The organism is Rhodococcus sp. 05-2254-6, assembly GCF_002258565.1.
Classification (GTDB): Bacteria; Actinomycetota; Actinomycetes; order Mycobacteriales; family Mycobacteriaceae; genus Rhodococcoides.
In genome coordinates, this window is record NZ_NOZF01000110.1 from 57,672 (window position 1) to 115,342 (window position 57,671).

Annotated in this window: 49 protein-coding genes and 1 pseudogene (2 of these 50 cut by a window edge); 37 read left to right on the forward strand and 13 right to left on the reverse strand. The window is 66.0% G+C overall.

Annotation, left to right across the window (positions count from 1 at the left end):
* Positions 1-46 carry the start of a GNAT family N-acetyltransferase gene (locus CH256_RS13855; RefSeq protein ID WP_094669894.1) on the reverse strand. 572 nt of this gene lie to the left of the window's left edge, so the window shows 46 of its 618 coding nt (coding positions 1-46); its start codon is at positions 44-46; its stop codon lies off the left edge, out of view.
* A gap of 196 nt (positions 47-242) precedes the next feature.
* Here CH256_RS13855 and CH256_RS13860 point away from each other — a divergent pair, with 196 nt between their 5' ends.
* From CH256_RS13860 to CH256_RS13975, 24 genes are all read left to right on the forward strand, one after another.
* A complete protein-coding gene (locus CH256_RS13860; RefSeq protein WP_094669864.1) occupies positions 243-698 on the forward strand; it encodes an SAV_6107 family HEPN domain-containing protein in 456 nt (151 codons plus the stop codon).
* A 227-nt stretch (positions 699-925) separates the two neighbouring features.
* Positions 926-1,363, forward strand: a complete 438-nt coding sequence (locus tag CH256_RS13865) for a DUF3040 domain-containing protein (protein WP_068051986.1) — start codon at positions 926-928, stop codon at positions 1,361-1,363.
* A gap of 510 nt (positions 1,364-1,873) precedes the next feature.
* Positions 1,874-2,305 carry a division/cell wall cluster transcriptional repressor MraZ gene (gene mraZ / locus CH256_RS13875; RefSeq protein WP_027497352.1) on the forward strand — a complete coding sequence of 144 codons (432 nt, stop codon included), beginning with the start codon at positions 1,874-1,876 and terminating at the stop codon, positions 2,303-2,305.
* A 220-nt stretch (positions 2,306-2,525) separates the two neighbouring features.
* Positions 2,526-3,557 carry a 16S rRNA (cytosine(1402)-N(4))-methyltransferase RsmH gene (gene rsmH, locus CH256_RS13880; RefSeq protein WP_256989438.1) on the forward strand — a complete coding sequence of 344 codons (1,032 nt, stop codon included), beginning with the start codon at positions 2,526-2,528 and terminating at the stop codon, positions 3,555-3,557.
* Entirely contained in the window at positions 3,554-4,381 is an 828-nt protein-coding gene (locus tag CH256_RS13885; protein WP_231893930.1) for a hypothetical protein, read from the forward strand. Before rsmH ends, CH256_RS13885 begins: the two co-directional genes overlap by 4 nt.
* Positions 4,378-6,234, forward strand: coding sequence for a peptidoglycan D,D-transpeptidase FtsI family protein (locus CH256_RS13890; RefSeq protein WP_068051974.1), 1,857 nt, complete (start codon positions 4,378-4,380; stop codon positions 6,232-6,234). The genes CH256_RS13885 and CH256_RS13890 overlap by 4 nt, the downstream gene beginning before the upstream one ends.
* Before the next feature lie 159 nt (positions 6,235-6,393).
* Entirely contained in the window at positions 6,394-7,995 is a 1,602-nt protein-coding gene (locus CH256_RS13895) for a UDP-N-acetylmuramoyl-L-alanyl-D-glutamate--2,6-diaminopimelate ligase (protein WP_094669866.1), read from the forward strand.
* Entirely contained in the window at positions 7,992-9,500 is a 1,509-nt protein-coding gene (locus CH256_RS13900) for a UDP-N-acetylmuramoyl-tripeptide--D-alanyl-D-alanine ligase (protein ID WP_094669867.1), read from the forward strand. The genes CH256_RS13895 and CH256_RS13900 overlap by 4 nt, the downstream gene beginning before the upstream one ends.
* Positions 9,497-10,582, forward strand: coding sequence for a phospho-N-acetylmuramoyl-pentapeptide-transferase (gene mraY / locus CH256_RS13905; protein ID WP_032394385.1), 1,086 nt, complete (start codon positions 9,497-9,499; stop codon positions 10,580-10,582). The genes CH256_RS13900 and mraY overlap by 4 nt, the downstream gene beginning before the upstream one ends.
* Positions 10,583-10,585: 3 nt before the next feature.
* On the forward strand, positions 10,586-12,058 hold the full coding sequence (gene murD / locus CH256_RS13910; RefSeq protein ID WP_094669868.1) for a UDP-N-acetylmuramoyl-L-alanine--D-glutamate ligase: 1,473 nt from the start codon (positions 10,586-10,588) through the stop codon (positions 12,056-12,058).
* Complete coding sequence (gene ftsW / locus CH256_RS13915; protein WP_068051961.1) at positions 12,055-13,653, forward strand: putative lipid II flippase FtsW; 1,599 nt, start codon at positions 12,055-12,057, stop codon at positions 13,651-13,653. Before murD ends, ftsW begins: the two co-directional genes overlap by 4 nt.
* On the forward strand, positions 13,650-14,792 hold the full coding sequence (gene murG / locus CH256_RS13920; protein ID WP_217901112.1) for an undecaprenyldiphospho-muramoylpentapeptide beta-N-acetylglucosaminyltransferase: 1,143 nt from the start codon (positions 13,650-13,652) through the stop codon (positions 14,790-14,792). Before ftsW ends, murG begins: the two co-directional genes overlap by 4 nt.
* Positions 14,793-14,855: 63 nt before the next feature.
* Positions 14,856-16,361 (forward strand): UDP-N-acetylmuramate--L-alanine ligase, encoded by a 1,506-nt coding sequence (murC, locus tag CH256_RS13925; RefSeq protein ID WP_094669869.1) that lies wholly within the window; start codon positions 14,856-14,858, stop codon positions 16,359-16,361.
* On the forward strand, positions 16,358-17,152 hold the full coding sequence (locus CH256_RS13930) for a cell division protein FtsQ/DivIB (protein WP_094669870.1): 795 nt from the start codon (positions 16,358-16,360) through the stop codon (positions 17,150-17,152). The genes murC and CH256_RS13930 overlap by 4 nt, the downstream gene beginning before the upstream one ends.
* A 171-nt stretch (positions 17,153-17,323) precedes the next feature.
* The gene (ftsZ, locus tag CH256_RS13935; protein WP_068051956.1) at positions 17,324-18,619 is read left to right on the forward strand and encodes a cell division protein FtsZ; all 1,296 of its coding nucleotides are present in this window, start codon (positions 17,324-17,326) and stop codon (positions 18,617-18,619) included.
* The gene (pgeF, locus tag CH256_RS13940) at positions 18,616-19,383 is read left to right on the forward strand and encodes a peptidoglycan editing factor PgeF (protein ID WP_068051953.1); all 768 of its coding nucleotides are present in this window, start codon (positions 18,616-18,618) and stop codon (positions 19,381-19,383) included. Before ftsZ ends, pgeF begins: the two co-directional genes overlap by 4 nt.
* A gap of 19 nt (positions 19,384-19,402) precedes the next feature.
* On the forward strand, positions 19,403-20,158 hold the full coding sequence (locus tag CH256_RS13945; protein ID WP_068051992.1) for a YggS family pyridoxal phosphate-dependent enzyme: 756 nt from the start codon (positions 19,403-19,405) through the stop codon (positions 20,156-20,158).
* A gap of 83 nt (positions 20,159-20,241) precedes the next feature.
* A complete protein-coding gene (locus tag CH256_RS13950) occupies positions 20,242-20,886 on the forward strand; it encodes a cell division protein SepF (protein WP_068051950.1) in 645 nt (214 codons plus the stop codon).
* A gap of 82 nt (positions 20,887-20,968) precedes the next feature.
* A complete protein-coding gene (locus CH256_RS13955; protein WP_068051947.1) occupies positions 20,969-21,256 on the forward strand; it encodes a YggT family protein in 288 nt (95 codons plus the stop codon).
* 160 nt (positions 21,257-21,416) lie between these two features.
* The gene (wag31, locus tag CH256_RS13960) at positions 21,417-22,268 is read left to right on the forward strand and encodes a DivIVA-like cell division protein Wag31 (protein WP_094640120.1); all 852 of its coding nucleotides are present in this window, start codon (positions 21,417-21,419) and stop codon (positions 22,266-22,268) included.
* A 79-nt stretch (positions 22,269-22,347) separates the two neighbouring features.
* The gene (locus tag CH256_RS28095; protein ID WP_176460265.1) at positions 22,348-22,524 is read left to right on the forward strand and encodes a hypothetical protein; all 177 of its coding nucleotides are present in this window, start codon (positions 22,348-22,350) and stop codon (positions 22,522-22,524) included.
* Between the two features lie 284 nt (positions 22,525-22,808).
* The gene (gene ileS, locus CH256_RS13965; protein WP_094669896.1) at positions 22,809-25,946 is read left to right on the forward strand and encodes an isoleucine--tRNA ligase; all 3,138 of its coding nucleotides are present in this window, start codon (positions 22,809-22,811) and stop codon (positions 25,944-25,946) included.
* A gap of 103 nt (positions 25,947-26,049) precedes the next feature.
* Positions 26,050-27,408 carry a DNA polymerase IV gene (locus tag CH256_RS13970; protein WP_068051935.1) on the forward strand — a complete coding sequence of 453 codons (1,359 nt, stop codon included), beginning with the start codon at positions 26,050-26,052 and terminating at the stop codon, positions 27,406-27,408.
* A gap of 325 nt (positions 27,409-27,733) precedes the next feature.
* A complete protein-coding gene (locus CH256_RS13975; RefSeq protein WP_256989440.1) occupies positions 27,734-28,081 on the forward strand; it encodes a hypothetical protein in 348 nt (115 codons plus the stop codon).
* A gap of 94 nt (positions 28,082-28,175) precedes the next feature.
* Here CH256_RS13975 and CH256_RS13980 read toward each other — a convergent pair whose 3' ends face one another.
* Both CH256_RS13980 and CH256_RS13985 read right to left on the reverse strand, forming a co-directional pair.
* Complete coding sequence (locus CH256_RS13980) at positions 28,176-28,919, reverse strand: hypothetical protein (RefSeq protein ID WP_068051932.1); 744 nt, start codon at positions 28,917-28,919, stop codon at positions 28,176-28,178.
* On the reverse strand, positions 28,916-29,893 hold the full coding sequence (locus CH256_RS13985) for a hypothetical protein (protein ID WP_255183229.1): 978 nt from the start codon (positions 29,891-29,893) through the stop codon (positions 28,916-28,918). The genes CH256_RS13980 and CH256_RS13985 overlap by 4 nt, the downstream gene beginning before the upstream one ends.
* Positions 29,894-29,982: 89 nt before the next feature.
* Between CH256_RS13985 and lspA the strand changes: the two genes are divergently transcribed.
* The 4 genes from lspA to dnaE all read left to right on the forward strand — a co-directional run bounded on the left by lspA (position 29,983) and on the right by dnaE (position 35,877).
* The gene (gene lspA / locus CH256_RS13990; RefSeq protein ID WP_068051928.1) at positions 29,983-30,615 is read left to right on the forward strand and encodes a signal peptidase II; all 633 of its coding nucleotides are present in this window, start codon (positions 29,983-29,985) and stop codon (positions 30,613-30,615) included.
* A complete protein-coding gene (locus CH256_RS13995; protein ID WP_094640119.1) occupies positions 30,612-31,538 on the forward strand; it encodes an RluA family pseudouridine synthase in 927 nt (308 codons plus the stop codon). The genes lspA and CH256_RS13995 overlap by 4 nt, the downstream gene beginning before the upstream one ends.
* On the forward strand, positions 31,538-32,194 hold the full coding sequence (locus CH256_RS14000; protein WP_094669871.1) for a hypothetical protein: 657 nt from the start codon (positions 31,538-31,540) through the stop codon (positions 32,192-32,194). Before CH256_RS13995 ends, CH256_RS14000 begins: the two co-directional genes overlap by 1 nt.
* 146 nt (positions 32,195-32,340) lie before the next feature.
* Positions 32,341-35,877 carry a DNA polymerase III subunit alpha gene (gene dnaE / locus CH256_RS14005; RefSeq protein WP_094669872.1) on the forward strand — a complete coding sequence of 1,179 codons (3,537 nt, stop codon included), beginning with the start codon at positions 32,341-32,343 and terminating at the stop codon, positions 35,875-35,877.
* Here the strand turns inward: dnaE and CH256_RS14010 are convergent.
* Positions 35,848-36,117 (reverse strand): hypothetical protein, encoded by a 270-nt coding sequence (locus tag CH256_RS14010; RefSeq protein WP_094640117.1) that lies wholly within the window; start codon positions 36,115-36,117, stop codon positions 35,848-35,850. The genes dnaE and CH256_RS14010 overlap by 30 nt on opposite strands.
* 157 nt (positions 36,118-36,274) lie before the next feature.
* Here CH256_RS14010 and CH256_RS14015 point away from each other — a divergent pair, with 157 nt between their 5' ends.
* On the forward strand, positions 36,275-36,709 hold the full coding sequence (locus CH256_RS14015; protein ID WP_068051906.1) for a nitroreductase family deazaflavin-dependent oxidoreductase: 435 nt from the start codon (positions 36,275-36,277) through the stop codon (positions 36,707-36,709).
* 70 nt (positions 36,710-36,779) lie between these two features.
* On the forward strand, positions 36,780-38,135 hold the full coding sequence (ilvA, locus tag CH256_RS14020; RefSeq protein ID WP_094640116.1) for a threonine ammonia-lyase IlvA: 1,356 nt from the start codon (positions 36,780-36,782) through the stop codon (positions 38,133-38,135).
* 27 nt (positions 38,136-38,162) lie between these two features.
* Here the strand turns inward: ilvA and CH256_RS14025 are convergent, their stop codons facing one another.
* On the reverse strand, positions 38,163-38,687 hold the full coding sequence (locus CH256_RS14025; RefSeq protein WP_068051915.1) for a TetR/AcrR family transcriptional regulator: 525 nt from the start codon (positions 38,685-38,687) through the stop codon (positions 38,163-38,165).
* Between the two features lie 124 nt (positions 38,688-38,811).
* On the opposite strand from CH256_RS14025, the gene CH256_RS14030 reads away from it, so the two are divergent.
* Positions 38,812-40,368 carry an MFS transporter gene (locus CH256_RS14030; RefSeq protein WP_373454823.1) on the forward strand — a complete coding sequence of 519 codons (1,557 nt, stop codon included), beginning with the start codon at positions 38,812-38,814 and terminating at the stop codon, positions 40,366-40,368.
* Here CH256_RS14030 and treZ read toward each other — a convergent pair.
* The 4 genes from treZ to CH256_RS14050 form a co-directional block, all read right to left on the reverse strand.
* Entirely contained in the window at positions 40,341-42,086 is a 1,746-nt protein-coding gene (gene treZ / locus CH256_RS14035; RefSeq protein ID WP_094669897.1) for a malto-oligosyltrehalose trehalohydrolase, read from the reverse strand. The two genes, CH256_RS14030 and treZ, sit on opposite strands and share 28 nt — an antisense overlap.
* 26 nt (positions 42,087-42,112) lie before the next feature.
* Positions 42,113-44,488: a malto-oligosyltrehalose synthase gene (gene treY / locus CH256_RS14040; RefSeq protein ID WP_094640115.1), complete on the reverse strand. Its 2,376-nt coding sequence runs from the start codon at positions 44,486-44,488 to the stop codon at positions 42,113-42,115.
* 3 nt (positions 44,489-44,491) lie between these two features.
* Entirely contained in the window at positions 44,492-46,783 is a 2,292-nt protein-coding gene (glgX, locus tag CH256_RS14045) for a glycogen debranching protein GlgX (protein ID WP_094640114.1), read from the reverse strand.
* A gap of 78 nt (positions 46,784-46,861) precedes the next feature.
* Complete coding sequence (locus CH256_RS14050; RefSeq protein ID WP_094669873.1) at positions 46,862-48,994, reverse strand: acyltransferase family protein; 2,133 nt, start codon at positions 48,992-48,994, stop codon at positions 46,862-46,864.
* A gap of 295 nt (positions 48,995-49,289) precedes the next feature.
* Here CH256_RS14050 and CH256_RS14055 point away from each other — a divergent pair.
* Positions 49,290-50,504, forward strand: a pseudogene (locus CH256_RS14055) (MFS transporter).
* Positions 50,505-50,718: 214 nt separating this feature from the next.
* Here CH256_RS14055 and CH256_RS14060 read toward each other — a convergent pair.
* Positions 50,719-51,516 carry a MerR family transcriptional regulator gene (locus tag CH256_RS14060; RefSeq protein ID WP_068051886.1) on the reverse strand — a complete coding sequence of 266 codons (798 nt, stop codon included), beginning with the start codon at positions 51,514-51,516 and terminating at the stop codon, positions 50,719-50,721.
* 147 nt (positions 51,517-51,663) lie between these two features.
* Between CH256_RS14060 and CH256_RS14065 the strand changes: the two genes are divergently transcribed.
* The gene (locus tag CH256_RS14065; RefSeq protein WP_179272106.1) at positions 51,664-52,533 is read left to right on the forward strand and encodes a GGDEF domain-containing protein; all 870 of its coding nucleotides are present in this window, start codon (positions 51,664-51,666) and stop codon (positions 52,531-52,533) included.
* Positions 52,534-52,536: 3 nt separating this feature from the next.
* On the opposite strand, the gene CH256_RS14070 is transcribed toward CH256_RS14065, so the two are convergent.
* A complete protein-coding gene (locus CH256_RS14070; protein WP_094669875.1) occupies positions 52,537-53,133 on the reverse strand; it encodes a CHAP domain-containing protein in 597 nt (198 codons plus the stop codon).
* Between the two features lie 47 nt (positions 53,134-53,180).
* Between CH256_RS14070 and CH256_RS14075 the strand changes: the two genes are divergently transcribed.
* A complete protein-coding gene (locus CH256_RS14075) occupies positions 53,181-53,960 on the forward strand; it encodes an SIR2 family NAD-dependent protein deacylase (RefSeq protein ID WP_094640109.1) in 780 nt (259 codons plus the stop codon).
* Between the two features lie 38 nt (positions 53,961-53,998).
* Here CH256_RS14075 and CH256_RS14080 read toward each other — a convergent pair whose 3' ends face one another.
* Positions 53,999-54,379, reverse strand: a complete 381-nt coding sequence (locus CH256_RS14080) for a helix-turn-helix transcriptional regulator (RefSeq protein ID WP_231893909.1) — start codon at positions 54,377-54,379, stop codon at positions 53,999-54,001.
* A gap of 62 nt (positions 54,380-54,441) precedes the next feature.
* Between CH256_RS14080 and CH256_RS14085 the strand changes: the two genes are divergently transcribed.
* From CH256_RS14085 to CH256_RS14095, 3 genes are all read left to right on the forward strand, one after another.
* The gene (locus CH256_RS14085) at positions 54,442-54,831 is read left to right on the forward strand and encodes a hypothetical protein (protein WP_094640108.1); all 390 of its coding nucleotides are present in this window, start codon (positions 54,442-54,444) and stop codon (positions 54,829-54,831) included.
* Positions 54,832-54,897: 66 nt separating this feature from the next.
* On the forward strand, positions 54,898-57,201 hold the full coding sequence (gene secA2, locus CH256_RS14090; RefSeq protein WP_094640107.1) for an accessory Sec system translocase SecA2: 2,304 nt from the start codon (positions 54,898-54,900) through the stop codon (positions 57,199-57,201).
* Complete coding sequence (locus CH256_RS14095) at positions 57,194-57,601, forward strand: META domain-containing protein (protein WP_068052689.1); 408 nt, start codon at positions 57,194-57,196, stop codon at positions 57,599-57,601. The genes secA2 and CH256_RS14095 overlap by 8 nt, the downstream gene beginning before the upstream one ends.
* A gap of 4 nt (positions 57,602-57,605) precedes the next feature.
* Here CH256_RS14095 and CH256_RS14100 read toward each other — a convergent pair whose 3' ends face one another.
* Positions 57,606-57,671 carry the final stretch of a TetR/AcrR family transcriptional regulator C-terminal domain-containing protein gene (locus tag CH256_RS14100; RefSeq protein WP_094669876.1) on the reverse strand. 522 nt of this gene lie beyond the right edge of the window, so the window shows 66 of its 588 coding nt (coding positions 523-588); its start codon lies off the right edge, out of view; it ends in the stop codon at positions 57,606-57,608.

Sequence of the window (57,671 nt, forward strand, 5' to 3'; positions counted from 1 at the left end):
CGACCAGGTACGGCGTTGTCTGCGCATCGGTGACGACTGTTCTCAACCTTTCTTCGGAAACTTGTCGGTGGGCACAGCTATATTGAATGTGTCGAACGGGTGTTCGACAATCGGGGCCGAGTGCGCCGGTGGTTCCGGCTCGGATCCTCGAGTCGGATTCTCCGGAGTTCGACTGTAAGGCTTCGCCACGGTTCCGGCCGCGCCAGGTGCGCGCCGGAGATTCGAACTGGAGGTGTTCGAGTATGACGATCACGAAGGCATTCGATGCCGGAGTGCGGTCGCCGGTGTCGCGTCAGGCTCAGGTTCTGTTGGGTCGAGCGGATGCTCTGCTGTCCGAGTCCATCGGGGAGAGCAATGCCGCAGATCGATTTCTCGGCAGCTACGCCGCCGCACTGAAAGGCGCGGCAGCGGTGCTCGCGTCGTTGCCGAACTCGATCGGAGCGCGTCCTCGTTCACGCAGCGCGTGGGTGTTGATGGCGAAGGCGGCACCGGAACTCGCAGTCTGGGCCGACTACTTCGCGTCCTTCTCGGCCACCCGGGCTGCAGTCGAGGCCGGTGCGTCGAGCACGATCGACGATCTCGATGCCGACGATTTCCAGCGGCACGTCGGTCGTTTTCTGAACTCCGTCGAGGATCGACTCGGCGGGCAGGGGCGTTTCGCGTCCGTCGACCCGATGACCGCACCCTTGTCGGCGTAGCTCACACAGCTGGACGTCAGCCGACAATCGCCACGTCATGCGGTGTTCGCACGGAGTTTTCGGGACGTGCGTCTCGAAAACTTCGGTGTTTCTCAGGAACACATCGACCGAGTAGGTGGTAAGCGGCCGATTCAGCTCGTATCATCGACAACAGGTAGCCGCCAAGGTCAGCTTCCCGTCGTTTCGTAACCGAAATGACCTTCAATATCTGTGCAGGGGGAGGTACCGTGCCACTCTCCGAGCACGAGCAGCGCATGCTCGATCAGATCGAGAGCGCTCTCTACGCCGAGGATCCCAAATTCGCGTCTCATGTGAGGGGCGGTCGCGTACGCGCGGCGTCGAGCAGGAGGCGCTTTCAGGCTGCCGCGCTGTTCGTAGTGGGACTCGTGTTGCTCGTCGCCGGTGTTGCACTGTCGACGAACAGTTTGGCTTTTCTCGTCGTCAGTCTCATCGGCTTTTTGTTGATGTTCGGTGCCGGGGCACTGTTCCTGTTCGGCGGTTCCAGCAAGGGAGCCGCAGCGTCGCAGGACGAAGGCAGCACAGCCAACGATGCTGCCGAGACGTCCGGGCGTTCTACCGGACAGAAATCGAAGGGTGGTCGCAAGGGCGGCAGCTTCACCTCTCGCATGGAAGATCGGTTCCGTAAGAGGTTCGAGCAGGACTGAATCGACCGGGTTACATCGAACCGGCTCGTCTCGACAACTCCACGCGTCGACGTAGAACAGCATCTCACCCTCGGGTGAGGTGCTGTTGTCGTTTTCTGCCCGCGAACAGACGCCGCAGAATTGCCTGCAGCCCTCCGCTCCGCGTCGAGGGCCGGCTCGAACACTCCCGCGCACGGGAGTTCTGGGATCCCTCCCCGACACTCCCCACTTTCACCCACATTCCCCACTTCTCCCCACCAAGGCCCCACTGAAGGGCTGAGATCTGCGTCCAACCGCCACACCCGACGTCGAGGTGCTGCTCAGACGGCTGCAGTGGTGGACCCAAGGGCCGTCGCTCCCGAATCGAACCGGCGATATCACCCGCGGCATCGCTGCCGAAGCAGCCGATCTTGTGCTTGCTGAGCTGCATGAATGTCATTTTGGCCAAAGTTTTCCGGCTGTGGATGGTTCGAAGTGGGGGAGAGTGGGGTAAAGTGGTCCGCAGCGCAGAGTCGAGGCTGGAGGTGGCGAGTGTTTCTCGGTACCTACACGCCGAAGCTCGACGACAAGGGTCGACTCACGTTGCCGGCCAAGTTTCGGGACGCGCTTGCAGGAGGGGTCATGGTGAGCAAGGGGCAGGATTTCAGCCTCGCTGTCTACACCGCGGCCGACTTCGCGGAGCGCTCTCGGAAATTGACGGCGGCTTCTCGTGCCAACCCCAAAGCCCGTGCTTACGTTCGCCAGTTCTTCTCGGGAACCGACGAACAGCGGCCGGACGGACAGGGTCGAATCACCATCAGTCCCGAGCATCGCCGGTACGCGGGGCTCGAACGAAACTGCGTGGTGATCGGTTCGATGGACTTCATCGAGATCTGGAACGACGAAGCGTGGGCGCGCTACTCCGCCGAGAACGAACAGGATTTCTCCGACGCTTTCGACGAGTCCCTCGGAGGGATCTTGTAGCCCGAACCAGGTCGCCTGCGAGTGCAGCGAGGCCTCTGCCCGATCAGAACCCTGACGTTCTTCCCCAACGCCAGGTTTCGCAGATCAGGACCCTGACGTTCTTCCCCAACGCCAGGTTCCCTATCGGACAGGGACCTCGATGCATTCGCGTCGGCTTCGGTGGGCGACCCGCACGGCCCGGACCCGGGCGAGAAGTACGTACGCGCGACCGGGAGGAACCATGACGGAGGGCACCGGACCGGACGACATCGAGTCGTCCGCCGACCGACCCCACCGTCGATCCGCAGGCCCGCTCCACGTTCCGGTTCGACTCGAACGAGCCGACGAACTGCTCGGACCCGCACTCGGCTCCACCGGCGGTACTCGCGTCATGATCGACGCAACACTCGGCCTCGGTGGTCACGCCGAGCATTTCCTGCGGACCTACCCGCACCTGCACCTCATCGGACTCGACCGGGATCCCGATGCGCTCGTGCTGGCCGGAGCCCGTTTGGCTCCCTTTGCCGATCGAATCACGTTGGTGCACACGACCTACGACGGCATCGCCGAAGCGCTCGACGAGGCCGGTCTGCCTGCTGTCGGGTCCGTTCACGCGATTCTGTTCGACCTCGGAGTGTCGTCCATGCAGTTGGACGAGTCCGATCGCGGATTCGCCTACTCCGTGGACGCCCCGCTGGACATGCGAATGAATCCGACCGTGGGAATCACCGCCGCAGACGTCCTCAACACGTACTCGCACGGCGACATCGCACGGGTCCTCAGCACGTACGGCGAGGAACGGTTCGCCGGCAAGATCGCTTCCGCTGTACTGCGACGCCGAGAACACACGCCGTTCACCACGAGTGGCCCGTTGGTCGAATTGCTCTATGCCGCAATTCCGGCCGCGACCCGGCGCACCGGCGGACACCCTGCCAAGCGCACCTTCCAGGCACTTCGCATCGAGGTCAACGGTGAACTGGATTCGTTGAAGGCGGCGGTACCTGCCGGGCTCGACGCATTGGCTGTCGGCGGCCGGGTCGTCTTCATGTCGTATCAATCGCTCGAAGACCGAGTTGTCAAGCAGGAGTTGGCACCTCGGATCAAGTCCCGCAGTCCCGAGGGGCTGCCGGTCGAGCTTCCAGGAATGGGTCCGGAGTTCCGGCTCCTGACCAGAGGTGCCGAGCGTGCCTCGGATTCAGAAATAGACGACAACCCACGTTCGGCTCCGGTGAGATTGCGCGCCGCCGAACGGATTGCAAGGAGAGCGGAATGACGGTTCCAGGCACAACCGTTGGAACACAACGCAATCGGGTTCCAGCACCGAGGAACAGGGTCGCTCCGCAGGCTCCACTCTCGCGACCCGAGCGTACGAGCAAGGGTGGTGGACGATCCGGCGCTGCACTTCGCGCATACGAGCGCAGGCAGCAGCGTGCGTCGATCCACACCTCGGATTCTGCGCGTGGTTCCGGGGCCGGTGCACGGCCTTCGCTCAACGGAAGTGCTATCGCCGCGCGAATCCCGTTCGTCGCCTTGATCATCGGCCTGCTTGCCATCGGTCTCGGTCTGACGTTGCTCCTGACCACTCGGTCCGCAGGAGACTCCTACGATCTCAGCGCCGCCAAGGCCGTCAACGCCGAACTCGCTCAGCAGCGGGCGTCGTTGCAGCGTGATGTGGAGTTGGCGGAATCGGCTCCGGAGTTGGCGCGCAAGGCCGCCGAGCTCGGGATGGTCCCGGCGAAGAACTCCGCGCGTCTGATCGTCGCTCCGGACGGCGGTGTCCAGGTCGTCGGTACTCCGGCTCCGGCCGACGGTGCGCCGGTGGCGCCGCTCGATCCGGTACCGGCCGCGTCCGCAGGCGAGGGCACCGTCGCGAATCCGAGCACGCAGTCATCGCAGCAGCAGACCCCGCGAAGCGCGTCTCAGCCCAACCGAACCTCGGGCACGATCGACACCCGCGCCGCCACGCCGAATTCGAGCAATGGAGCTGGAAACACCGCGCTTGCTGAACAATTGGTTCCCATGAGCATCCCCTCGCTCGAAACACCTTCGGTCGAAGCCCCCGAGTCCACCGGCGAAGCATCGGGTGGCGGGCAGTGACCAGGCCGTCGCCTGCTCCACGCCGTCGGCCACCGAGCCGAAAGCGTCTCGACTCGTCCACCTTTCGGTTCCGTCACGGCACCGGTCGCGTTCTGATGTATGTGGCGCTCGCCGTCGCGGCGGCACAGTTGCTGTGGATTCAGGGATTCGATGCGCCGAGGTTGTCGGCCGAGTCGGCGTCGCAACGCACCACAACTCTCGTCGATCCGGCGATGCGTGGATCCATCCTGGACCGCAACGGCAATCCGATCGCCTTCACGATGGAGGCCAAAGCGCTGACGTTCCAACCGGTTCGGGTTCGCAAGGAACTCGACGAGGCGAGGGCGAAGGACCCCACCGAGCCGGAGACCGAGCAGTACCTCGAGGACATCGCGGCCCGCATCCACAGCGATCTCGGCGATGTGATCAGCGAGAAGGACCTGCTCGCGAAGCTGAAGAGCAACGACGAATTCACCTACCTCGCCCGCGGTGTGGACGCCACCGTGGCGTCGAAGATCAGCAAGGATTTCAAGCAGGTCGGACTCGAGCGTCAGGACATCCGTGAGTACCCGGGCGGATCGCTGGCCGGGAACATCGTCGGTGCCACCGGATGGGACGGACACGGTCTGCTCGGTCTGGAGGATTCGCTCGACGCGACCCTGGCCGGAACCGACGGTTCGCAGACCTACGACCGCGGATCCGACGGTGCCGTCATTCCAGGAAGCTGGCGGGACAAGCAGCCGGCGGTCAACGGTTCGAGTGTCGAACTGACCATCGACGCAGATCTGCAGTACTACGTGCAACAGCAGGTGCAGTTGGCGAAGGACCTGTCGGGAGCGAAGAACGCCTCGGCGTACGTGCAGGATTCGCACACCGGCGAGGTGCTAGCCATGTCGAACGACAACACCTTCAACCCCGGTATCGGGGTCGGCAACAACGAGCGCACCAAGGAAATGGGCAATCTGCCCGTCACCACGCCGTTCGAGCCCGGTTCGGTGAACAAGATCATCACCGCGGCCGCAGCCATCGAGTACGGACTCACCACACCCGACGAGGTGCTGCAGGTACCGGGCAGCATCTTCATGTCCGGCGTGTCGGTCAAGGACGCATGGGACCACGGCGTCGTGCCGTACACGACGACCGGGGTGTTCGGTAAGTCCTCCAACGTCGGCACCCTCATGCTGGCGCAGCGCGTCGGTGAGGATCGCTACGCGGACATGCTCACCAAGTTCGGTCTCGGCCAACGCAGCGACGTCGGTCTGCCCGGCGAGAGCGCGGGAAATGTCCCGAGCCGTGATCAGTGGTCGGGTGGAACGTTCGCCAACCTCCCCATCGGTCAGGGCCTGTCCATGACGCTGTTGCAGATGACCGGGATGTATCAGGCCATCGCCAACGACGGGGTTCGCATCCCGCCGCGGATCGTCGAAGCGACAGTGGACGCCAACGGTCAGCGAACCGAGACCCAGCAGCCCGACGGGGTGTACGTGGTCAGTCCCGATACCGCGAAGACCGTCCGCAACATGTTCCGATCCGTCACCCAGGACGACACCGGGAACCAGCGCGGTACCGGAGTGGCCGCGGGGGTCGAGGGATACCAGATCAGCGGCAAGACAGGTACGGCTCAGCAGGTCGATCCCGAGTGCAAGTGCTACTCGAACTCGAACTACTGGATCACGTTCGCCGGCATCGCGCCCGCCGACGATCCCCGCTACGTGATCGGGATCATGCTCGACGCCCCGACCCGCAGCGCCGACGGTTCGGGCGGCCAGTCGGCAGCACCGCTGTTCCACAACATCGCCAGCTGGATGCTGCAGCGCGACAGCGTGCCGATGTCCGCGGACCCCGGACCCAAGCTGGTTCTGCAGGCGGACTGAGATCCCGACCCGCCAGTCCTCGTAGTCGGGGCGGCGACATCACGATCCCGGACGCCGGTAATCTGACACATCGGCTCGGGCGTCTTCGTTCGTCTGCCGCCGCGGCGTTATCGAGCCGCGGCAGGCGCGTGGCCGGCAGTAGAGAGGAAGGGAGCAGGAGTGACTGTGTCATCGGATTCACAACCGGCTCCGGGTTCACGTCCGGCGCATCCACCGCACACCGAAGTACGGGAGGTGGCGTCCGCGGTCGGTGCAACGATCGGCGAGGCCGATCCCGCCGGTGTGAGCGTGAGCGGTATCGATCTGCGTGCACAGTCCGTTCTTCCCGGCGATCTCTTCGCCGCACTGCCCGGATCGTCTCGACACGGTGCCGAGTTCGTCGCCGACGCAGTCGAGCGGGGTGCCGTGGCAGTGTTCACCGATCCGGCCGGACTCGAGATCGTGCGGAGAGCGCTCGCAGGCACGGGTCGACAGGTTCCGGTTCTGGTGCACGAGCGTCCGCGCCAGGTGTTGGGTGCTGTCTCCGCTCTCGTGTACGGCAACCCCTCGTCGAAGATGACCGTCATCGGTATCACCGGTACCTCGGGGAAGACGACGACGTCGTATCTGCTCGAAGCCGGCCTGACTGCTGCAGGTCGTCGATGCGGTCTGATCGGCACCATCGAGACACGTGTTCTGGGCCGGCATGTACCGAGCGCGCTCACCACGCCCGAGGCCCCGCAACTGCACGCGCTCTTCGCCGTCATGGTCGAAGAGGGTGTCGACACGGTGGTGATGGAGGTGTCCTCCCATGCGTTGTCCCTCGGCCGGGTCGACGGCACCTGCTTCGCGATCGGTGCGTTCACCAATCTCTCCCAGGATCACCTCGATTTTCACGACTCTCTCGAGGACTACTTCTCGGCCAAGAGTCGGTTGTTCGCAGCCGACTCGGCGGTTCGTGCCGGAACCGCCGTCGTCTGTGTCGACGACGCGTGGGGCGTGCGGATGGCGGACATCGCTCGATCGGCCGGGTCGGCCGTGGTGACGGCGTCGACCGGTGCCGATTCGCAGTGGACGGTCTCGGATTGGGCCAAGCACGACGACGGCACCCAGTCGTTCACGGTCGCCGATCCGCAGGGTGCGTCGCTGCCGGTCTCGGTTCGGTTGCCGGGTCGCTACAACGTCGCTAACACCGTGCTGGCGTTGGCGACCTGCGCGGCGGCCGGGGCCGACGTGCGCAAGGCCGTGACCGGGGTCGCGACGGTCGACGTGCCGGGCCGCGTGCAGCGGATCGACCGTGGACAGAACTTCCTGGCGGTGGTCGATTACGCGCACAAGCCTGCCGCCGTCGAGGCCGTGCTGGCGACGTTGCGCGAATCCTCGCGCGGACGAATCGCGGTGGTGCTCGGAGCAGGTGGCGACCGCGACACCGCGAAGCGTCCGCTGATGGGTGCCGCCGGAGCGCGCGGCGCAGAGCTCCTGGTGGTGACCGACGACAACCCGCGCAGCGAGGATCCGGCCATCATTCGGCAGGCCGTCGAGGACGGCGCATTGTCGGTGCCGGACGAGGCCCGCGGTGAAGTACGAAACGTGGCAGGCCGCGCGGCGGCGATCGAACAGGCCGTGGCGTGGGCACGCGAAGGGGATGTTGTGTTGATCGCAGGTAAAGGGCACGAGACCGGACAAGAGGTAGCGGGTGTGAAGCATCCGTTCGACGATCGAGTGATACTCGCCTCGGCCATCGATGCGCGTCGGGTCGGCACGAGCGCGGGCGTACGGTGATCCCCCTCTCGATCGACCGCATCGCCGAGATCGTCGGAGGCACGGTGCACGATGTGCCGGATCCGTCGGTCGTGGTGCCAGGACCGGTGGAGTTCGACTCCCGCAAGGTCACCCCCGGCAGCATCTTCCTCGCCCTACCCGGTGCGAAGGTGGACGGTCACGACCATGCCGCCGCCGCGGTTGCCGCAGGTGCGGCGCTGGTACTGGCCGCGCGTCCGGTGGGCGTACCGGCCGTGGTCGTCAGTCCGGTCCCGCACGAGAGCCGCGCGATGGCACTCGAGAACGACCCGGACGGCTCCGGTTCGGCAGTGCTGTCCGCGCTCGGCGCTCTGGCCCGGGCCTCGGTGCTCGAGTTGACGGCCCAGCACGGCCTGACCGTCGTCGGTGTGACGGGATCCTCCGGGAAGTCCTCCACCAAGGACCTGATCTCTGCGGTCCTCGAGCCTCTGGGCTCGGTGGTGGCACCGCCCGGATCGTTCAACAACGAATTGGGACATCCTTGGACGGCGCTGCGAGCGGATGCCGACACCGATTTCCTCTGTCTGGAGTTGTCCGCCCGAGGAATCGGCCACATCGCCGAACTCGCCACGCTCGCACCGCCCCGGATCGGGGTGGTCCTGAACGTCGGAACCGCGCACCTGGGCGAGTTCGGCTCGCGCGCGGCCATCGCGCTGGCGAAGGGCGAGCTCGTCGAGGCGCTGCCGAGTGCCGCCGACGGGGGAGTGGCGATCCTCAACATCGACGATCGCCTCGTCGCCGAAATGGTCACGCGTACAACGGCTGCCGTCGTCACGGTCGGGCGCAACGCAGATGCCGACATCAGAGCCCTCGACGTGCAGGTCGACACCGACGCCCGGGCGTCGTTCACGCTCGAATGCGCAGCGGGTTCGGTACCGATCACCCTGGCGGTGCACGGTGAGCATCAGGTCGGCAACGCCCTCGCGGCAGCGGCCGTCGCCCTCGAGTGCGGAGCAACGCTGACGCAGGTTGCCGAGGCGCTCGGGGCCGCCGCACCGACGTCGATCAGGCGGATGGACGTGCGCACCCGCGCCGACGGCGTCACCGTCGTCAACGACTCGTACAACGCCAACCCCGATTCGATGCGCGCCGCACTCAAGGCACTGGTGTCGATGTCGCGTCGCGACGACGGGCCGAAGCGCCGCAGTTGGGCGGTGCTGGGAGAGATGGGCGAGCTGGGTTCGGACTCGGTGGTCGAGCACGACGCGATCGGCCGCCTCGCCGTCCGCCTCGATGTCGACCGTCTGATCATCGTCGACTCCGGCCGTCCCACCCGGGCGTTGCACCAGGGTGCCGTCATGGAGGGTTCGTGGGGCGAGGAATCGATGCTGGTGCCCGACCGTGAAACGGCGATCGCAGTACTGCACGAGGAAGTGCGTCCCGGCGACATCGTGCTGGTGAAGGCCTCGCAGTCCGGGGCGATGTGGACCGTCGCAGACGCCCTGCTGGCCGATGCGTCGAGCGCCACCGCGGAGGGTGAGCAGTGAGGCAGATCCTCTTCGCCGGAGGCATCGCGCTCGCGGTCGCGATCCTCCTGACCCCGGTGCTGATCAAGACCTTCTCGAAACAGGGCTTCGGCCAGGAGATTCGAGTGGAGGGCCCGGCGAGTCACCAGTCCAAGCGGGGCACACCGACAATGGGCGGCGTCGCAATTCTGGTCGGCATCTGGGCCGGCTACTGGGGCTCGCACCTGATCGGTATCGGCTACGACGCAGACGGTCCGTCGGCCTCGGCCCTGCTCGTCCTCGGCCTGACCACGGTGCTCGGTCTCGTCGGCTTTCTCGACGACTTCATCAAGATCCGCAAGCAGCGCAACCTGGGTCTGAACGCCACCGGTAAGTACGTCGGTCAGATAACGGCAGCCGTGCTGTTCGCGATCCTGGTGTTGCAGTTCCGCAGCGAGAGTGGGCTCACTCCTGGCAGCACCCAACTGTCGTACGTGCGCGACATCGCCACCTGGTCGATGTCCGCGGTGGTCTTCGTGTTCTTCGTCTGCCTGCTCGTGATCGCATGGTCCAACTCGGTCAACCTCACCGACGGCCTGGACGGCCTCGCAGCCGGGTCGATGACACTGGTGCTCGGTGCCTACACCGTCATCACCTTCTGGCAGTACCGCCAGGCGTGCGCAGGCCCCGCAGGGCCCGCCCCCGGCTGCTACGACGTCCGAGATCCCCTCGACCTGGCTCTGGTCTGCGCTTCGGCAGCGGGAGCCTGCATCGGCTTCCTGTGGTGGAACGCCGCGCCTGCCAAGATCTTCATGGGCGACACCGGATCCCTGGCCCTCGGCGGTCTGATCGCGGGCCTGTCGGTGGTGACCAAGACCGAACTGATCATGGTGGTCATCGGTGCGCTGTTCGTCGCCGAAGCCGCATCGGTCGTCATCCAGGTCGCGGTGTTCCGATCCAGTCGCCGACGCGTGTTCCGCATGGCACCGTTCCATCATCACTTCGAGTTGGCCGGATGGGCCGAGACGACGGTGATCATCCGGTTCTGGTTGCTGGCCGCCATCGCGTCGGCCGTCGGACTCGCCCTGTTCTACAGCGAGTATCTCGCTGCTGTCGGCGGATAGGGCATGGACGAATCTCCGCACGACGCTAGGAACGACCTGACCTGGTTGCGCGGCAGTTCGGTGCTGGTCACCGGTGCCCGCATCTCGGGACTGGCCGTCGTGCAACCGTTGCTCGATCTCGGTGCCGTCGTCACCGTCACCGACTCGAATCGTGCCGCGCTGGACGAGGCGTCGAACTCCGGTGCTGCCGTGGTGCTGCAGGACGACCTGCTCGTCGATCCGGCGGCGCTCGCCGCGTTTTCGCTGGTCGTCACCAGCCCCGGCTTTCGTCCCGACTCTCCGGTGTTGGCCGCTGCCACGGAGCAGGGCATTCCGGTGTGGGGTGATGTCGAGTTGTCCTGGCACGTGGACCGGGCCGAGCTGTACGGACCCCGAACTCGCTGGCTGGTGGTCACCGGCACCAACGGAAAGACGACCACCACCTCGATGCTGGCGTCGATACTCGACGCCGCGGGCATCGCATCGGTGGCCTGCGGCAACATCGGACTCCCCATCGCCGACGCGTTGCGCGGTACCCCGCATCCGAGTGTGCTCGCCGTGGAGTTGTCGTCGTTCCAGTTGTTCTGGGCTCCGTCGGTGCGTCCGGCGGCGGGGGTGGTGCTCAACATCGCCGAGGACCATCTCGACTGGCACGGCGGTATGGACGGATATGTCCAGGCCAAGGCTCGTGCGTTGAGTGGCGATGTCGCGGTGGTCGGTCTCGACGACTCGAGGGCGGCGAGTCTCGCTGCCGGATCGCCCGCAGCCACCGTCGTCGGGTTTCGGTTGGGTGAGCCGGCCTCGGGTGAGCTGGGAGTGCGGGCAGGGATGCTCGTGGACGACGCCTTCGGTGCGAACGTCGAGTTTCTCGCTGCGGAGGACGTGGAGCCGAGCGGCCCGTCCGGCATTCTCGATGCGCTCGCGGCAGGCGCGCTGGCTCGTTCGATCGGGGTGGAGGCCGACGCTGTTCGGGTGGGGCTGCAGACCTATCGGGTGGGTCCGCATCGTGCGGCGGTGGTGCGCGAGCTCGGCGGGGTGACGTTCATCGACGACTCGAAGGCGACCAACCCGCACGCCGCTCGCTCCTCGATCTCGGCGCACGATCGCGTCGTGTGGATCGCGGGTGGGTTGCTGAAGGGTGCGGTGATCGACGATCTGGTGGTCGAGATCGCCGATCGTCTCGTGGCTGCGGTCGTTCTCGGGCGCGATGGGATGCAGATCGCAGAGGCTTTGGCGCGACACGCGCCCGATGTTCCGGTCGTCAGGCTCCCTTCGGGAGACGATGCTGGTGTGACTCATGGTGCTGAAGATGCTGATGCGGTGATGCGGGCGGTCGTGGCCCATGCGGCCGAACTCGCCGCGCCGGGGGATACGGTCCTGCTGGCCCCGGCCGCCGCGTCACTGGACATGTTCGCCGACTACGGCCACCGCGGCCGCAGCTTCGCCGAGTCGGTCCAGCGCCTCGAGGCCACCGACATCGGATCGTCGCGATCGTGACTGCCGCCGGTCATCCGCCGCGTCCACCTCGCCGCACCGCCGCTCCACGCACCCGAATCGGCCTGTGGTTCGGCCGACCGCTCGCGTCCTTCCACCTCGTCGTCACGATCGCGGTACTGCTCACGGTGTTGGGCCTGGTGATGGTGCTGTCGGCGTCGTCCGCCGAGTCCTTCGCAGCCGATGAGTCCGGGTACGCGCTCTTCACCCAGCAGCTGATCGGTGTCGCGCTGGGAGTCGTGGCGTTCTACGTCGCTCTCCGGCTGCCGGTTCGCTACCTCAGGAAGCTGTCGTTTCCGCTGTTCCTGGTTTCGATCACCATGTTGATGTTGGTGCTCATTCCCGGAATCGGTGCCGAACGCCAAGGTGCGCGCCGCTGGTTCGACTTCGGCGTCGTGTCCTTCCAGCCGTCCGAGCTGGCCAAGGTCGCGCTGGTTCTGTGGGGCGCACACCTGTTGGCCTCGCGGCGCAGCGAGCACGGCAACATCAAATCGCTGCTGGTGCCGCTGTTGCCTGCAGGTCTGCTGATGTGTCTGCTCGTCGTGCTGCAGCCGAACCTCAGTACCGCCATCGCCCTGGGCATCATCCTGGTGGCGCTGCTGTGGTTCGCCGGCCTCAACGCTCGGCTGTTCGGTGCGGTGCTGATGACCGGTCTGGCGTTGGCGACCGTGCTCGCGTTCACCGCCGGTTACCGATCCAATCGCGTCAAGGCCTGGCTCAACCCGGGTGAGGACACCCAGGGCCTGTCATATCAGTCCACCCAGGCGAAATACTCTCTCGCCGACGGCGGAATGTTCGGTCGCGGGCTCGGGCAGAGCCGCGCGAAGTGGAGCTACCTGCCCAACGCGCACAACGACTTCATCTTCGCCATCATCGGCGAGGAACTCGGAATGATCGGCTGCCTCGCAGTCATCGGATTGTTCGGCCTCTTCGTCTACACCGGCCTGCGCATCGCCATGCGTTCGGTCGATCCGTTCCTGCGGCTGTTGACCGCAGGTGCCACGTGCTGGGTGTTCGGCCAGGCCATGATCAACATCGGCTACGTCGTCGGGTTGCTGCCGGTGACCGGTCTGCAGCTGCCCCTGGTGTCCTACGGTGGCACCTCGACCGCGATCACGCTGCTGATGTTCGGCATCATCGCGAGCGCCGCCCGCCACGAACCCGAGGCGATCGCGGCCCTGCACGCAGGGCAGGAGGGCCGAATCGCGCGAGCTCTGAAGCTGCCGCTGCCCGCCGTGTTCTCGCCCAAGCGAGCCGCGATGGCGCGCTCGAAGTCCACTCGCCCCACACTGGCGGCGCAGGATCGCAAACGCCTAGAGTCCCGTAAGGGCAAGGGCAGTGACGCACGGACAGCGCGGGCTGCCGAGCCCGGCCGTGCCCGCACGCGCGTCTCCAGTTCCCGGACCGACGCGATGTCGCCCACATCGGCTGCGTACCGGAGCGACGCTCCCCGCGGTAACGCCCGCGGCAACCCCCGTCGAAGCGATCCGGTCCGGCGAGAGCCCGCCGCAGGATCGCGATCGGCATACCGTCCGCGGCCGGAACCACAACCCGGTCGCCCTCCCGTCCGCTCGGGTGAGCGAGGATATCGACGGTGAAGCAGACATCTCGACCGATTTCCGTAGTGGTTGCCGGGGGCGGAACGGCCGGGCACATCGAGCCTGCGCTCGCTGTGGCCGACGCCTTGCGTGTCCTCGACCCCACCGTCACCGTCACCGCCCTCGGCAGCAGCCGGGGCCTCGAGACGACTCTCGTCCCGGCTCGCGGGTACGCACTCGAGCTCATTCCGCCCGTTCCGCTGCCTCGTAAGCCCACCGTCGACCTGCTCAAGTTGCCGCTGCGCGTCGTGCGATCGGTGCGCCGCACCCGAGAGATCTTCGCGGCCGTCGAGGCGGACGTGCTCGTCGGATTCGGCGGCTATGTCGCGTTACCGGCCTATCTCGCGGCCCGCGGTCGACTGTTCGGCCGTGGTGGCCGAATTCCCGTGGTCATCCACGAGGCCAACGCACGAGCGGGTATCGCCAACAAGGTCGGTGCCCGCTCGGCCGAGCGGGTACTCGCCGCGGTCGCGGGCTCGGGGATCGCCGCGCGCGGTGCTGCCGACGCCGACGTGATCGGAATTCCCGTGCGTCCCACCATCACCGGACTCGACCGGGCTGCCGTCCGCGCGGAGGCTCGCGCGCACTTCGGCCTGCCCGAGAACGGCCCGGTGCTGCTGGTGTTCGGCGGCTCACAGGGGGCCCGATCGCTCAACGACGCGGTGTCCGGAGCCTCGGCGGCTCTCGCCGATGCGGGAATCTCGGTTCTGCACGCCCACGGTCCGAAGAACTCGCTCGATGTCGAGCAGCGCAATCCGGCCGCGCCGTACGTCGCGCGCGCCTACATCGACCGGATGGATCTGGCGTACGCGGCCGCGGACCTCGCGATCTGTCGCTCCGGTGCCATGACGGTCGCCGAGGTTTCCGCGACCGGTCTGCCCGCCGTCTACGTGCCCCTGCCGCACGGCAACGGCGAGCAGGAACTCAACGCCCGTCCCGTGGTCGACGCCGGAGGTGGCATCCTGGTAGCCGATGCGACACTGACCGAGCAGTACGTGAGCGAGACAGTGGTCGCGCTGCTGGCCGACACCGAACGAATCGCCACCATGTCTCGTGCCGCCGCCGGTGCCGGGCACAAGGACGCAGCAGCTGCCGTCGCGCAGATCGTGCTCGATACCGCGCACGCGGCGCGGCGCTGAGCTGGGCGGCGTCGCGCATGAGAAGAGAACGAGGGAGACGTCCGCGTGACAACTGAGGGTGCGATGTCGGATCTGCCGGCAGAGCTCGAACGAGTACACATGGTGGGCATCGGTGGTGCCGGAATGTCCGGCATCGCGCGGATCCTGCTCGCTCGCGGGGGACAGGTGTCGGGTTCGGATGCCAAGGAATCGCGCGGCGTGCTCGCACTGCGCGCACGCGGCGCCCAGGTCCGCATCGGTCACGACGCCAGCGCCCTGGACATGATCGACGGCGGGCCCACCGTGGTCGTGACGACCCACGCCGCGATTCCCCAGACCAATCCCGAACTCGTCGAAGCTCGCGAACGCGGAATCCCGGTGGTGCTGCGACCGGCCGTGCTGTCTTCTCTCATGCAGGGATACCGCACGCTGTTGGTCTCGGGTACGCACGGAAAGACGTCCACGACCTCGATGCTGGTCGTCGCCCTGCAGCACTGCGGGTTCGATCCGTCGTTCGCCGTCGGAGGAGAGCTCAACGAAGCCGGGACCAACGCCCATCACGGCAGCGGCGACGTGTTCGTGGCCGAGGCGGACGAGAGCGACGGCTCGCTGCTGCAGTACACGGCCAACGTCATCATCGTGACCAACATCGAAGCCGATCATCTGGACTACTTCGGCACCACCGACGCCTACGTTCAGGTGTTCGACGACTTCGCTGCGCTCCTCGGTCCCGGCGGTGTGCTCGTGGCCTGCATGGACGACCCGGGTTCGGCGGCGCTCGCTCGACGCGTGGTCGAGCGGAACCTTCCCGGAGTGAAAGTGCTGGGATACGGGTCCTCGGACGTCGACGCCGGGCCGGTCGACATGGCCGTTCGGTTGCTGGCGTGGGAGCCCGAGGACATCGGTGGCGTCGCGCAGTTGCAGATCGCAGGTGAGGACGCGGCGCGCACCGTACGGCTCGGCGTCCCCGGCCGGCACACTGCACTCAACGCTCTGGCGGCGTTCGTCGCGGCGCGCCAGGTCGGTGCCGGTGTCGAGGAATTGCTGGCCGGGCTCACCGGTTTCGGCGGCGTGCATCGACGCTTTCAGTTCACCGGGCGTGAGCACGGCGTCCGCGTGTTCGACGACTACGCGCACCACCCGACCGAGGTGCGTGCGGTGTTGACGGCCGCGCAGGCCCTCGTAGCAGGCCAGGATCGTTCGGGTGGCGAGCAGGGACGGGTGGTGGTGGTGTTTCAGCCGCACCTGTACTCGCGGACTGCGACGTTCGCCGAGGAGTTCGGTGCCGCGTTGTCGTTGGCCGACGAGATCGTCGTGCTCGACGTCTACGGCGCGCGAGAGGAGCCGTTGCCCGGTGTGACGGGGGCGCTGGTTGCCGCTTCGGTGACCAAGCCGGTGAACTATCAGCCGGATCTGTCGTTGGTGGCCAAGCAGGTCGCCCACCTGAGTGTGCCCGGCGATGTCGTCATCACCATGGGAGCCGGCGACGTGACGATGCTCGGCGGGCCGATTCTCGATGCGCTTCGCTCGAAGACCGATTTCGGTGCTGCGACCGGCCGCGGAGTACCGAAGGATCGGCCGTCGACGTGACCCGCCGCTCCGATCGAGTCCGTTCTTCGAGGTCGGGAACAGCTGCACGAGAGGGTGATTCGCCGTCCGCGGTCACCGACAAGCAAGCCCGCGCTCAGGCACGGGAAGAAGAGCGCGCCCGAGTGAAGCGGTCGCGTCGCAAAGCCGCGCTGATTGCGCTCGCCGTGGTGGTCGTCGTGGTGGGATCGGCTGCGCTGGTGTACTTCACGCCGCTGTTGTCCGTTCGCACCATCGCGGTCGCGGGGGCATCGTCGGTGTCCGAGCAGGAGATCCTCGATCGGCTGGACGTACCCGTCGGCCTTCCGCTGGTTCGGGTGGACACGGCGGGGGCGGCGCAGCGGGTGGCAACGATCCCGGCGCTGGCGACGGTCCGCGTGCAACGCCAGTATCCGTCCACCGTGCAGGTGACGGTCGAGGAGCGAGTTCCGGTGGCGTTCTTCGATTCTCCGGACGGCACCCATCTCCTGGACTCCGCCGGCGTCGATTTCGCGATCGCGCCGCCACCGCCAGGGGTAGTACGTCTGGTGACCGACAATCCGGTGTTCGGTGATCCGGTGACGAAAGATGCACTGGCGGTTCTCGATACGTTGCCACCGCTGCTGCGCGATCAGGCCGCCGAGCTGCGGGCGAGCACGCTGTCCGACATCTCGATTCTGCTGCTCGACGGGCGCACCGTCGTGTGGGGCAGCAAGGACGACTCCGAGCGCAAGGGCGCGGTCGCGATCGCATTGCTGTCCCAACCCGGTCAGATCTTCGACGTGTCGAGTCCGGATCTGCCCACCACCAAATAGTTTCGACGCGCGGACCGGAATTTCTCGCGTGGCGTCGGCGCGCCTAATGGCGATAGTCGTCGGCGATGAATAGCGTTTCGACCAGTTCAGTACTTGACATAACTCTAAGCCTGTGGTTTAGGTTGAGGGTTTTCCACATTTCAGGCAACAATCCACGGAAGGCGAGAGCCCATGACGCCCCCGCACAACTACCTCGCCGTAATCAAGGTCGTCGGCATCGGCGGCGGCGGCGTGAACGCGGTCAACCGCATGATCGAACAGGGACTCAAGGGAGTCGAGTTCATCGCGGTCAACACCGACGCTCAGGCCTTGCTGATGAGTGACGCAGACGTCAAGCTCGACGTCGGCCGCGAACTGACCCGCGGACTCGGCGCAGGTGCCGATCCCGAGGTCGGCCGCCGCGCAGCAGACGATCACAAGGACGAGATCGAAGAGGTGCTCAAGGGTGCCGACATGGTGTTCGTCACCGCAGGCGAGGGCGGCGGCACCGGTACCGGTGGCGCTCCTGTCGTCGCCAACATCGCTCGCAAGCTCGGCGCACTGACCGTCGGTGTCGTCACCCGGCCGTTCTCCTTCGAGGGCAAGCGGCGCGGTGGACAGGCCGACACCGGCATCCAGCAGCTCCGCGAGTCCTGCGACACGCTCATCGTCATCCCGAACGATCGACTGCTCCAGCTCGGCGATGCGGCCGTCAGCCTCATGGACGCGTTCCGCAGCGCCGACGAGGTACTGCTCAACGGTGTCCAGGGCATCACCGACCTGATCACCACTCCCGGACTGATCAACGTCGACTTCGCCGACGTCAAGGGCGTCATGTCCGGCGCAGGCAGTGCACTGATGGGTATCGGATCCTCACGTGGTGAGGGTCGCGCGATCAAGGCGGCCGAATCGGCGATCAACTCGCCGCTGCTCGAAGCCTCGATGGAAGGTGCACGCGGAGTGCTGCTCTCCATCGCCGGTGGATCCGACCTCGGTCTGTTCGAGATCAACGAGGCCGCCTCGCTGGTGCAGGAAGCTGCACACATCGACGCCAACATCATCTTCGGCACCGTCATCGACGACTCGCTCGGCGACGAGGTCCGCGTGACCGTCATCGCCGCAGGCTTCGACGGCGGAACCCCGACGCGGCGTCCGGTCGAAGCTGCCACCTCCACCCGCGGCCCGATCGGATCGGCTCGCTCGGGCGAGGTGTCCTCCAAATCGACCGACAGTTCCGACGGTGCTGTGTTCCGCGACCCGGTCGGCGCACCGAGTGGTAGCAGTCTGCCGCCGCTGAACTCGTCGAGCTCGTCCAACCGCGAATCGTCGAGCCGCGAATCCGCAGCCGGTTACGGTCGCGACTCGTCCGGCCAGGGCCGGGACTCGTCCGGACAGGGCCGCGAGTCCGTCGGTTCCGGCCGTCGCGTTCCGATCGCCGAGGACGAGGGCGAAGACGAAGTCGATGTGCCGTCCTTCATGCGGCGGTGAGTGACACCGCTTCCGCCGGTCCGTTTCGTGTCCGACGCGTCTCGACGACGCGGGCGGGCGGCGTCTCGGCACCGCCGTTCGACACGTTCAATCTGGGCGATCACGTAGGTGACGACCCCGCTTCGGTGGAAGCCAACCGTCGACGCCTCGGCGATCGACTGGGTATGGGACTCGAACGGCTCGTGTTCATGGAGCAGGTCCACGGACGCACCGTCACCGTGGTGGACGGTCCGGTGTCCGAGCCGGTGCCGATGACCGATGCGTTGGTGACGACGCAACGTGATCTCGGTCTGGTGGTGTTGACTGCCGATTGCGTGCCGGTCCTGCTCTCCGACGAGGAGGCAGGCGTGATCGCAGCGGTGCATGCAGGACGGGTCGGTGCCCGCATCGGCATCGTTCCCCGGGTGTTGGCCGCCATGGTCGAGCTCGGGGCGGTTCCGGCGCGGATCGGCGCATTTCTCGGTCCGGCGGCGAGCGGCCGACAGTACGAGGTGCCCGCCTCCATGCGAGCGGACGTCGACAAGCATCTCCCCGGCAGCGCGACGACCACGGTCCGCAACACGCCGGGGCTGGACATTCCCGCCGGTATCCGCGCTCAGCTGCTCGCCGCGGGAGTGTCCGGTGTCGCTCAGGATCCGCGGTGCACCATCGAGGACCGGGCCTTGTTCAGTCACCGTCGTGAAGGATCGACCGGCCGAATCGCCAGTGTCGTCTGGATGGACAGCACATCCCCCGGTGATCGGGCCGAAACGGCAGACCGGTGAACCGGCAGAAGAGGTTGTCATGAGCGAACCCACCGGCAGCGCGTCGGGCACCGACCGGGCGCAGGAGATCGAGACGGCGTTGACGTCGGTGCGCGAGCGGTTGCACCGCGCCTGTGTCGATGCGGGCCGGTCGCCCGCCGACGTGGCTCTGCTGCCGGTGACCAAGTTCTTCCCCGCCTCGGACGTGCGGGTTCTCTACGAACTGGGGTGCCGCGACTTCGGCGAGTCCCGAGAGCAGGACGCGTCGCCCAAGGTCGCCGAGACGGCCGAAGATTTCGTCGGCGATCCGCCTCGCTGGCACATGATCGGACACCTGCAGCGAAACAAGGCGAAGTCGGTTGCCGCGTGGGCGCACGCCATTCATTCCGTCGACAGTGCGCGGTTGGTGGCCGCACTGTCCAAGGCGACGACGGCGGCATTGGACGAGGGTGTGCGTCGGACCGAACTCGACGTGATCGTTCAGGTCAGTCTCGACGGGGATGTGCACCGCGGCGGCGTCGAACGCGACGAACTCCACGAGCTTGCCGACGCGGTGTCGAACGCGTCCGGGTTGCGTTTGGCGGGGTTGATGGCGGTGCCACCGCTCGGTGCCGATCCGGACGCCGCATTCGCCGATCTCGAGAGCCTGCACCGTCGGCTGACGGCCGATCATCCCGAAGCGCTCGAGCTGTCCGCAGGCATGACCGGAGACCTGGAAGCTGCTGTGCGGCACGGATCGACGTGCGTGCGTGTCGGTACCGCAATACTCGGCGCGCGGCCGATAACCTCGCAATAACAGTCCATGGATCACATCAGTCACAACAGACACTTGCGAACCTGGAGATGGACAGTAGACACACCGCCACGGAAGGCAGAACGATGAGCACCCTGCACAAGTTCAAGGCGTACTTCGGCATGGTTCCGCTCGCCGACTACGAGGACGACTACCTCGACGATCCGGACACGCGACGCAGTTCCCGTGGTGGTCGTGACACCTACGACGACATGGATGAGCGTGAATTCGTGAAGCCGTCGTTCGGTGGATCTCGGCACGCGCAGGTCGAGGACGACTACGACGACTACGAGGCCCCGCGTCCGGCGACGCTGGCCCCGATCGGCGGACGAGGACGTGGCGCGGCACCGACCACGCGAGGTGCAGCAACCAGGGGAGCGTTGGCCATGGACACTCGGATGGACGTGCGTGCGGAGACGCGACGCAGCCCTATCGCGGACGACGGCGGCCCGCTCTCGAAGATCACCACGCTGCGACCGCGTGACTACAGCGAGGCGCGCACCATTGGTGAGCGTTTCCGCGACGGCACTCCGGTCATCATGGACCTGGTCGAGATGAGCAACGCCGACGCCAAGCGCCTGGTCGATTTCGCGGCCGGGCTCGCCTTCGCGCTGCGCGGTTCCTTCGACAAGGTGGCGACCAAGGTATTCCTGCTCTCGCCGGCCGACGTCGACGTCTCGCCGCAGGAGCGCAGGCGGATCGCCGAGACCGGCTTCTACAGTCAGCAGTGAGAGATTCGCTGTTCGGGGCGGTAGTGCAGGGCTGTGACCAGCGCGCTTTGCTCAGCCCGTCGAATTCAGGCAGAGTATAGCCGTGATCGTGTTCACGGTGATCAACATCGTATTGTTTCTTTTTTGGCTCCTTCTCATCGGTCGAATCATCGTCGAGTTCATCAGAACTTTCGCGAGAGATTGGCAACCGACCGGGTTGGTCGTCATCGTGCTCGAGGCGATCTTCACGGTCACCGACCCGCCGGTGAAGTTCCTCCGCAGGATAATTCCGCCGCTCAACCTCGGCGGAGTGCGACTGGACCTGTCCATCATGGTCCTGCTGTTCGTCGTCTTCATCGCGTGGAATGTGACCAGCGGTCTCGCGGCCTGAGATCGCAGACGAAATGTTAGAACGCGGGACCCAGCGCATGCTGCGTGTCCTGTGTGACAGAATGGACGCCAGTTACAGTTTGATTGTTCTGCACTCGCGCGGAATGGCATATAACTGAATGCTTGCTCTACCGCCCCAAGACGCGTGAAGGGATCCTTCCATGCCGCTGACTCCAGCTGATGTGCACAATGTCGCGTTCAGCAAGCCGCCCATCGGTAAGCGTGGTTACAACGAAGACGAGGTCGACGCTTTTCTCGACCTCGTCGAGCAAGAGTTGTCGCGACTGATCGAAGAGAACGCCGACCTCCGCCAGCGGGTCGGTGAGCTCGACCAGGAGCTTGCGGACGCCAAGAACGCTTCGCGGCAGAGCCCGCAGGCGGCTCAGGTCGCGGCACCGAAGGCCGAGCCACAGCGCCCGGTGGATCCCCCCAAGCCACCGCCCGTCGCGGCCCAGCCCGCTCCGGTCGCACCCGTTGCGGCGGCCCCGCAGCAGAGCGGCGACTCCAACATGCAGGCCGCCAAGATTCTGGGCCTCGCTCAGGAGATGGCCGATCGTCTCACCGGTGATGCCAAGTCGGAGTCCGAGCAGCTGCTCGGCAACGCGCGCACCAACGCCGAGCGTTTGGTCTCGGATGCCCGCACGCGTTCGGAGTCGATGATGTCCGAGGCTCGGCAGAAGTCCGAGTCGCTGCTGTCCGACGCACAGACGCGCTCCGAGACCCAGCTGCGTCAGGCCAAGGAGAAGGCCGACGCACTGCAGGCCGATGCCGAGCGCAAGCACACCGAGATCATGGCGACGATCAACCAGCAGCGTTCGGTCCTCGAAGGTCGCATCGAGCAGCTCAAGACGTTCGAGCGCGAGTACCGCGTGCGGCTCAAGTCCTACCTGGAATCGCAGCTCGAAGAGCTCGAGAACCGTTCCTCGGCGCTGCCGGTGGACAACGGGCAGGACAACTTCAACCAGGACAGCCAGTCGTCGGGGTACAGCCAGTCGTACGCCAAGGGCAACTGACGCAGGAGTTCGTGTCGATGCTGCCGAACACGGCAGCATCGCATCCTGACGTCGCGTCGAACGGTGAGCGAGGAATCACGTGCTGGTCCTGACTCTCGGCGCAGCGGCTATCGGCTTCGGCTTTCTAATTCTTGCGTTGATGACGGGGTCGGTCGTGTGGGCGTGGGCCTGCATCGTCGTGTGTATCGTGGGAGCAGTTCTGCTACTTGTCGGTGCACTGACGGGCAAACGACCACCGCCGGAACCCGACAAGTAATATGTGCTGATTTCCCCAGTTGTTTCAGGCGTCGATCCGGCTATCACCGGGGAGCTTTCGGAAGAACGACTCGGTTCGATGGGCAACCACCTCGAATCGACGTCCAGTAGAACCGAACGGGTGAGCCCGTCACAGCTCACGTGGAGAGGCTTGCTCCGGCGACAGTGTCGTCGGAGCCGAGCAAGCGGGGTGGTACCGCGGTATCCGACGTCCCGATCGTCGAATGTCGTCCCCGTGCCAACAGGTGTCGCGTCCAGTACGCGTCCGGCACGGAGGAGACAGATATGGCAGATGCGAGCGCACGTCCGAAGAATGCGTCCTACCCGCTGGTCGATCTGGCCGAGGGCCGATCGGGCAGTGTCCCGTTCCCCGATCTCGAACGCATCGTGCTGCACGAGTGGGCCGAGGACGGCACCTTCCGAGCCAGCATCGACAATCGAGCGGGTGCCGAGGAATTCGTCTTCTACGACGGCCCTCCCTTCGCGAACGGTCTGCCGCACTACGGCCACCTCCTCACCGGCTACGTCAAGGACCTCGTCCCGCGATTCCAGACGATGCGGGGCAAGAAGGTCGAGCGCCGCTTCGGCTGGGACTGCCACGGTCTGCCCGCAGAGTTGGAAGCGGAGAAGCAGCTCGGTATCAAGGACAAGTCCGAGATCGACGAGATGGGCCTGGCGAAGTTCAACGCCTACTGCAAGCAGTCGGTACTGCAGTACACCGACGAGTGGCGGGACTACGTCACCCGGCAGGCGAGGTGGGTCGACTTCGACAACGACTACAAGACCCTCGACGTCGACTTCATGGAGTCCGTCATGTGGGCGTTCAAGACGCTGCACGACAAGGGCCTGATCTACCAGGGCTACCGAGTTCTGCCGTACAGCTGGTACGAGCAGACACCCCTGTCCAACCAGGAGACCCGCCTCGACGACGCGTACAAGATGCGTCAGGATCCTGCGGTCACCGTCACGATGCCGTTGACGGCTCCCGGCTCGGACCTGGACGGCGCGAACGCGTTGATCTGGACCACCACGCCGTGGACCCTGCCGTCGAACCTGGCGATCGCGGTGCATCCCGAGGTGCAGTACGTGCAGGTGCGAGGCACCGACGGTGAGCGTTACGTGCTTGCCGCTGCGCGTCTTTCGCACTACGCGAAGGAACTGGGGGAGGAGCCGGAGGTGCTCTCGGAGCACACCGGTACCGAGTTGGTCGGACTTGCGTACGCACCGCCGTACGATTTCTTCCTCGGCCACGAGAACTCGCACCGCGTGCTGCAGGCCGACTACGTCACCACCGATTCGGGCACCGGAATCGTCCACCTCGCACCGGCTTTCGGCGAGGAGGACATGGACGTCGCCACCGCGAACGGCATCGAGGTGGTGCAACCGCTCGACGCAGGCGGCAAGTTCACCTCGCTGGTGCCGCCGTACGAGGGCCTGATGGTGTTCGACGCCAATCCGGTGATCATCAAGGACCTCAAGGCGTCGGGTCGGTTGCTGCGGCACGAGACCATCGAGCACTCGTACCCACACAGCTGGCGCAGTGGTCAGCCACTGATCTACATGGCGGTGCCGTCGTGGTTCGTCGCAGTCACCAAGTTCCGTGATCGGATGGTCGAGCTGAACCAGGAGATCACCTGGGTTCCCGAGCACATCAAGGACGGCCAGTTCGGCAAGTGGCTCGAAGGTGCACGCGACTGGAACATCAGCCGAAACCGGTACTGGGGCAGTCCGATTCCGGCGTGGACTTCCGACGACCCGGCGTACCCACGGCTGGATGTGTACGGCAGCCTGGACGAGCTCGAGCATGACTTCGGTGTGCGGCCGACCGATCTGCACCGGCCCTACATCGACGATCTGACGCGTCCCAACCCGGACGACCCGACGGGTGAGTCCACGATGCGCCGCGTTCCCGAGGTGTTGGACTGCTGGTTCGAGTCCGGCTCGATGCCGTATGCGCAGGTGCACTTCCCGTTCGAGAACGAGGAGTGGTTCTCCACGCACAACCCGGGCGATTTCATCGTCGAGTACAACGGGCAGACACGCGGCTGGTTCTACACGTTGCATGTGCTGGCCACGGCCCTCTTCGATCGACCGGCGTTCAAAACTGTTGCTGCACACGGCATCGTGCTCGGTGACGACGGCCTGAAGATGAGCAAGTCCAAGGGCAACTACCCGGACGTCAAGGAGGTCTTCGACCGCGACGGCTCCGACGCCATGCGGTGGTTCCTGATGTCCTCACCGATCCTGCGCGGCGGCAACCTCATCGTCACCGAGCAAGGCATCCGCGAGGGCGTCCGCCAGGCGTTACTGCCGATCTGGAATGCGTGGAGCTTCCTTCAGCTCTACGCCTCGAAGCCCGGGCAGTGGCGAACCGATTCGCCGCACGTGCTCGATCGTTACGTTCTGGCCAAGCTGTCGGCCACCCGCGACGCGATCACCGATGCGCTCGAGGGCAACGACATCGCCGGTGCCTGCGACGAGCTGCGCACGTTCTGCGATGCGTTGACCAATTGGTATGTGCGACGGTCGCGTTCGCGGTTCTGGAGCGAGGACGCCGACGCGATCGACACCCTGCACACCGTGCTCGAGGTGCTCACGCGCATCGCCGCCCCGCTGCTGCCCCTGATCAGCGAAGTGGTGTGGCGGGGCTTGACCGGTGGCCGCTCGGTGCACCTGACCGACTGGCCCGAGGCCGACGAACTGCCGTCGGATCCCGAACTCGTCGAGAGCATGGACGAGGTCCGCACCGTGTGCTCGACGGTTCTGGGTCTGCGCAAGGCACAGAACCTGCGCGTGCGGTTGCCGCTGCCCGAGGTGACCGTCGCGGCCGCCGATGCGGAGCGGCTGCGTCCGTTCGTCGACATCATCGCCGACGAGGTCAACGTCAAGAAGGTCGATCTCACCGAAGACGTTGCGGTACACGGAAAGTTCGAGCTCGTCGTCAATGCGCGTGCTGCGGGCCCGCGGATCGGCAAGGACGTCCAGACCGTCATCAAGGCCGTGAAGGCAGGCGATTGGTCCGAGGACGCGGACGGTGTGGTGAGCGCAGCAGGAATTGCTCTGCTGCCGGAGGAATTCACCCGCAGGCTCGTTGCCGCCGAGCCCGAATCGACGGCACCGTTGCCCGGAAACGCCGGACTGGTCGTGCTCGATTCCGCCGTCACCGAGGAGCTCGAAGCGGAGGGCTGGGCCAAGGACCGCATCCGTGAACTGCAGGATGCGCGTCGCAATCACGGCTTCGACGTCTCGGACCGCATCGACATCGTCATCGAGGTCCCCGAACATCGGCAGGCGTGGCTCGACACGCACCGCGATCTCATCGCCGGTGAGGTGCTCGCACTCTCGCTCGTCGACGGACGCGTCGGGGACGACGGCAGCGATCTCGGTGAGGGAGTGCGGGCAGCGATCACCAAGTCGTCATGATCGACGTCGACGGATCGGTCGTCGTGCCCACCGAGCCGTGGTCGGGTCCGATACCCGACCGTGCGGCGCAGGCGCTCGGCTTCACCGTCGATCTCGGCTGACCATGTCGAACATCGCCGACGACACTCTGCGGAGTCGCCGATGGGTGCTGCACCTGGACATGGACGCGTTCTTCGCATCCGCCGAACAGCTCACTCGCCCCACGTTGCGGGGCCGCCCGGTCCTCGTCGGCGGCGCGGGTGGGCGGGGAGTGGTGGCCGGTTGCAGCTACCAGGCGCGTGCCTTCGGGGCGCGTTCGGCCATGCCGATGCATCAGGCTCGCCGACTCGTCGGAGCCGGGGCCGTGGTGTTGCCACCGCGGTTCGTTCTCTACTCCGAGCTCAGCCGACGCGCTTTCGAGGCACTACGCGGACCCATGCCCGTTCTCGAACAACTCTCGATCGACGAGGCGTTCGGTGAGCCGCTCGAACTCGCCGGTGCGACGGTTCACGAGGTCGAGCAGTTCTGCGCGGGCCTGCGCGCACTGATACTCGCCGAGACCGGACTGGTCGCCTCGATCGGTGCCGGATCCGGAAAGCAGATTGCCAAGATCGCGTCGGGACTGGCCAAACCCGACGGCATCACCGTCGTCGCTCCGGGAATCCAGGCCGAGTTGATGGCGGCTCTGCCGGTTCGGAAATTGTGGGGGATCGGACCGGTGGCCGGAGAGCGCTTGCGACGCTTGGGGATCGACACCATCGGCAAGTTCGTGGCCACCCCGGAGTCCGAGGTGGCGTCGATTCTCGGGGCCACGATGGGGCCGAGCCTGCATCAGCTCGCACGCGGAATCGACAATCGCGTCGTGGCCGAGCGGGCCGAGGCCAAACAGGTCAGCGCCGAGACGACGTTCGCACAGGACCTGATCTCTCTCGCTCAGCTCCGCCCGGCCATCGAGTCCATCGTCGATTCGACGCATCGCCGGTTGCTGAAGGACGGTCGGGGTGCCAGGACGGTGGTACTGAAACTGCGCAAGTCCGACATGAGCATCATCACCCGATCGGCAACGTTGCCGTACGCGACGGTGGACAAGCAGACCATCGTGGCCACGGCGCAGCGACTTGCCGTCGATCCGGTCGACGTCGGTCCGATCAGGCTCGTCGGCGTCGGGCTGGCCGGGCTGTCGGCCGTGCGACAGGGTTCGCTGTTTCCCGAGCTGGAGTACGAGCCTGCCGCGGATGCGACCGAGGAGTCGCCCGCACCGATCGAGGCCGCCGCGGATGTCGTCGTCCCGGACGGTCCGCGGTGGCAACCGGGCATGGACGTCCGGCATCCCGACTTCGGTCACGGCTGGGTGCAGGGGGCCGGTCACTCGGTGGTGACCGTGCGATTCGAGACGCGAACCAGCGGGCCGGGAATCGCGCGCACCTTCGCCGAATCGGACGACAACCTGGTCGTTGCCGACGTTCTCGACAGCCTGAAGTGAGCTGTGGCGTCGCTGAGGAAACTCTGTGAGGTTTCACAGGTATGCCGATCGCGTTGTGACTCGGGCGTGTCGAGCTGACATAGTGGACCAGGTCCGAGACGACCCCATTCCAGACGACCGACGAGTCACAGAACGATCGAGACGTGACTCAGAGTGCGGGGCACGCCGGGCTGGTCAGCTGCGCGAGCGAGACGATGCCGCACGCGTTGTCCTTGGAGAGCTTCCAGACGCCGTCCTCGGGGACGAACTGGAAGGTGCCGGGGTTGGCCTGGCCGTTGAGCGTGATCGTGATGCCCGCGTTGAGGACGCCGGTGCGTACCCGCCGGTGCCGACCGTGGAGGACCTCAACGCTCAGCTCGTACGCGGGCTCGACCCCAACGTTCCGGTCGAGGAGAAGGCCGCCCTGATCCAGGGTGCATCCGAGGATCCCGAACTGATCAACCAGGTCGCCGCCGCTGCCGTCGCCAACAACGCGCAGATCGAGATCACCAGCATCGACGATCTCGGCACCGGCGTCCTCAACGCGGGCATCACGATCACGCTCAACGGCCAGGCCAACCCCGGCACCTTCCAGTTCGTCCCCGAGGACGGCGTCTGGAAGCTCTCCAAGGACAACGCGTGCGGCATCGTCTCGCTCGCGCAGCTGACCAGCCCGGCGTGCCCCGCACCCTGAGTCCTGCCGATCGTCTCTGACCGACAAGAACACTGCCGGTGACATGTCCCCTCGGGGACGTGTCACCGGCAGTTTTTCGTGGGCCCGGCTCGATTCACATGCTCGGTGTCACCGATCGAATGCGTTCGACGGCAGCCTCGGCGACAGCGGTGACGGTCTCCGGTTCCAGGCCGGCCTGATCCGAGACGACGATCTGGACGACGGTCGAGTCGACCACGGCCACCACCACATCGGAGACCAAGGTGAACCCTTCACTGCTGGTGGTCAGGCGTACCGAGGCCGACGCGTCACCGACCGTCGACTGCTCCCGGCCCGCCAACGCGTAGTCGACGCTCACCCCGTCCGCATCCGTGCCGCTGAACGTCGTGCACCCCACCCACGCCTGCTGGATCGCCGTGAAGGCCTCGGCCGTGCCCGTATCGGGGTAACTCGCCGCGTCCTCGTCGATCGAGGAGAAGTTCGGTCCCGAGAAGCGGACGACTGCGTTCGACGCCGCACCGCCCCGCTGCTCCGAGATCGGTGCCAGTACCGCAGCGCACTCGGCAGGATCGGTACCGGACTCGTCGGGGGAGTCGTACTCGGGAGCCGGATCGAGACCGAGATCCTGAACGGGGTCGGGAATCGAGGAGAAGCCGTCCGGGAGGTCGCCGAGACCCAACATCGCTGCGGCGAGGACGCCGGAGTCGGTGATGGGGGCACCGAGCAAGGGATCGGGTGCGGGGACGGAGCTGGGCGCGGGTGCAGGGGTCGGGGCCGGCTCGTCTGCGCTGCACCCGGACGCGGCGACGCCGAGGACAGACAGCGCCGCCAGCAGCTGCGTCGCGGTCCGCCCGGTCATCGGGCGGCCCAGGTGATCGAATCTCCGACGGTCTGACGCAGCACGGTTGTGCTTTCGGGGTCGGTGTACATCTGCTCGCCACCTGCGGTGATCGATCCGCCGACGGGAAGTGGTCGGGTCAGATCGATCTCGAGCGTTCCCGAGCCGGTGAACGTGTACGTCTCGATATTGAGCGTCCCTGCGTCGTCGGGCAGGTTCCAGGTGGTCGATTCGGGCGTCTGGGTGATCGCGACGTCCAGGGTCGCTCGGTCACCGTCGAGTGCGCGCAGCGTGACCGTGGTGCGCTGGTTCAACGTGATGCCGCTCAGTACCTGTTGATCGACGGTCCATGTCGCGCCCACTCCCACCTCTGCTTCGGGGAAGTCGACGGAGCGGTACACCGCGGCGTTCAACGAGCGTTCGATCGCCGCGCGGGCGGTGTCGAGCGCGGCGTCGGCGGGGGTGATGTGCAGTGCGGTGATCGCTCCCGAGTCGGTGGTCGCCAGCCGTGCCGACGAGCCCTCGGATGCGGAGAGTGCGTCGGTCAGGCCCTCGTCGGGCGACGTCGCAGCTCCGATGGTCAGCTCGACGGACCGGGTAGCGCCGGTCGAGGCGTCGTCGTCCGGGACGGTATCGGACGTCGATGCGGACAGGGGCACGGTCAGTTCGGGGCTGGAGAAGTCCTGTGGAGCCCCGTCGCTGATCTGCTGCGAGACGGTGGAGGTGGTGGTGAGGTCCACGTTCTGCTCGTTCGCGTCGGAGGTTTCGAAGGCCAGTACGCGTCGCGGCTCGGTGCCGGGGTCGACCACGGTGGTGGTCGTCGGCGTCACGGCGATCGTCACCTCGTTCGAGGACGCCGCCTGCTCGGGAGCGGGATCGGTGTCGGTGTCGGCGCTCGAACATCCGGCGACGAGAACCAGTGCACAGCAGGCAGCGAGGAAACCGGAGCGGACGGTGCCGGAGCGGACGGTGCGGAAACGATCGGTCGACTTCACGGCCACCAGGCTACTGACACCGCCCGTGGCGACCGGTGGTGCGCGGCACGGATGAGGACCCGCCGCCGTCCATACGCCATGATGGACAGGTGAGTGAAGACCGCGCCGACGATCCGCCAGCCGAGACGAGTAGTGTTCCGGCACCGAACGAGACCGCGGACTCGCAGGTGACCGATACCGACAGCGCCGCGAGTCGAGTTCCGAAGCCGCTCAAGACGCGGTTGCTGGTCGCGATCGCGGCCGTGATTCTGCTGTTCGACCTCGTGACCAAGATCGTGGTGGTGCACTACGTCAAGCCCGGCAACCCGATTTCGATCGTCGGAGACGTCGTGACGTTGCGGCTGGTGCGTAATCCCGGTGCGGCGTTCTCGATGGCCACCGGCATGACCTGGTTGCTCACGGTCGTGGCAGTGGCGGTCGTCATCGGAGTGATCAAGATCGGTCGGACGCTGCGATCGCCGTGGTGGGCACTGGGATTGGGTCTGGTTCTCGGCGGCGCGCTCGGCAACCTGATCGACCGATTCTTCCGTGCCCCGGGTCCGTTCCAGGGACACGTCGTCGACTTCGTGTCGGTGGGCTGGTGGCCGGTGTTCAACGTTGCCGATTCGTCCATCGTCTGTGGTGCGATCCTCCTCGTCGTCCTGAGCCTGTTCGGGTTCGAGCCGAACGGTGAACGGGTGACCAAGGCGAACTCCGATGCCGCAGCCGAGGCCGACAAGTGAGGGAATCGCGCTCGATGCCGGTGCCCGACGGTCTGGACGGAATGAGGGTGGACGCCGGTCTCGCTCGGTTGCTCGGGCTCTCGCGTACCGTCGCCGCGGCGCTGGCCGAGGAGGGCTCGGTTCTGGTCGATGCCGGTGCCGTCGGCAAGTCCGATCGGTTGGCCGCTGGGTCGTGGCTCGAAGTGACGCTGCCCGAGCCGGCCCGTGAGTTGACGATCGAGGCGGAGCCGGTCGAGGGGATGGACATCCTCTACGCCGACGACGACATCGTGGCCGTGGACAAGCCCGTCGGGGTCGCCGCGCATGCCAGCGTCGGCTGGACCGGACCCACCGTCATCGGCGGTCTCGCGGCCGCCGGTTTCCGAATTTCGACCTCCGGTGCGCACGAGCGTCAGGGCATCGTGCACCGCCTCGACGTCGGCACGTCCGGGGTCATGGTGGTCGCCACGTCCGAGCGGGCGTACACCGTGCTCAAGCGGGCGTTCAAGGCGCGCACGATCGACAAGCGCTACCACGCACTGGTGCAGGGGCATCCGGATCCGAGCAGTGGAACGATCGATGCCCCGATCGGTCGACACGGCAGCAACGACTGGAAGTTCGCCGTCCGTGCCGACGGCAAGCCCAGCGTCACCCACTACGACACGGTCGAGGCGTTCCAGGCCGCGAGCCTGCTGGACGTGCACTTGGAAACCGGTCGCACGCACCAGATTCGGGTGCACTTCTCGGCTCTGCGTCATCCGTGCTGCGGCGATCTGACCTACGGTGCCGATCCGCGGCTGGCCGAACGGTTGGGCCTGGAGCGGCAGTGGCTGCATGCGCGGTCGCTCGGCTTCGCGCATCCGTCCGACGGCCGCTGGGTGGAGATCGAGAGCAAGTATCCGGCCGACCTCGAGCACGCACTCGAGGTGCTTCGGAAGGCGTGATGCGCACCAGGGGAGTGCTGGGCGGTGTCGTTGCCGCGGCACTCGTGTTCGTGGCGCTCGCGGTGATCGGGCACCTCAACCCGGTACGACAGCTGGGCGTGGGCACCGACCGGCTCGGCCCGGACAGCGGCGAGCAGGTGGTCGACTACCTGGCCCGCGCCGAGGCGAGCCTGCGCAGCGACAACACCGAACCTCGGTGGGGATCGGTGTCGTTCGATCGCGAACTCACCGCCCAACAGGCCTATGCCGTCGCCGACGGGATTCGTATCTCGCAGGTGCTCGTGCGTGTTCCGCTCGATCGTGTGCAGACCCCGATACTGACCGTCGGCGTGCCGGGCAGCGAACGCTCGGTACTGAATTCGACCGCGCGGGCAGCGAGCCTGGCGACCGAATCGTTCGGGGCGGGGGACCGGCAGGCGCAGATCGCCGCAGTCTCGCAGCAACGTCTGCTCGACGGGTGTGCGTGTGTGGTGACGTTGGTGGTGCGCGCGACCCCAGCCGAGTTGAGCGAGCTGGCCGGCCGCGCCGATGTGCGAGCGGTGCAGGCGCTTCCGCCGGATGCGGTGTCCGGCAAGTTCGCAGTCGAGCCGCTCCTGCCGGAGCACGTCGACGTCGTCGGTCCGCTCCCGGACGACGGTCCCGTGCCGACCCGATGAGGCGATTTCTCGTCGCATCCGTCACACCTGTCACGTCCTCCCAGGACACACCGGCAGCGTGAAAATTCTGTCGGTTCGACCGCTTACAGTGAGTACGTTCGCGGCGCGTATTCACGCCGACGCACGACCTTCAGGAGAGAACCTTCGTGGCCGATTCGTTCGTTCATCTGCACAACCACACCGAATATTCGATGCTCGACGGTGCCGCCAAGATCGGCGCGATGTTCGCCGAGGCAGCACGGTTGGAGATGACGGCAGTCGGCATGACCGACCACGGCAACATGTACGGGGCCAGCGAGTTCTACAACGAGGCAAATAAGGCCGGGATCAAGCCGATCATCGGCATCGAGGCCTACATCGCGCCCGAGTCCCGATTCAACAAGAAGCGTGTGCTGTGGGGCGACCGCAGCCAGAAGTCCGACGACGTCTCCGGTAGCGGTGCGTACACGCACATGACGATGGTCGCCGAGAACGCCACCGGAGTCCGCAACCTGTTCAAGCTGTCCTCGCTCGCCTCCATCGAGGGTCAGCTGGGCAAGTGGGCCCGGATGGACGAGGAGATCATCGCCCAGCACGCGGAGGGCATCATCGCCACCACCGGCTGCCCGTCGGGTGAGGTGCAGACTCGGTTGCGACTCGGCCAGGATCGTGAGGCGCTCGAGGCCGCTGCCAAATGGCGCGAGATCTGGGGTCCGGAGAACTTCTTTCTCGAATTGATGGATCACGGCCTGTCCATCGAGCGACGCGTCCGGGAAGGCCTGCTCGACATCGGCAAGAAGCTCTCGATCCCGCCGTTGGCCACCAACGACTGCCATTACGTCACCAAGGACGCCGCCGAGAACCACGAGGCGCTGCTGTGCATCCAGACCGGCAAGACGCTCAGCGATCCCACTCGCTTCAAGTTCGACGGTGACGGCTACTACCTCAAGTCCGCCGCCGAGATGCGCGAGCTCTGGGACGACCAGGTGCCCGGTGCCTGCGACAGCACCCTGCTCATCGCCGAGCGAGTACAGCCCTACGACGAGGTGTGGGCGCACCGCGACCGCATGCCGATCTTCCCCGTGCCCGAGGGTCACACCCAGGGCACCTGGTTGCGCCACGAGGTCATGACCGGACTCGAGCGTCGGTTCCCCGACGGCCCGGCCGAGGACTACCTGGCACGCGCCGAGTACGAGATCAAGGTCATCCTCGAGATGGGCTTCCCGGCCTACTTCCTCGTGGTCGGCGACCTGATCAACCACGCCAAAGCCGTCGGCATCCGCGTCGGGCCGGGCCGAGGTTCCGCCGCCGGATCGTTGGTCGCGTACGCCATGGGCATCACCAACATCGACCCACTGCCGCACGGCCTGCTCTTCGAGCGATTCCTCAACCCCGAGCGTGTGTCGATGCCCGATATCGATATCGACTTCGACGATCGTCGCCGCGGTGAGATGGTCCGCTACGCCACCGAGAAGTGGGGCAGCGATCGCGTCGCCCAGGTGATCACGTTCGGCACCATCAAGACCAAGGCCGCGATCAAGGACTCGGCCCGAGTGCAGTTCGGCCAGCCCGGCTTCGGGATCGCCGATCAGATCACCAAGGCGCTGCCGCCGCCCATCATGGCCAAGGACATCTCCGTGGCGGGCATCACCGATCCGTCGCACGAGCGCTACAAGGAAGCCGTCGAGGTTCGAGCGCTGATCGACTCCAACCCCGACGTCGCGACCATCTACAAGACGGCCAAGGGACTCGAGGGCCTGATTCGCAACGCAGGCGTGCACGCCTGCGCGGTCATCATGTCCTCCGAGCCGCTCACCGACGCGATTCCGGTGTGGAAGCGCGCGCAGGACGGCGCGATCATCACCGGCTGGGACTACCCGTCGTGCGAGGCCATCGGCCTGCTCAAGATGGACTTCCTGGGCCTGCGCAACCTCACCGTCATCGGTGATGCCATCGACAACATCAAGGCCAACCGCGGCATCGACATCGACCTCGACGCTCTCCCGCTCGACGACCCGGCGACCTTCGACTTGCTCTCTCGCGGAGACACTCTCGGCGTCTTCCAGCTCGACGGCAGTGCCATGCGCGATCTGCTCCGGCGCATGCAGCCCACCGGTTTCGAGGACATCGTCGCCGTCCTGGCGCTGTACCGGCCCGGTCCGATGGGCATGAACTCGCACAACGATTACGCCGACCGCAAGAACGGTAGGCAAGAGGTCAAGCCGATTCACCCGGAGCTCGAAGAGCCGCTCAAGGTGATTCTCGGCGAGACGTACGGCCTGGTGGTCTACCAGGAGCAGATCATGCAGCTCGCGCAGAAGGTGGCCGGCTACACCCTGGGCCAAGCTGACCTGCTGCGTCGTGCCATGGGTAAGAAGAAGCTCTCCGAGCTCGAGAAGGCGTACGCCGGGTTCCGGCAGGGCATGTTGGACAACGACTTCTCCGAGGCGGCCATCAAGGCGCTGTGGGACACCGTGCTGCCCTTCGCGGGCTACGCGTTCAACAAGTCTCACTCCGCGGGCTACGGCCTGGTGTCGTACTGGACGGCGTACCTCAAGGCCAACTACCCGGCCGAGTACATGGCCGGCCTGCTCACCAGTGTCGGCGACGACAAGGACAAGGCTGCGATCTACCTGGCCGATTGCCGCAAGCTCGGGATCACGGTGTTGCCGCCGGACGTCAACGAGTCCGAACTCAACTTCGCGTCGGTGGGCAAGGACATCCGGTTCGGTCTCGGCGCTGTCCGCAACGTCGGTACCAATGTGGTCGCGTCGATCATCAGGGCGCGATCGGAGAAGTCGAAGTACACCGACTTCTCCGACTATCTAGGCAAGATCGACGCGGTCGCGTGCAGCAAGAAGGTCACCGAATCTCTCATCAAGGCAGGTGCTTTCGACTCACTCGATCATCCGCGCAAAGGTCTGATGCTCATTCACGCCGATGCGATCGACGCGGTGATGGGTACCAAGAAGGCCGAGGCGATCGGCCAGTTCGACCTGTTCGGCGGGGAGGACGCCGACGAGTCCATCTCCGCGGTGTTCAACGTCCGAGTGCCGGACGAGGAGTGGGAATCCAAGCATCGGCTCGCCCTCGAGCGCGAGATGCTCGGTCTCTACGTCTCGGGCCACCCGCTCCTGGGCGTCGAGCACATGTTGGCGGCGAAGTCCGACTGCAACATCCCGACCATCCTCGAGGGTGACATCAAGGACGGCACCCAGGTGACTGTGGGCGGCATTCTGGCCTCGGTGAACCGTCGGATCAACAAGAACGGTCTGACGTGGGCGTCGGCTCAGCTCGAGGACCTGGCCGGTGGTATCGAGGTGCTGTTCTTCCCGCAGGCGTACTCGGTGTTCGGTGCCGATGTCACCGAGGATTCGGTGGTGCTGGTCAAGGGTCGGGTTTCGGTGCGTGACGACCGGGTTTCCTTGATCGCGAACGACCTTGCGGTGCCCGATCTTTCGGCCATCGGTATCGACAAGCCGCTCGCGGTGAGTCTACCGACGCGACTGTGCACCGCCGACAAGGTCGGCGCGCTCAAGCGGGTGTTGATCAGTCACCCAGGGACCTCGGACGTCCATCTGCGGTTGGTCAGCGGCGACAAGATCACCACGATGAAGCTGGACGACAGCCTGAGGGTGACGCCGACCTCGGCGTTGATGGGCGACCTGAAGGCGCTACTGGGGCCGGGCTGCCTGACGGGCTGAGGCCGGCCCGGTCGAACCCAACTCGGTCAGCCGCAGCGTCCACCAGGCGACTACGGCGACCGCTGCGCCGGCCAGCACGGCTGCCTGCAGCGAGCCGGCGATGACGAGGGTCGCGGCGAACACGAGAAGTCCGAGTGCGAGGGCTTCGAGCTTGTAGACCGGCCATGCGATGCCTGCCACGTCCGCGGTGCGCAGGGTAGGAGCGGGTCGACGGGTCACCTGGGTGCTCGTGTAGGTCATCGCGTTCTCCTCTGGTGCCACCGGCAGATTCGGGTCTCCGCTGCGCGAAGTTCAGACTATACCCAACAAAAGATTCGGTCCACCGAACTTGGGCTCCGGCCTGGCATTGTTGCCGATCTCCTGGCGTCGCAACGTCGGTGGGTGTTGACTGAACGCCATGCCATTGACAGGAGAATACGAACCGAGTTCATCCGACTGGGCCCGCGAGCAGGCCGAGCTGTACGAGAACTCCGGCGGAACCGAAGGCACGATGATGAACGGTATGCCGGTCGTGCTGCTGACCACGAAGGGCAACAAGAGCGGCAAGCTTCGCAAGTCGCCGTTGATGAGGGTCGAACACGACGGCGAGTACGCCATCGTCGCCTCCCTCGGCGGCGCGCCGAAACACCCCGTCTGGTACCACAACGTCAAGGCCGAGCCACTGGTCGAGCTACAGGACGGTCCCGAGAAGCACGACTACATCGCACGTGAAGTGACCGGCGACGAGAAGGCCGTGTGGTGGGAACGCTCGGTTGCCGCGTACCCCGACTACGCCGAGTACCAGAAGAAGACCGACCGCGAGATACCGGTTCTGGTTCTCTCGCGCGCCTGAGGAGTGTCTGCACCGGTCGTGGAACGGTCCCGGATGGGCAACCGTTCCACGCTGGTGGCAGCATGTCCTGGTGTCTTCATCCCCTGAACTCGCCTCCCAGCACTCATCGTCGGTAGCCGTCACCGCTGCCGACATCGATGCCGCTGCGGTGCGAATTTCTTCGGTGGTGGCCGCGACACCCCTGCAGTTGTGCGAGCGGCTGTCTGCGGAGACGGGCGCAAAGGTCTACCTCAAGCGCGAGGACCTGCAGATCGTGCGGTCGTACAAGATTCGCGGCGCATACAACCTGATGGATCAGCTGACGGATGCCGAGCGCGCCGTGGGCGTGGTGACGGCGAGCGCCGGGAACCACGCACAGGGCGTCGCATTCGCGTGCCGCACGATGCAGGTGCGGGGGAGGATCTACGTCCCGGCCAACACCCCCAAGCAGAAGCGTGACCGCATCCGGGTGCACGGAGGGGAATTCGTCGATCTCATCGTCATCGGCGACACGTTCGACGCGGCGGCTGCCGCGGCTGCCGAGGATGTCGCTCGTACCGGTGCCACGATGGTGCCGCCGTTCGACGACCCCCGAACCGTGGCCGGCCAGGGCACCATCGCCGCCGAGATCGTCGACCAGCTCGGCGGCGCGCCGGATGTCGTCGTGATGCCGGTCGGCGGCGGCGGATGCATCGCGGGCATCTCGAGCTACCTGCGTGAGCGAGCACCGCAGACCTCACTGGTCGGCGTCGAGCCGTCCGGAGCCGCGTCGATGACCGCCGCACTGATCGCCGGTGGTCCGGTGACACTCGCCGACATCGATCCGTTCGTCGACGGAGCTGCCGTCCGCCGCATCGGAGACGTGCCGTACGCCGCGCTGCGGTCGCTGGGAGCGAGTGTGGTCTCGCATGCCTCGTTGCCGCTGCTCACTGCGCCGGTGTTCGAAAGTGCGGGCCCGGGCGCGTTCCTGATCACGCAGATCGACGAGGGCGCGACCTGCACGGCGATGCTGGCGCTGTACCAGAACGAGGGCGTCATCGCCGAGCCCGCGGGCGCACTCGCGGTGGCTGCGCTCGAGCACCTCGACATCGCCCCCGGCAGTACCGTCGTGTGCCTGGTCTCGGGTGGTAACAACGACGTCTCCCGTTACGGCGAAATCCTCGAGCGCTCTCTGGTCCACCTGGGGCTCAAGCACTACTTCCTGGTCGATTTCCCGCAGGAACCCGGGGCGCTGCGCCGATTCCTCGACGAGGTGCTCGGCCCCGAGGACGACATCACGTTGTTCGAGTACGTCAAGCGCAACAACCGCGAGACCGGTGCGGCTCTGGTGGGCGTCGAACTCGGGTCGGCGACCGGATTGAGCCCGCTGCTCGAACGTATGCGGAATTCGCACCTGCACGTCGAGCAGCTGGAGCCGGGCTCTCCGGTGTACCGCTACCTGACCTGAGTCGGCCCACCGCACCTACCTGCGGCGTTACCGGCCGAGGAGGCGATCGACCACCTGTCGGTGCAGTTCGGGGTCCACGCCCGGGAGATCGAGGAGGGCTCCGAGGTAGATGCCGTCGCCGACGAGTCGGATGATCTCGGCCTGAACGGGGTCGTCGATTTCGGCGCGTAGCCCCTCGTCCCACAATCGCATCATCTCCGTGACGGCGTCCTGCACCTCGCCGGAATTACCGTCGACGCTGCGCAACGCGGCCAGGGTCGATCGATACAGAGCGATCTCCTTCTCGGAGATGGAGTCGGGTGGTTGCAGATACCACTCGGACACCGAGGTGCCCCCCGCTGCGGCGTCGGCGCGCTGCTGATCGGCCTGGGCACCGAGTCGCCTCACCATGGCGGCAACCAGGGCGTCCTTGGTCTTGAAGTGATAGAGCAAGCCGCCCTTGGAGACGCCTGCGGCGGCGGCGACACTGTCGAGGGTCACCTTGGTCATGCCGTGTTCGATCAGCATCGATTCGAGTGCGTCGAGTATTCGGTCGCGGGTGTCCGATGACATGAAACTCACTTTACCGGCTGGACGGTTCGCGGTACTCTCGATCACTGTACCGGCTGGACGGTCGGTGCCTGTCGTCGCTTCGGCCACCTACCCGGTCGTCGAGCGCAGAACGTAGGAGATCGTGGTGAGTGACGTGCGCACCGGTTCGGTGCACGAGGTCGACGGAGCGTCCGAGCATCGGGCCGGCCCCCGAGATTGGCTCGGGTTGGTGGTGCTTGCCTTCGCGGTGCTGCTCATCGCTGTGGACGGCACCGTCCTCGATCTGGCCCTGCCGTTCGTCAGCGCGGATCTGGCACCCACCAGCAATCAGCTGCTGTGGATCATCGACGTCTACTCGTTCGTCCTTGCCGGCCTGCTCATCACCATGGGCACGCTCGGCGACCGAATCGGTCGTCGTCGACTGCTGCTGATCGGAGCAGCGGGCTTCGGCCTCGCCTCGCTCGTCGCCGCGGTGTCGACCAGCGCCGAGATGCTCATCGCCGCCCGGGTGCTGCAGGGCATCTCCGGCGCAACTCTGATGCCCGCGACTCTCGGCCTGATCAGGACCATCTTCCTGAACCCGCGTCAACGCGTCGCCGCGATCGGCGTGTGGGGCGCGATGGCAGGCGGCGGTGCCGCCGCAGGCCCGCTCGTGGGCGGCTGGCTGCTCGAGCATTACTGGTGGGGATCTGTGTTCCTCATCAACATCCCCGTGATGATCGTGCTGATCGCGCTCGGGCCCCTGGTCATCCCCGAGTCCAAGGATCCGAACCCGGGGCGCTTCGACCTGACGAGCTCGGCACTGTCGATGCTTGCCATCGTCCCCGTGGTGTTCGCGGTGAAAGAGACTGCGGCACATGGATTCGACGTGGTCTACCTGCTCTCCGCGGTGGTCGGCGTCATCGCCGGGTACGTGTTCGTCCGTCGTCAGCGGACGCTTGCCGCCCCGATGATCGACCTACGACTGTTCGCCAACCGGGCGTTCTCGACGGGCGTGGCCACGAACTTCCTGTCGGTGTTCGCCCTCGCCGGGGTGTTGTTCTTCGGCTCGCAGTACCTGCAGCTCGTGCTCGGCAACAGCCCACTCGAAGCCGGATTGTTGCTGCTGCCCGGCACCGCCGCCAGTATCGTCACCTCACTGCTGGTCGCGGTCCTGGTTCGATACTTCAGCGCGGGAACGGTTCTCGGCGTCGCGATGATCGTCGCCGCCGCGGGCGCAGGCATCCTGGTCGGACTCGCGACCGACAGCGGACCGGCGTTGTTCATCGCAGGATTCGTCCTGGTGGGAGCCGGGGTCGGTGTGGCGCTCACGCTGACCTCCGAGTTGGTCGTCAGCTCCGTCGAACCCGAACGAGCGGGAGCGGCCTCGGCGGTGTCGGAGACCGCATACGAGCTGGGTATCGCGTTGGGTGTCGCCGTACTCGGCACCGTGGTCATGGCCATCTTCCGCCGCGGAATCGACGTCACCCAATTGACCCCCGAACTCGGAGCCAGGGCAGGGGAGACACTCGGCGGCGCGGATGCGGTGGCTCGTGAGTTGCCGGACTCGGTGGCGACGGTTCTGCTCGATTCCGCGCATGCTGCGTTCGTGTCGGGCATGCATGTCGCGGCCGTCGCCACCGCGGTGGTGCTGGCGATCACCGCCGTGTTCGTCCTGGTCAATCTACGTGAGCGTCAGGACTCCAGCACGACGACGGAGTGACCGGGAACCGTGGTGGCAGAGCCGGTCTCGTCCGAGGTCGTCGGCTCCCACTCGAGCAGTGCGGAGCCGCCGACCGGCACCGTCACCGCGGATTCGGACAGGTTGCACACCACGCTGATGCGGCCTCGGCGTACGACGATCCATTGCGCGTCCTCGTCGTACTCCACCTTCACGTGGTCGAGCCACGGATCGGTCAGTTCGGTACGGTCACGACGCAGCCGCAACAGATCGCGGTAGACGGCCAACAGTCGCCCATGATCGCCGTCGCCCAACTCCGACCAGTTCAGCTTCGACCGCGTGAACGTCTCGGGATCCTGCGGATCGGGGATATCGCTCTTGTCCCAACCGTGCTCGGCGAACTCCGCCTTGCGCCCCTCTGCGGTGGCCTTGCCCAGCTCGGGCTCGGGGTGCGAGGTGAAGAACTGGAACGGCGTAGACGCTCCCCATTCCTCGCCCATGAACAGCATCGGAGTGTAGGGGGAGGTCAGCACCAGGGCGGCCTTGATCGCGAGCTGGCCGGGGGAGAGGTAGAAGCCCGGTCGGTCGCCGATCGCACGGTTGCCCACCTGATCGTGTGTGGTCGTGTAGGTCACCAGGGAACTGGCCGGGATACGCCGGGTGTCCAGTGGGCGACCGTGGACGCGACCGCGGAAACTCGAGTACGTTCCGGCGTGAAAGAAGCCCTGCCGCAGCGTGTTCGCAAGCCCCTGCAGTGAACCGAAATCACCGTAGTAACCCTGCCGCTCACCGGAGACCGCGGCATGGATCGCGTGGTGGATGTCGTCGTCCCACTGGGCATCGAGTCCGTAACCGCCACCCGATCGAGCAGTGATCAGCATCGGATCGTTGAGATCGCTCTCGGCGATCAGGGTCAGTGGCCGACCCAGATGAGAGGAGAGGCTTCGCGTTTCGATCGAGAGCTGTTCGAGGAGGTGTATCGCAGTGTGGTCGACGATCGCGTGCACCGCGTCGAGTCGCAGCGCGTCGATGTGGAACTCGGAGAACCATCGCAGCGCGTTGTCGAGGGCGTAGCGCCGCACCTCGCCCGAGTCGGCCTCGGCGTAGTTGATCGCCTGGCCCCAACTGTTGGCACCCTCGGTCATGTACGGGCCGAAGCGGTCGAGGTAGTTGCCGGACGGGCCGAGGTGGTTGTAGACCACGTCCAGAACGACGCCGATGCCGTGGCCGTGGCACGCATCGACCAAGCGCTGCAAGCCTTCCGGGCCGCCGTACGCCTCGTGCACGGTGTACCAGAGAACACCGTCGTAGCCCCAGTTGTGCACGCCGTTGAACCCGTTGACCGGCATGATCTCGATGAACGTCACGCCGAGATCGACGAGATGATCGAGCTTGGTGACGGCCGCATCGAACGTGCCCTCGTCGGTGAACGTGCCGATATGCAGTTCGTAGATCGACGAGCCGGGCAGCTGCCGGCCGGTCCAGGCCGCGTCGGTCCACAGCGTCGGATCGACGTCGAAGACCTGGGACAGCTCGTGGACTCCGTCGGGCTGCCGCGGCGACCGCGGATCCGGGAGGGCCTTGTCTGCGTCGTCGAGCAGGAAGCCGTAACGACTCGTCGGGCTGCACTCGACATCCGCGTGCCACCACCCGTTCGAGGAGCGCTGCATCGGATGCACCGTGTCGTCGAGTTGGAGCCGGACCGTCTCGGGGGTCGGTGCCCAGACCTGGAACCGACGAGTTGCTGCTGCCGATGTCACTGCCGGTGATGTCACTGCGGGAGACGTCACTGTGTCACCGTTCCTTCGTTGTCGCGCACCAGAAGTGCGACCGGGAGCGAGGCGAACACCTCGGCCACCGACACGGTGCCGGTGTGTTCGACGTCGGTGAGCCGATCGCGCCAGCGACCGTCGGGCAGGGTCACGGTCGTCTCGCCCCACCCCTGCTCGGCCAAACCGAGGGAGAGCCGGGTGGCCAGTGCCACCACGTCGGCGTTGCCGGGCAGTGGGCCACGTGCGAATCCGACGAGGTGCTCGGCTGCGGATCCGTCCGCGACGATGGGTGCGTAGGTTCCGCCGACGAAACTCGCGGGTCGCTCGCGTCGCACGTGCAGGGCGGAGCGAACGACGGCGAGCTTGGCGGCACCCGTATCGACCGAGAGCGCAGCGGGGTTCGACGCGGCGAGCATCGATCGACGAACCGAGTAGTCGACGGGCCTGCGGTTGTCGGGGTCGACGAGCGAGTCCTCCCACAGCTCGGTGCCCTGGTACACATCGGGGATGCCGGGTCCGGCCAGATTCAACAGCTTCTGGCCCAGAGCGTCGGAATGGCCGTGCGGAGCGAGCTTCTCGACGAGCATCGACATCGAACGGGCGACGGCACCGTCGAAGATCGCATCCAGCCAGCTGTGTACCGCGGACTCGAATTCCTCGTCCGGATCGGTCCACGTGGTGCGAAGGGCGGCCTCGCGAATCGCCTTCTCCGCGTAGGCATGGACGCGTTCACGCAACGAGGAGGTGACCACGCCGTCCGCCGGCCAAACTCCGAACAGGTTCTGCCACAAGAACATTCCGGTGGTGCCGTCGGGACTCGGGGTCAGTTCTTCCCAGTCCGTGATGCATCGGGCCCACAGCTCGGGAGTCTGCGACAGCACGCCGATGCGCGCTCGCACGTCCTCGCCTCGCTTGGTGTCGTGAGTCGACAGCGTCGTCATCGCCGCCGGCCATCGCTTCGCGCGGTCCGCATTGGTGAGATGGAAGAACTCTGTGCTGCAACCGAATCGGCTGGGATCGCCGCCGACCTCCTGCAACGAGATGAGCCGGTTGGCGCGGTAGAACAGGCAGTCCTCGACGCCCTTGGCGGTGACGGCACCGCACACCTGATCGAATCGCACCGGCGATTCGGCACCGCCGATGAGAGCTGTCGTCAACGCACCGAGGCCGGCTGCCAATTCGGGCTGCTCCTCGTCGATGTCCGCGATCACGCCGGGCAGTACGCGGGCCAGCGGTGCATAGTCGGTCCTGTACACGGGGACGGCCGCGACGACAGCGACGATCGCGTCGATGACGGACTCGAGTTCGACGGTGGTGCCGGACTCCCGTACGACCGCCCGGGCGAGGCGTCGCACCTCCGGGGACAGATCCCCGCGGGCGACACCGGTCTTGAGGTCGAGTTCCGTCTCGTGCAGCGTCTCGCTGTCGTAGGCGATGCCCGAGCGCACCTGAGAAAGTGCGGTGAGCGCGTGCACGCCCTCGGGATCGACGAAGACTCCGCCGACCGCGGCCAGAGCGTCGTATCCGGTCGTGCCGTCGACGGGGAGCGATTCGTCCAGCGGTTCGCCGTCGGCCAGAATCTTCTCGATGACCAGCCACCGGTCGGGGCCGAGGAGCCCGCGTAGTTCGGTGAGGTAGCCGGCCGGGTCGGCCAGGCCGTCGGGATGGTCGACGCGAAGTCCGTCGATCAGACCGTCCTCGATCCAACTGGCCACCTGGCGATGGGAGTCGGTGAAGACGTCGAGGTCTTCCTGCCGAATTCCTGCCAGGCCGTTCACCGAGAAGAACCGTCGGTACCCGATCAGTCCATCGGACCAGCTCACCAGTCGGTACGCCTGACGATCGTGTACGGCCTGCGCGTCGCCGCTGTCCGTGCCGTCGGCGATGGGGAAGCGGTGCTCGTAGAACGCGAGCAGAGGCTGGTCCTCGGAGCGGTCGACGGTCAGTTCGCCGACGTCGCTCGCGCTACCGAGAACCGGAATGGCGATCTTGCCGTCGACGCCGTTGTCGGCTCCGAAGTCGATGTCGAAGTACGTCGCGTAGTCGGAGTCACGGCCGCGTCGCAGCACGTCCCACCACCATGCGTTCTGCCGCGGGTCCTCCACTCCGACGTGGTTGGGGACGATGTCGACGATGATCCCCATGCCCAGCTCTGCCGCGCGAGAATGCAACTGCGTCAACGCTTCCCGGCCACCCAGTGCGGCCGAGACCGTGGCGGTGTCGGTGACGTCGTAGCCGTGGGTCGAGCCCTCGGTCGCAGTCAGGATGGGCGACAGATACAGGTGGGTGACCCCGAGGTCGTGGAGGTAGTCGACCACGTCGGAGGCGTCGGCCAGGGTGAAGGCATCGCCCCGCAGTTGTAACCGGTATGTACTGGTGGGCAGCGGCATATGTCAGGCAGTCTTTCGTAGAACGAGCAGGGAACGAGCGGTGACTTCCACGGGTGTACCCGCTTCGATCGATTTCTCACTTGTCCCGGTTCGCGACGCGGTGTTCAGCGCCACAGTCCATTCCTTGGCGTAGTTCCCGTCCGGGGTCACGAACTCGATGGTCTCGTGATGTGCGTTGAAGCACAACAGGAACGAGTCGTCGACGACGCGCTCGCCGCGCTGGTTCGGTTCCGGGATTCCGTCACCGTTGAGGAAGACCGTCAGCGACTTGCCGAAACCGCTGTCCCAGTCCTCCGGGGTCATCTCCTCGCCCGCCGGAGTGAGCCAGGCGATGTCTCGGGCCTGCTCGCCGGTGCGAATGGGGCGGCCCTCGAAGAATCGTCGACGCCGGAACACCGGATGCTCTGCGCGCAGCGAGATGGCGTTGCGGGTGAACTCGATCAGTTCGGCGTTCTTCTCGGCCAACGACCAGTCCATCCAGGCGAGTTCGGAGTCCTGGCAGTAGACATTGTTGTTGCCCTGCTGAGTACGCGCCATCTCGTCGCCGTGGGCGATCATGGGCGTGCCCTGGCTGAGCAGCAACGTCGCCATGATGTTGCGGATCTGGCGGGCACGCAGGTCCAGGATCTCCGGATCGTCCGTCGGGCCTTCCACACCGCAGTTCCACGAGCGGTTGTGGCTCTCGCCGTCGTTGTTGTCCTCACCGTTGGCGTCGTTGTGCTTGTCGTTGTACGACACCAGATCGTTGAGCGTGAACCCGTCGTGCGCGATGACGAAGTTGATGCTGGCACCGGGGCGACGGCCGGTGGCCTCGTACAGATCCGAGGATCCGGTCAGCCTCGACGCGAACTCGCCCAGCGTGGCCGGCTCACCCCGCCAGTAGTCGCGGACGGTGTCGCGGTACTTGCCGTTCCACTCCGTCCACAGGCCGGGGAAGTTGCCGACCTGGTAGCCGCCTTCGCCCACGTCCCAGGGCTCGGCGATCAGCTTCACCTGGCTGACGACCGGATCCTGTTGCACCAGATCGAAGAACGCGCTCAGGCGATCGACGTCGTGCAGTTCGCGCGCCAGGGTGGACGCGAGGTCGAATCGGAATCCGTCCACGTGCATCTCGGTGACCCAGTAGCGCAGTGAGTCCATGATGAGCTGCAGCGTGTGCGGGTGTCGCGCATTGAGGCTGTTGCCGGTTCCGGTGTAGTCCATGTAGTGCTCGAGGTCGCCGTCGACGAGCCGGTAGTACGCGGCGTTGTCGATCCCGCGGAAGCTGATGGTCGGGCCCATGTGGTTGCCCTCGGCGGTGTGGTTGTAGACCACGTCGAGGATCACTTCGATGCCTGCGGCGTGGAACGAACGAACCATGGCCTTGAACTCGGTGACGGCGGCACCGGGGGACTTGTGTGAGGAGTACTCCGCGTGCGGGGCCAGGAAGCCGAACGTGTTGTAGCCCCAGTAGTTTCGCAGCCCTTTGTCCAGCAGAACCTGATCCTGCATGAACTGGTGCACCGGCATGAGCTCGATGGCCGTGACACCGAGGTGGTTGAGGTGGTCGATGATCACCGGATGCGCCAGGCCCGCGTAGGTGCCGCGCTCGGCTTCGGGGATGTCGGGATGGTTGATCGTCATGCCCTTGACGTGGGCCTCGTAGATCACCGTCTCGTGGTACGGGCGCTTGGGGGCGCGATCGGCCTGCCAGTCGAAGAAAGGGTTGATGACGACGGTGGTCATCGTGTGTCCGAGCGAATCGTGCTGGGGGAAGTCGTTGTTCGGCGCGTCGTCGTGCGCGAGGGGAGCGTCCTCGATGATCTCGTCGTCGGGATCGGTGAGATCGGTGGTGTCCTCGAACGGTGCCTCGGAGTCGAGTGAATCCGCGGATTCGTCGTCGGTCGGTACCGCGGCCTCGGGTTCGGGAGCCGGCGCATCCATGTTGTACGAGAACAGCGATCGGTCGCCGTCGAACGATCCCTCGAACGCCTTGCCGTACGGATCGACGAGCAGCTTGCTCGGATCGCAGCGGTGCCCGGCCGCTGGATCCCACGGGCCGTGCACGCGGTAGCCGTAGCGCTGACCCGGTTCCACCGTGGGCAGATACGCGTGCCAGACGTAGCCGTCGGACTCCTCGAAACGGATGCGGGTCTCGGTTCCGTCAGCGGCGATCAGGCACAGATCCACGGCCTCAGCGGCCTCGGAGAACAATGCGAAATTGGTTCCTGCTCCGTCGTAGGTCGCGCCGAGCGGATAAGCGGATCCCGGCCATACTGCGATGGCAGGCGTGTCGTCGGAGGCTTCGTGCAGCATGGATCAACCCTACTGTGGCGGCTGGGCCCGGGCTTACCGAGCGCGAGCCGCATGCCCCTGGCCTTGGACCGACTCCGATCACGGTCCGGCCCACCAGCCGGTGGCCGATCCGATCTGTCGGCCCAGCTCGGTGGTGAGCGTTCGCACGTAGGTGGCGGTCAGATGGTGTTCGTCACGGTAGATCAGAACGTTCCCCTGCTCGGCGCGGCACACGGTGTCGTCGCACACCGCATCGGACAGGTCGAGAGCAGAGAACCCGGGCAGCTGGAACGAGGAGGCCAGGGCCGGGTTGACGGGGTCCAGCGCCTCGTCCCTCGGGATACCGCAGGAGGCGGCCGTGCCGCCATCGGCGAGGCAGTCGATGGCCCGATACGCGAGCCACGGGGTGTCTCGGATGCCCAGAATTCCGACGCCGTTCGCGGTCAGTTGCTGCCACACCGAGGCGTACCAGGGCGGTGTGAAGTCGCCGGGCGCGTCTTCCCTGGGCCGGGTGGCGGTGGTGAACAGGTAGTCGGGTTGCATCTCGGCCACCTCGGCCAGCACGGTCTGTGTCCAGTCCAGGCAGTCGGGGTATTCGTTGGGGCCGAGCATCGGCATCGTGTCCGTGCTCAGCGGGCAGCCCATCTTCAAGAACGTGACGACCGCGAAGCCGTGCCGGAGACCGAGCGTGTCGAGGGCGGTCACCCAGTGTTCGGCGTGCGAGCTGCCTGCAAGCACGATCGTCCGGTCCGAGTCGACGTCGCCGTAGGTACACGAGACCGCGTCGCGCGTCTCGAAGTCCGCGATGCAGCCCTCGAGGGTGGTGGCCGGCAGATCCTCGGGGGCGGAGTACAGCGGGGGACTGACGTCGGCCGGCTCCACGCGAATCCCGTCGGTCAGTTCGAGCGCTCCGGGGTGAGTCTGCTCGTCGACCGATCCGTCGGCTTGCACGGCGTTGATCGACCGGTCGATGTGGAAGTTCCATCCGATCGACCCTGCCGTCACCGTGACGGCAGCGATCGCCGCAGTCGCAGTCACCGCGATGCGTGCCGGCGTGAATGTCGGCGACTGCGTGGGTCGCTCGACGAGGCGGACGGTGAGCCATGCCAATGCAACCGAGGCTCCGACGATGCCGAGACCGCCGAGAACGTCGGCGTGAGGTCGGCCGGTGGCCGACAGGTAGAAGATCAGCAGCGGCCAGTGCCACAGGTACAGCGGAAACGCGATGGATCCGAGCCAGGCGAAGAACCGGTTGGAGAGCGTGGCCGCCACTGCGGTCTCGGAGCCCGCGACGATCAACGCGAGGGTGGCCAGCACCGGAATCAGGGCCAGGGGACCGGGAAACGCCGATACACCGTCCACGAGAAAGCCGCACGCGACGATGACCGCTATTCCGATACCGGCAAGGGCCCCGCGTAGCTGCGACCGCGTTCGGGTGTCATCGGAGGACGGCTCGGTGGACGGCTCGCCGCTGCGTGCGGCGAACACGGCGGCGACTGCGGCTCCGAGCATGATTTCCCACAGCCGGGCACCGGTGTCGTAGTAGTTCCACGCCTGGTGGCGTTGCACACCGTCCGCTGCGTACACGAAGGAGACCACCGCGATGACGGCGAATATCACCGCGAACGTCAGCGGTCGAAAGCTTCGTGGTCCGTCGGGACGCACGGTGCGTCGTATCCACGCGAGACCGAACACGACAGCGATGGCCAGTAGATAGAACTGGAACTGGACGGCCACCGACCACAGGTGCTGAAGAGGGCTCACCGAGGGGTCGGCCGCAAGGTAGTCGTTCGCGGTGGTCGCCAGCTGCCAGTTCACGTAGTAGAAGACGCCGGATACGAGTTGATCGCCCAGGTCGGCCCAGCGAGTGCGCGGCAGCAGGAATACCGATGCGACGGCAACCGCGGCCAGCGTGATCAGCAGGGGAGGCCCGAGCCTGCGCAGCACCCGAGTGATCCGGGTGAACGGATTCAGGCTCGCCCCGGCCTCGGCCGATCTCAGCAGAGATGCGGTGAAGAAGAAGCCGGACAGGGTGAGAAATACATCGACGCCTCCCGACACCCGACCCATCCAGATGTGGAATACGACAACGAGCGCGATGGCCACGCCGCGCAGCCCGTCGAGGTCGTGCCGCTGCGGTGGCCGCTGCGGTCCGCTGGGCGAAAGAGCGGTGTCCCCCTGAGCCGGAACAACCGAAGCCGAAGTATCGGTGCTGCTGTGGGGTACGTGCATGGAGGAGAAGTGACTTCCCGGCTGTGTATCGACCACTCGGTCGGGGGGTCGCGGACGGTGGTACCCGGTTCTGGTGAAGACGGGATTCTGGGGCAAACAATACGTGTACGTGAGGTGAAGTAACCCTCGGAGTCTGCTTTGCCGCGATATGCCCAGTTCGGGGACGGTTTCGGTCTGATCCAGCGGTGTCTGGCTTGCGCATGTATAGCGCGTATGCAAGCATTTGCTCAGCGCGTGCAACTACACGCGATAGCGCGATAATTGCGTACGCATCTTCCAATCAGGAGTATCAGACATGCCACTCGGCCTGCTCGCCCTCGCCATCGGGGGATTCGGAATCGGTTTGACCGAATTCGTCATCATGGGGCTACTGCCCGAAGTCGCGGCCGATTTCGCGGTCAGCGAGGCCACGGCCGGTTGGCTCATCACGGGCTACGCGCTGTCCGTGGTCGTCGGGGCCCTGCTCGTCACCGCCGCCGTGACACGGTTTCCTCGCAAGAGTGTCCTGCTCGCACTGATGTGTCTGTTCATCGTCGGCAATCTCGTCTCCGCACTGTCGAGCAGCTACGAAATGATGCTGCTCGGCCGCGTCGTTGCAGCGCTGTGTCACGGAGCGTTCTTCGGCATCGGTGCCGTCGTGGCGGCCAGCCTCGTCGAGCCGGCGAAGAAGGCGGGTGCGATCGCCATGATGTTCGCCGGTCTGACCGCCGCCAACGTCCTCGGAGTTCCGTTCGGGACGTTCCTGGGTCAGAACCACGGTTGGCGCTCGACGTTCTGGGCGATCACGGTGATCGGCGTCGTTGCGCTGATCGGTATCGCCGCCCTCGTTCCTCGTGACACCGGGAGCGGTGAGGTGAGCAATCTGCGTCGAGAGCTGCGCGCGTTCCGGTCGGTGCAGGTGTGGCTGTCCATCGCGGTCACGGTGCTCGGGTACGGCGGCATGTTCGGTGCGTTCACCTACATCGCGTTCACGCTCACCGACGTCAGTGGCTTCGCGTCGAGTTAGGTGCCGTGGCTGCTCGTGCTGTTCGGCGGTGGATTGTTCGTCGGCAATTACCTCGGCGGCAAGGCAGCAGACCGCAACCTCACCGGATCGCTGACGATTCTGCTGGGTGCACTGACCGTCGTACTCGTCTTCTTCGCGCTCACCGCGGAGAGTCGCCCGGCGACGATCGCATCCCTCGTGTTGATGGGTGCGTTCGGCTTCGCGACGGTCCCGGGGCTGCAGATGCGGGTGATGTCGTTCGCATCCGACGCTCCGACGATGGCGTCCGGCGCGAACATCGCCGCGTTCAACCTGGGAAATGCGTTGGGCGCGTGGCTCGGTGGTGTGACGATCTCGGCCGGTCTCGGCTACACCTCGCCCATCTGGGCCGGATCCGGTATCACCGCGGCGGCCTTGATGGTGCTGTTGTTCGCAACCGGACTGCTCCGACGCGCCGACGCGGATCCGATCGAGGGGGCGGACCGACCGAGCGCTGCGACCAGTGCCGCGGGATCGTCCACGTGAAGGCCGAAGGAGTGGGCACTACCCTCGACCCACCACCGCCGCAGGGGTGCGGGCACGGACACCACTGTTGCGCAGGACAAATCGATGTCGACGGTGGTGCCGTCCTGATTCGGTAGGACGAGTCGGTCGCCGTCGAGCGTCGGCGACACGACGCCGAAGCGGTGGTGAATTCGGGCGGAGACAATGCTCGCTCGGTCCACCGTCGCGACGACCGTCATCGACTATCACCCGGTCTGCTCGGTTCGGTGGTCTGCAGACGTGCGGTGGCTTCGATGATCACTGCGCGCTGAGCGGGATCGGGCACGATGTCGTCGATGCTCAGCGGGCCGGTCTCGTCGGCAGTGTCGTCGGGCGCAGCCGAGAGAAGAGCGCCGATATCGAGCATCGAGGCCAATTCTGCTGCGAGCGAATCGATGTCGTCTGCGGCATCGTCGACGTCTCGGCCTTCGAGCGCGCTGAATCTACGCAGGAGCGCCAGGTATGTCTGCCGGGTTCCGGGATCGGCCAGCGCCGCTGTCGTCGTCTCGAAGAACGATGCGGGGACGGTGCCCGCGATCGCCATCACCTCGAGCAGGTCACGCTCACGGAGCAGCGCTTCTCGCTCGGTCTCCGCAGCGGCATCGATCAATGCGGCAAGTGTGTCCGCCGCATCGCGCGGAAGAGCGGTCAGTGGACGATGCTCGACGGCGTCGTCGAGCAGGACCGACAGTCGAGTGTGCTTGTGCGCCAACGCTTTCTGCTCCGATTCGATACCGGCCAGCAGAGCCCGTAGATCGGCGACCACGTTGCTCTCGTCCGCCTCGGACCGGTCGAGGGCGGCTGCTATCGCGCCGAGGGGCATTCCGGCATCGGCGAGCCAGCGGATTCTCATGAGTCGAACCACGTCGTCGATCGTGTACTCGCGATACCCGTTGGACAGACGGCGTGGCTCACCGAGCAGGCCGAGACGGTGATAGTGCCGCACTGTTCGAGGTGTCGTTCCGGCGGCGTCGGCCAGGGATCCGATTCTCATGTGTTCAGTGTGAACCGTGACGCTATGTCAAGGTCAAGATCGGCAGAGCCCTGCTCACGTGCCGCCCGGGTGCGACGCACCGAGTATTCTCGGTGGTCCGTGCGATTCGACGTGGCTTGCACTGTTCGAGGAAGAGACCGGCTGAAGATGGTCGACACCGAACGTTGGTATCGGGAGATGTTCGAGGCCAGCACGGTCGGATTGGCCCTGGCCGACGAGAACGGATTGTTGGTTCTCGCAAACGAGGCGTACGCGGCCATCGTCGGTTGTCCCCGTCACCTGTTGGCCGGCCGGTCCTCTCGCGAGTTCACTCATCCCGACGATCTGGCCCAGCATGCCGCCATGGAACAGATCATGGCCGACGCCAAGGCGCGTGGGGAATCGGTGCACGTCGAGAAGCGCTACCTGCATGCGGACGGCACGGTCCGGTGGGGATGGGTCTCGGCCAGTGAGGTTCCTGGCCCCGGGGGCATTCGGTGGACGATGGCCGTCGTGCACGACACCACCGACCGTCGGCGCGTCGAGGACGACCTCCGTCAGGCCGCGCAGACCGATGCCCTCACCAGATTGCTCAACCGGCGAGGATGGCGAGATCGGCTCCATCAGTTGACGACACCGCGCGGTGCCGATGTCGTATTGGCTCTGGCGATGCTCGACTTCGACCGGTTCAAGTCGTACAACGACAAGTACGGGCACGGACGCGGAGATCGGCTGTTGATTCGGTTCTCTGCTGCTGCCGAGGACCTGCTCGGTGGCCGCGGATCCATCGCCAGATGGGGCGGCGAGGAGTTCGCTCTGGTGATGCCCGGCGTGGGTGCGACGACCATGTCGGCCGTGCTGGCCGAGTTGTCGGCGGTCGTGCCCGACGGACAGAACTTCTCTGCCGGCTACACGACACTGCGTGCCGGGGAGTCCGTCGACGACTGCTTCGACCGCGCGGACATGTTGCTCTATCGAGCCAAACGAGACGGCGGCGCTCGTTCGTACGGTGACGCAGATGCAATCCCGCCGGAGTGACCGTCAGCTCTGGAGTCGACCGAATCCGACTACCCCGGAATCGGATTCGTAGTGCAGCGTGTGCACTCTGATATTGCCGGCCTCGTTGCCGCCGACGGTGACGGCCTCGTCGCCGTCGACTGCGACGATCACGTTGGTGTGTTGTCCGCTGAAGCTCGTGTTGTCGTAGAGCACCACATCGCCCACCGATGGCGTGTAGTCGCCGACGGCCTCGAATCGTCCCTGCTCCTGGTAGTACTCCTGCAGGGTGTAGACGCCGGGAATGCGCCACGAACCCGAATGGGGGTTCGACAACGGCAGGCCGGCCTCCTTCATGATCCAGCTGACGAAATCGGCGCACCACGCTTCCTCGACGCCCTCGGCGTAGAACGTGCCCGGACGCTGCAGTTCGTGCTCGGTACGCAGGAGTTCGACCACCCGAGCCTGATCGGCGGTCAGCTCGCCGGTGCTCACCTCGGGGAACGCTTCGGTGTCCCACGGGAGGTACCGGCTCGGTGCCAGCCACAGAACCCCGACAGCCACCACCACGACGGCAGCTGCGCCGGCGGCCAACCACAGTGTCCGGCGTCGTCGAGTGCGCGCGGTGGTGTCGATGCTCATGCGACCACGGTAGCGCGACGTGGCACACCGCTCGGCACAATAACCGGGTGAGCACTTCCGAGAACCAGTCGCCCGTAGCCGTTCCGAAGCCCGTCGTGGACTCCGCGCGAGAGGCCTCGCGGATCACCGTACTCACCGGCGCAGGCATGTCCGCCGAGTCGGGGATCGCCACATTTCGGGATGCCCAGAGCGGATTGTGGAAGGACTTCGACCCCAGAGATCTCGCGAGCCCGGAGGGGTGGTCGGCCGACAGCGATCTGGTGTGGGGCTGGTATCGATGGCGAGCCGAATTGGTCCGACGCTCCGAGCCCAACGCCGGTCACGTGGCACTTGCGCAATGGCAGCAACGGGCGCACGTGGACATCGCCACCCAGAATGTCGACGACCTGCACGAGAGGGCCGGGGCCACGGTTCTCGCGCACGTGCACGGCAGTCTGTTCGAGCCGTACTGCAGCGACTGTGGAACACGAGCATCGTTCGACGACGGTGCGGCCGACGCCCCGGCCGAGGCCGATCAGCGAGTTCCGCCGCCGGAATGCCCGCTGTGCGGCGGTCTGATCAGGCCGGGAGCGGTATGGTTCGGCGAATCTTTGCCCGAGGCCGCGTGGGAGGCGGCCGAGCACGCGGTTCGTGAGGCCGACCTCGTTCTCGTCGTCGGCACGTCGGGAGTGGTGTACCCGTTCGCCGGGCTGCCCGCGATCGCCCGCAGCGCCGGAGCGACGGTGGTCGAGATCAACCCGGTCGAGACCGAGGTCTCGGACATGGCCGATCACCGGTGGCGCACCACGGCCGCGACGGGATTGCCTGCGTTGGTTGCGCAACTCTGACCCTGGTGGCGTGAAAAACGGTGATTCCCACTCCCGGATCACTCGGTGGTCAATGCCTCGATCAGAGCGTTCATTGCCGATGCGGCACTGTCGGTTTCGGTGGGCCCCAGAGCGGCGAGGCTGGCGATGAGTGCTGCTATCTCGGGGGCGGTCAACCGCACTGGCCGAGGCGAGGCGACACTTGCCAGCCGAGATCCGCCGTGCACACCCGGCACCGCATCGAGGGGGACCCCGGACTCACGCAACCGGGCGAGGTCGCGTTCGACGGTGCGCACGGAGACCCCGAGCCGCTGCGCGAGTTCGGGCGAGGTCAACGGCGCAGCCGCCGACCCCAGCCACTCGACGATCCGCTGCTGACGCGCGACGCGGCGCAGGGTGAGTGCGCTGTCGAGCGACCGGGGCGCATTCTGCTTCGGCACCGTCCGAATTTTTCCCGATTCCCGACACAGCCCTGACGGGAATGGGTCCTACCGTTGTCGATATGACACCTGACAACGAATCGGTCGACAGCTTCTTCGCTCGTTATACGGGGTACCTGACCTCGGGTGATCTCGACGGTCTGGCCGAGATCTACAACTATCCGGCTCTGGCGGTCACAGCGCGGGGATGTGCGGCGATCGCCGAGCCGCAGCAGACCCGAGAGTTCTTTCGGCAGGGGCAGACCTACTATCGGTCGCGCGGAATCGAGGGTGTGCGGGCCCGCGACATCGTCACCGAGGCCGAGGTGCCGGGTATCTGGGTCGGGCATCTTCTTCTCGAGAACCTCGACTCCGACGGTTCGCCGGTGGGAACCGAGCGCAATGCCTATCAGGTGGTGACGTTGGACGACGGCACGCGCCGGATCGCGGTGACGACGCCGCTCGATGCCTAGAGCTGGGCGGAGCCGCATCGGTACTGTGGGCGAGAACGGTTTTTCTTTCTCAGGTAGGGATAACAGATGGCTTTGGGCTCCGACCGATTCTGGCGTGTACTCGGCCGATCCGCACAGAAGGCGCAGAGCACCTCGCGTCGAAGCGTCGACCGGGCCCGGGAGCACGCGGAGTGGGCAGCCGCCCTGAGCGAGAGTGAATTGGCGACCGAGGCGGCCGCGCTGCGTGTCGACGCCGCCGAGCGTCTCGACGTTCCGCGGTATCTGGCGCTGACGCGCGAGGCGAGTGAGCGTGCGCTGAAGCTACGGCCCTTCGACGTGCAGCTGCACGGTGCCGTGCGGTTGCTCGCCGGTGACGTGGTGGAAATGGCAACCGGCGAGGGCAAGACGTTGGCCGGCGCGATCGCTGCCGTCGGATACGTGTTGTCCGGACGCGCGGTGCACGTCATCTCGGTCAACGACTTTCTCGCGCAACGCGACGCGCAGTGGATGCAACCGCTGTTCGAGTCCCTCGGTATCGCCGTAGGTTCCATCGGCGAGTCCTCGACTGCCCAGGAGCGGCGCACCGCCTACGCCTGCGACATCACCTATGCCTCGGTCAACGAAATTGGTTTCGATGTTCTGCGTGATCATCTGGTGAACGACCGCGACGATCTGGTCGCGCCCGTGCCGGACGTTGCCCTGATCGACGAGGCCGATTCCGTGCTGGTCGACGAGGCGCTCGTTCCGCTGGTGTTGGCCGGTTCGGTCTCCGGTGACGTCTCGACTTCGACGGTCATGGATGCAGTCCGGTTGTTGGACAAGGGCGTTCATTTCGACACCGATGCCGAAGGACGCAACGTGTTCCTCACCGACGAGGGCGCGTTGCGGATGGAGAAGGAACTGGGCGGAATCGACCTGTACTCCGAGCAGCACGTAGGGACGACGTTGGTTGCGGTCAACGTGGCCCTGCACGCCCAGGTGCTGGTCCAGCGCGACGTCGATTACATCGTTCGTGACGGACGCGTGCAGCTGATCAACGCCTCACGTGGCCGAGTGGCCGAACTGCAGCGCTGGCCGGACGGGTTGCAGGCCGCGGTCGAGATCAAGGAAGGGCTCGCCCCCACCGAGACCGGTGAGATTCTCGACACGATCACCGTGCAGGCGTTGATCAACCGGTACGCAACGGTGTGCGGTATGACCGGTACGGCCATGGCGGCGGGGGAGCAGCTTCGCACGTTCTACAGCCTCGGTGTCTCGGTCATCGCCCCCAATGTGCCGACGGTGCGCGTCGACGAGGACGACCGTGTGTACGACACGATCGAGCACAAGAACGCTGCAATTGCATTGCAGGTGAAAGAGATTCACGAGACCGGTCAGCCGATTCTCATCGGTACCCACGATGTCGCCGAGTCCGAGGCGCTGGCCGAGACGCTCACCGCCTCGGGCGTCGACGTGGTGGTACTCAACGCCAAGAACGACGCCGAGGAAGCGGCGGTCATCGCCGCGGCGGGTGTGCACGGCGCAGTGACGGTATCGACGCAGATCGCCGGGCGCGGAACCGACATCAAGCTCGGTGGTCCCGAGGGCACCGATCGCGAACGTATTGCCGAGCTCGGCGGACTGTTCGTTCTCGGTACCGGTCGTCACACCACCGAGCGTCTCGACAATCAGCTCCGCGGACGTGCAGGCAGGCAGGGAGATCCAGGGCGCTCGCTGTTCTTCGGCAGTTGGGAGGACGACGTCGTCAAGAACAACATCGGCGACAAGGATGCACCGAAGGACACCGACGAGAGCGGAATGTTCACTTCCTCGGCTGCGGCCGACCGCGTCGATCATGCACAGCGCATCGCCGAGGGTCAGATGCTCGAGATACATTCGCGTACCTGGCGTTACAACCAGCTGACGGCTCAGCACCGTGAGATCCTGGACCGCCGCCGGGCCACGTTGCTCGACACCGACGAGGCGTTGACGCTACTCGAGCAGCACGCGCCTGCGCGCTCGAAGGAGTTGCGCGAGAACGTGTCCGAGGAGACTCTGGTCGAGGTCGCCCGTCAGATCGTTCTGTACCACCTCGATCGGTCGTGGTCGGACTATCTCGCGCACCTCGCCGACGTGCGCGAGAGTATTCACCTGCGCGCACTGGGTCGGGAGAATCCGTTGGACGAGTACCACCGGATCGCTGTCGAGGCGTTCAAGACGGTGTCCTCCAAGGCGATGGATCTCTCGCACGCTACGTTCGAGTCGGCCGAGATCACCTCGGACGGAATCGATCTGGACGAAGCGGGCTTGCGACGCCCGACGTCGACCTGGACGTACATGGTGCACGACAACCCGTTCGCGTCCCGCGGAAATGCCGGTGCGGCCGGTCTGGGGCCGATCTTCGGTGGCTGACGCGCGGCGCGCGCTGGTCGCTCTCGCGTTGGGTGCGAGTGCGGTGGCCTCCGGGTGCACCGACTCGTACGGTGAATTCCCGGCCGGCAAGACGTACTCGTCGGTCGAGGCACCCGACTCCTACACGCCGGTCGCCGGAACGACGGTCAGGCTCGAGTTCGTCGACGACCGAATCTCGGCCGAGGCCGGGTGCAACAGGTTGTTCGGCACCGTGGACACCTCGCAGGGCAGGATCACCATCGACTCTCTCGGGTCGACGCGGATGGCCTGCCCGGAGGCGTTGATGGAGCAGGACCGGTGGCTGTCGGAGTTCCTGACCTCCACCCCGCGGTGGTCTCGGGACGACGGAACCATGACTTTGGACAACGGGAACGGGCGGATCGTCTTCGCCGAATTCTGATCGACTAGTGGCGGATGCGGTCCGCCGCGGTATGCCGTACTCCGTCGAGGAAGAGCTTCAGTCCGAAATC

What these genes read in the sequence shown, in the direction of transcription:
- rsmH (WP_256989438.1), top strand. Translation starts at nt 2,526, where the DNA reads ATGACGGAGGGCACCGGACCGGACGACATCGAGTCGTCCGCCGACCGA.
- treY (WP_094640115.1), bottom strand. Translation starts at nt 44,488, where the DNA reads ATGCCGCTGCCCACCAGTACATACCGGTTACAACTGCGGGGCGATGCC.
- CH256_RS14085 (WP_094640108.1), top strand. Translation starts at nt 54,442, where the DNA reads ATGACACCTGACAACGAATCGGTCGACAGCTTCTTCGCTCGTTATACG.
- CH256_RS13980 (WP_068051932.1), bottom strand. Translation starts at nt 28,919, where the DNA reads ATGACCGGGCGGACCGCGACGCAGCTGCTGGCGGCGCTGTCTGTCCTC.
- glgX (WP_094640114.1), bottom strand. Translation starts at nt 46,783, where the DNA reads ATGCTGCACGAAGCCTCCGACGACACGCCTGCCATCGCAGTATGGCCG.
- CH256_RS13885 (WP_231893930.1), top strand. Translation starts at nt 3,554, where the DNA reads ATGACGGTTCCAGGCACAACCGTTGGAACACAACGCAATCGGGTTCCA.
- ftsZ (WP_068051956.1), top strand. Translation starts at nt 17,324, where the DNA reads ATGACGCCCCCGCACAACTACCTCGCCGTAATCAAGGTCGTCGGCATC.
- CH256_RS14025 (WP_068051915.1), bottom strand. Translation starts at nt 38,687, where the DNA reads ATGTCATCGGACACCCGCGACCGAATACTCGACGCACTCGAATCGATG.
- murD (WP_094669868.1), top strand. Translation starts at nt 10,586, where the DNA reads ATGGACGAATCTCCGCACGACGCTAGGAACGACCTGACCTGGTTGCGC.
- wag31 (WP_094640120.1), top strand. Translation starts at nt 21,417, where the DNA reads ATGCCGCTGACTCCAGCTGATGTGCACAATGTCGCGTTCAGCAAGCCG.
- CH256_RS14010 (WP_094640117.1), bottom strand. Translation starts at nt 36,117, where the DNA reads ATGACCTACACGAGCACCCAGGTGACCCGTCGACCCGCTCCTACCCTG.
- CH256_RS14060 (WP_068051886.1), bottom strand. Translation starts at nt 51,516, where the DNA reads ATGAGAATCGGATCCCTGGCCGACGCCGCCGGAACGACACCTCGAACA.
- CH256_RS14065 (WP_179272106.1), top strand. Translation starts at nt 51,664, where the DNA reads ATGGTCGACACCGAACGTTGGTATCGGGAGATGTTCGAGGCCAGCACG.
- CH256_RS14070 (WP_094669875.1), bottom strand. Translation starts at nt 53,133, where the DNA reads ATGAGCATCGACACCACCGCGCGCACTCGACGACGCCGGACACTGTGG.
- CH256_RS13860 (WP_094669864.1), top strand. Translation starts at nt 243, where the DNA reads ATGACGATCACGAAGGCATTCGATGCCGGAGTGCGGTCGCCGGTGTCG.
- CH256_RS14050 (WP_094669873.1), bottom strand. Translation starts at nt 48,994, where the DNA reads ATGCACGTACCCCACAGCAGCACCGATACTTCGGCTTCGGTTGTTCCG.
- ileS (WP_094669896.1), top strand. Translation starts at nt 22,809, where the DNA reads ATGGCAGATGCGAGCGCACGTCCGAAGAATGCGTCCTACCCGCTGGTC.
- CH256_RS13970 (WP_068051935.1), top strand. Translation starts at nt 26,050, where the DNA reads ATGTCGAACATCGCCGACGACACTCTGCGGAGTCGCCGATGGGTGCTG.
- murC (WP_094669869.1), top strand. Translation starts at nt 14,856, where the DNA reads ATGTCGGATCTGCCGGCAGAGCTCGAACGAGTACACATGGTGGGCATC.
- CH256_RS14015 (WP_068051906.1), top strand. Translation starts at nt 36,275, where the DNA reads ATGCCATTGACAGGAGAATACGAACCGAGTTCATCCGACTGGGCCCGC.
- secA2 (WP_094640107.1), top strand. Translation starts at nt 54,898, where the DNA reads ATGGCTTTGGGCTCCGACCGATTCTGGCGTGTACTCGGCCGATCCGCA.
- CH256_RS13950 (WP_068051950.1), top strand. Translation starts at nt 20,242, where the DNA reads ATGAGCACCCTGCACAAGTTCAAGGCGTACTTCGGCATGGTTCCGCTC.
- CH256_RS14000 (WP_094669871.1), top strand. Translation starts at nt 31,538, where the DNA reads ATGCGCACCAGGGGAGTGCTGGGCGGTGTCGTTGCCGCGGCACTCGTG.
- CH256_RS13945 (WP_068051992.1), top strand. Translation starts at nt 19,403, where the DNA reads ATGAGCGAACCCACCGGCAGCGCGTCGGGCACCGACCGGGCGCAGGAG.